Annotated in this window: 55 protein-coding genes and 1 pseudogene (1 of these 56 only partly in view); 31 read left to right on the top strand and 25 right to left on the bottom strand. The window is 54.6% G+C overall.

The annotated features are described in order from the left end of the window. Positions 1-1187, top strand: the 3' portion of a protein-coding gene (locus AACZ19_RS14860; RefSeq protein WP_339635262.1) for a hypothetical protein. 106 nt of this gene lie to the left of the window's left edge; the window shows 1187 of its 1293 coding nt (coding positions 107-1293); the start codon falls outside the window, past its left edge; it ends in the stop codon at positions 1185-1187. On the opposite strand, the gene AACZ19_RS14855 is transcribed toward AACZ19_RS14860, so the two are convergent. After that, on the bottom strand, positions 1184-1513 hold the full coding sequence (locus tag AACZ19_RS14855; protein WP_339635261.1) for an NIPSNAP family protein: 330 nt from the start codon (positions 1511-1513) through the stop codon (positions 1184-1186). The two genes, AACZ19_RS14860 and AACZ19_RS14855, sit on opposite strands and share 4 nt — an antisense overlap. Positions 1514-1584: 71 nt before the next feature. Here AACZ19_RS14855 and AACZ19_RS14850 point away from each other — a divergent pair, with 71 nt between their 5' ends. Then, positions 1585-2265: a helix-turn-helix domain-containing protein gene (locus tag AACZ19_RS14850; protein WP_339635260.1), complete on the top strand. Its 681-nt coding sequence runs from the start codon at positions 1585-1587 to the stop codon at positions 2263-2265. A 15-nt stretch (positions 2266-2280) separates the two neighbouring features. Here AACZ19_RS14850 and AACZ19_RS14845 read toward each other — a convergent pair whose 3' ends face one another. The 7 genes from AACZ19_RS14845 to AACZ19_RS14815 all read right to left on the bottom strand — a co-directional run bounded on the left by AACZ19_RS14845 (position 2281) and on the right by AACZ19_RS14815 (position 10895). After that, positions 2281-3075: a GNAT family N-acetyltransferase gene (locus tag AACZ19_RS14845; RefSeq protein WP_339635259.1), complete on the bottom strand. Its 795-nt coding sequence runs from the start codon at positions 3073-3075 to the stop codon at positions 2281-2283. Between the two features lie 212 nt (positions 3076-3287). Beyond that, entirely contained in the window at positions 3288-3899 is a 612-nt protein-coding gene (locus tag AACZ19_RS14840; RefSeq protein ID WP_339635258.1) for a hypothetical protein, read from the bottom strand. Positions 3900-4302: 403 nt separating this feature from the next. Next, a complete protein-coding gene (locus AACZ19_RS14835) occupies positions 4303-5073 on the bottom strand; it encodes a hypothetical protein (protein WP_339635257.1) in 771 nt (256 codons plus the stop codon). Between the two features lie 97 nt (positions 5074-5170). Further along, the gene (locus AACZ19_RS14830) at positions 5171-7267 is read right to left on the bottom strand and encodes an ABC transporter ATP-binding protein (RefSeq protein ID WP_339635256.1); all 2097 of its coding nucleotides are present in this window, start codon (positions 7265-7267) and stop codon (positions 5171-5173) included. 9 nt (positions 7268-7276) lie between these two features. Continuing rightward, positions 7277-8161: an ABC transporter permease gene (locus tag AACZ19_RS14825; protein ID WP_339635255.1), complete on the bottom strand. Its 885-nt coding sequence runs from the start codon at positions 8159-8161 to the stop codon at positions 7277-7279. Positions 8162-8175: 14 nt separating this feature from the next. Then, complete coding sequence (locus AACZ19_RS14820) at positions 8176-9108, bottom strand: ABC transporter permease (RefSeq protein WP_339635254.1); 933 nt, start codon at positions 9106-9108, stop codon at positions 8176-8178. A gap of 80 nt (positions 9109-9188) precedes the next feature. After that, positions 9189-10895: an ABC transporter substrate-binding protein gene (locus tag AACZ19_RS14815; protein ID WP_339635253.1), complete on the bottom strand. Its 1707-nt coding sequence runs from the start codon at positions 10893-10895 to the stop codon at positions 9189-9191. A 541-nt stretch (positions 10896-11436) separates the two neighbouring features. On the opposite strand from AACZ19_RS14815, the gene AACZ19_RS14810 reads away from it, so the two are divergent. The 13 genes from AACZ19_RS14810 (at position 11437) to AACZ19_RS14750 (ending at position 22765) form a co-directional block, all read left to right on the top strand. Then, on the top strand, positions 11437-12579 hold the full coding sequence (locus AACZ19_RS14810) for an acyl-CoA dehydrogenase family protein (RefSeq protein WP_339635252.1): 1143 nt from the start codon (positions 11437-11439) through the stop codon (positions 12577-12579). A gap of 115 nt (positions 12580-12694) precedes the next feature. Continuing rightward, positions 12695-13183, top strand: a complete 489-nt coding sequence (locus AACZ19_RS14805) for a MarR family transcriptional regulator (RefSeq protein WP_339635251.1) — start codon at positions 12695-12697, stop codon at positions 13181-13183. Further along, positions 13176-13859, top strand: coding sequence for a GNAT family N-acetyltransferase (locus tag AACZ19_RS14800; RefSeq protein ID WP_339635250.1), 684 nt, complete (start codon positions 13176-13178; stop codon positions 13857-13859). The genes AACZ19_RS14805 and AACZ19_RS14800 overlap by 8 nt, the downstream gene beginning before the upstream one ends. A gap of 116 nt (positions 13860-13975) precedes the next feature. Beyond that, the gene (locus AACZ19_RS14795) at positions 13976-14296 is read left to right on the top strand and encodes an SMR family transporter (protein WP_339635249.1); all 321 of its coding nucleotides are present in this window, start codon (positions 13976-13978) and stop codon (positions 14294-14296) included. Further along, on the top strand, positions 14289-14987 hold the full coding sequence (locus AACZ19_RS14790) for an RluA family pseudouridine synthase (RefSeq protein WP_339635248.1): 699 nt from the start codon (positions 14289-14291) through the stop codon (positions 14985-14987). The genes AACZ19_RS14795 and AACZ19_RS14790 overlap by 8 nt, the downstream gene beginning before the upstream one ends. A 79-nt stretch (positions 14988-15066) precedes the next feature. Continuing rightward, positions 15067-15453 (top strand): DUF427 domain-containing protein, encoded by a 387-nt coding sequence (locus AACZ19_RS14785; RefSeq protein ID WP_339635247.1) that lies wholly within the window; start codon positions 15067-15069, stop codon positions 15451-15453. A gap of 43 nt (positions 15454-15496) precedes the next feature. After that, complete coding sequence (locus AACZ19_RS14780; protein ID WP_339635246.1) at positions 15497-17071, top strand: sulfatase-like hydrolase/transferase; 1575 nt, start codon at positions 15497-15499, stop codon at positions 17069-17071. Positions 17072-17200: 129 nt separating this feature from the next. After that, complete coding sequence (locus AACZ19_RS14775; protein WP_339635245.1) at positions 17201-18109, top strand: BadF/BadG/BcrA/BcrD ATPase family protein; 909 nt, start codon at positions 17201-17203, stop codon at positions 18107-18109. Continuing rightward, entirely contained in the window at positions 18106-19242 is a 1137-nt protein-coding gene (nagA, locus tag AACZ19_RS14770; RefSeq protein ID WP_339635244.1) for an N-acetylglucosamine-6-phosphate deacetylase, read from the top strand. Before AACZ19_RS14775 ends, nagA begins: the two co-directional genes overlap by 4 nt. 91 nt (positions 19243-19333) lie before the next feature. Next, positions 19334-20368, top strand: a complete 1035-nt coding sequence (locus tag AACZ19_RS14765; protein WP_339635243.1) for an ABC transporter substrate-binding protein — start codon at positions 19334-19336, stop codon at positions 20366-20368. A gap of 8 nt (positions 20369-20376) precedes the next feature. Further along, positions 20377-21144, top strand: coding sequence for an ABC transporter ATP-binding protein (locus AACZ19_RS14760; RefSeq protein ID WP_339635242.1), 768 nt, complete (start codon positions 20377-20379; stop codon positions 21142-21144). After that, a complete protein-coding gene (locus tag AACZ19_RS14755; protein ID WP_339635241.1) occupies positions 21137-21952 on the top strand; it encodes an ABC transporter permease in 816 nt (271 codons plus the stop codon). The genes AACZ19_RS14760 and AACZ19_RS14755 overlap by 8 nt, the downstream gene beginning before the upstream one ends. A gap of 102 nt (positions 21953-22054) precedes the next feature. Beyond that, on the top strand, positions 22055-22765 hold the full coding sequence (locus tag AACZ19_RS14750) for a GntR family transcriptional regulator (protein ID WP_339635240.1): 711 nt from the start codon (positions 22055-22057) through the stop codon (positions 22763-22765). Between the two features lie 17 nt (positions 22766-22782). On the opposite strand, the gene AACZ19_RS14745 is transcribed toward AACZ19_RS14750, so the two are convergent. The 3 genes from AACZ19_RS14745 to AACZ19_RS14735 form a co-directional block, all read right to left on the bottom strand. Then, on the bottom strand, positions 22783-24531 hold the full coding sequence (locus tag AACZ19_RS14745) for an ATP-binding protein (RefSeq protein WP_339635239.1): 1749 nt from the start codon (positions 24529-24531) through the stop codon (positions 22783-22785). Positions 24532-24777: 246 nt separating this feature from the next. Further along, complete coding sequence (locus AACZ19_RS14740; RefSeq protein ID WP_339635238.1) at positions 24778-25998, bottom strand: alpha/beta fold hydrolase; 1221 nt, start codon at positions 25996-25998, stop codon at positions 24778-24780. A 93-nt stretch (positions 25999-26091) separates the two neighbouring features. Then, entirely contained in the window at positions 26092-26610 is a 519-nt protein-coding gene (locus AACZ19_RS14735; protein ID WP_339635237.1) for a hypothetical protein, read from the bottom strand. Between the two features lie 468 nt (positions 26611-27078). Here AACZ19_RS14735 and AACZ19_RS14730 point away from each other — a divergent pair, with 468 nt between their 5' ends. After that, complete coding sequence (locus AACZ19_RS14730) at positions 27079-27489, top strand: hypothetical protein (RefSeq protein ID WP_339635236.1); 411 nt, start codon at positions 27079-27081, stop codon at positions 27487-27489. On the opposite strand, the gene AACZ19_RS14725 is transcribed toward AACZ19_RS14730, so the two are convergent. The 3 genes from AACZ19_RS14725 to AACZ19_RS14715 are packed head-to-tail and all read right to left on the bottom strand — an operon-like array spanning position 27490 to position 29261. Then, a complete protein-coding gene (locus AACZ19_RS14725; protein ID WP_339635235.1) occupies positions 27490-27933 on the bottom strand; it encodes a YqaA family protein in 444 nt (147 codons plus the stop codon). Between the two features lie 13 nt (positions 27934-27946). After that, positions 27947-28642 carry a glutathione S-transferase N-terminal domain-containing protein gene (locus AACZ19_RS14720; RefSeq protein ID WP_339635234.1) on the bottom strand — a complete coding sequence of 232 codons (696 nt, stop codon included), beginning with the start codon at positions 28640-28642 and terminating at the stop codon, positions 27947-27949. A 4-nt stretch (positions 28643-28646) separates the two neighbouring features. Beyond that, entirely contained in the window at positions 28647-29261 is a 615-nt protein-coding gene (locus tag AACZ19_RS14715; RefSeq protein ID WP_339635233.1) for a 2-hydroxychromene-2-carboxylate isomerase, read from the bottom strand. 102 nt (positions 29262-29363) lie between these two features. Here AACZ19_RS14715 and AACZ19_RS14710 point away from each other — a divergent pair, with 102 nt between their 5' ends. Together AACZ19_RS14710 and AACZ19_RS14705 are read left to right on the top strand one after the other, a co-directional pair. Next, positions 29364-30356 (top strand): aldo/keto reductase, encoded by a 993-nt coding sequence (locus AACZ19_RS14710; RefSeq protein ID WP_339635232.1) that lies wholly within the window; start codon positions 29364-29366, stop codon positions 30354-30356. A gap of 50 nt (positions 30357-30406) precedes the next feature. After that, on the top strand, positions 30407-32125 hold the full coding sequence (locus AACZ19_RS14705) for a chloride channel protein (protein WP_339635231.1): 1719 nt from the start codon (positions 30407-30409) through the stop codon (positions 32123-32125). 4 nt (positions 32126-32129) lie between these two features. Here AACZ19_RS14705 and AACZ19_RS14700 read toward each other — a convergent pair whose 3' ends face one another. The 4 genes from AACZ19_RS14700 to AACZ19_RS14685 form a co-directional block, all read right to left on the bottom strand. Next, entirely contained in the window at positions 32130-33758 is a 1629-nt protein-coding gene (locus AACZ19_RS14700; RefSeq protein WP_339635230.1) for an FMN-binding glutamate synthase family protein, read from the bottom strand. Between the two features lie 10 nt (positions 33759-33768). Then, a complete protein-coding gene (locus AACZ19_RS14695) occupies positions 33769-35016 on the bottom strand; it encodes a hypothetical protein (RefSeq protein ID WP_339635229.1) in 1248 nt (415 codons plus the stop codon). Positions 35017-35058: 42 nt separating this feature from the next. Continuing rightward, on the bottom strand, positions 35059-36480 hold the full coding sequence (locus tag AACZ19_RS14690; RefSeq protein ID WP_339635228.1) for a glycosyltransferase family 87 protein: 1422 nt from the start codon (positions 36478-36480) through the stop codon (positions 35059-35061). 70 nt (positions 36481-36550) lie between these two features. Then, entirely contained in the window at positions 36551-38221 is a 1671-nt protein-coding gene (locus tag AACZ19_RS14685) for an NAD-dependent malic enzyme (protein ID WP_339635227.1), read from the bottom strand. Between the two features lie 195 nt (positions 38222-38416). Between AACZ19_RS14685 and AACZ19_RS14680 the strand changes: the two genes are divergently transcribed. Beyond that, positions 38417-39235, top strand: a complete 819-nt coding sequence (locus tag AACZ19_RS14680; protein WP_339635226.1) for a class II glutamine amidotransferase — start codon at positions 38417-38419, stop codon at positions 39233-39235. A gap of 152 nt (positions 39236-39387) precedes the next feature. Beyond that, positions 39388-39822 carry a hypothetical protein gene (locus tag AACZ19_RS14675; RefSeq protein ID WP_339635225.1) on the top strand — a complete coding sequence of 145 codons (435 nt, stop codon included), beginning with the start codon at positions 39388-39390 and terminating at the stop codon, positions 39820-39822. Between the two features lie 464 nt (positions 39823-40286). On the opposite strand, the gene AACZ19_RS14670 is transcribed toward AACZ19_RS14675, so the two are convergent. Together AACZ19_RS14670 and AACZ19_RS14665 are read right to left on the bottom strand one after the other, a co-directional pair. Next, positions 40287-40955, bottom strand: coding sequence for a hypothetical protein (locus tag AACZ19_RS14670; protein ID WP_339635224.1), 669 nt, complete (start codon positions 40953-40955; stop codon positions 40287-40289). Positions 40956-40982: 27 nt separating this feature from the next. Then, complete coding sequence (locus AACZ19_RS14665; protein ID WP_339635223.1) at positions 40983-41162, bottom strand: hypothetical protein; 180 nt, start codon at positions 41160-41162, stop codon at positions 40983-40985. Positions 41163-41341: 179 nt separating this feature from the next. Between AACZ19_RS14665 and AACZ19_RS14660 the strand changes: the two genes are divergently transcribed. From AACZ19_RS14660 to AACZ19_RS14630, 7 genes and pseudogenes are all read left to right on the top strand, one after another. After that, positions 41342-42451, top strand: a complete 1110-nt coding sequence (locus tag AACZ19_RS14660) for a hypothetical protein (RefSeq protein ID WP_339635222.1) — start codon at positions 41342-41344, stop codon at positions 42449-42451. Positions 42452-43171: 720 nt separating this feature from the next. Next, positions 43172-44173: pseudogene (locus tag AACZ19_RS14655) on the top strand (DUF262 domain-containing protein); the annotation flags it as partial. A gap of 4 nt (positions 44174-44177) precedes the next feature. After that, complete coding sequence (locus tag AACZ19_RS14650; RefSeq protein WP_339635221.1) at positions 44178-45161, top strand: RelA/SpoT domain-containing protein; 984 nt, start codon at positions 44178-44180, stop codon at positions 45159-45161. Position 45162: 1 nt separating this feature from the next. Further along, complete coding sequence (locus tag AACZ19_RS14645) at positions 45163-46311, top strand: class I SAM-dependent methyltransferase (protein ID WP_339635220.1); 1149 nt, start codon at positions 45163-45165, stop codon at positions 46309-46311. Positions 46312-46415: 104 nt separating this feature from the next. Further along, complete coding sequence (locus AACZ19_RS14640) at positions 46416-46778, top strand: transposase (RefSeq protein WP_339635219.1); 363 nt, start codon at positions 46416-46418, stop codon at positions 46776-46778. Next, positions 46775-47122: an IS66 family insertion sequence element accessory protein TnpB gene (gene tnpB, locus AACZ19_RS14635; protein ID WP_339635218.1), complete on the top strand. Its 348-nt coding sequence runs from the start codon at positions 46775-46777 to the stop codon at positions 47120-47122. Before AACZ19_RS14640 ends, tnpB begins: the two co-directional genes overlap by 4 nt. Before the next feature lie 78 nt (positions 47123-47200). Further along, complete coding sequence (locus AACZ19_RS14630; protein ID WP_339635217.1) at positions 47201-48715, top strand: IS66 family transposase; 1515 nt, start codon at positions 47201-47203, stop codon at positions 48713-48715. A gap of 58 nt (positions 48716-48773) precedes the next feature. On the opposite strand, the gene ygiD is transcribed toward AACZ19_RS14630, so the two are convergent. The 5 genes from ygiD to AACZ19_RS14605 form a co-directional block, all read right to left on the bottom strand. Then, a complete protein-coding gene (gene ygiD, locus AACZ19_RS14625; protein ID WP_339635216.1) occupies positions 48774-49586 on the bottom strand; it encodes a 4,5-DOPA dioxygenase extradiol in 813 nt (270 codons plus the stop codon). 45 nt (positions 49587-49631) lie between these two features. Beyond that, positions 49632-50588: a glutathione S-transferase family protein gene (locus AACZ19_RS14620; protein WP_339635215.1), complete on the bottom strand. Its 957-nt coding sequence runs from the start codon at positions 50586-50588 to the stop codon at positions 49632-49634. A 17-nt stretch (positions 50589-50605) separates the two neighbouring features. After that, complete coding sequence (locus AACZ19_RS14615) at positions 50606-51163, bottom strand: NAD(P)H-dependent oxidoreductase (RefSeq protein ID WP_339635214.1); 558 nt, start codon at positions 51161-51163, stop codon at positions 50606-50608. A gap of 95 nt (positions 51164-51258) precedes the next feature. After that, positions 51259-51675, bottom strand: coding sequence for a DoxX family protein (locus AACZ19_RS14610; RefSeq protein ID WP_339635213.1), 417 nt, complete (start codon positions 51673-51675; stop codon positions 51259-51261). A 49-nt stretch (positions 51676-51724) separates the two neighbouring features. Next, positions 51725-52375 (bottom strand): NADPH-dependent F420 reductase, encoded by a 651-nt coding sequence (locus AACZ19_RS14605; protein WP_339635212.1) that lies wholly within the window; start codon positions 52373-52375, stop codon positions 51725-51727. A gap of 240 nt (positions 52376-52615) precedes the next feature. Here AACZ19_RS14605 and AACZ19_RS14600 point away from each other — a divergent pair, with 240 nt between their 5' ends. From AACZ19_RS14600 to AACZ19_RS14585, 4 genes are all read left to right on the top strand, one after another. Continuing rightward, positions 52616-53281: a trimeric intracellular cation channel family protein gene (locus AACZ19_RS14600; RefSeq protein WP_339635211.1), complete on the top strand. Its 666-nt coding sequence runs from the start codon at positions 52616-52618 to the stop codon at positions 53279-53281. A gap of 89 nt (positions 53282-53370) precedes the next feature. Continuing rightward, positions 53371-54258, top strand: coding sequence for a LysR family transcriptional regulator (locus tag AACZ19_RS14595; protein WP_339635210.1), 888 nt, complete (start codon positions 53371-53373; stop codon positions 54256-54258). 32 nt (positions 54259-54290) lie between these two features. Then, positions 54291-55163, top strand: a complete 873-nt coding sequence (locus AACZ19_RS14590; protein WP_339635209.1) for a pirin family protein — start codon at positions 54291-54293, stop codon at positions 55161-55163. Further along, positions 55123-55812, top strand: a complete 690-nt coding sequence (locus AACZ19_RS14585; RefSeq protein ID WP_339635208.1) for a hypothetical protein — start codon at positions 55123-55125, stop codon at positions 55810-55812. Before AACZ19_RS14590 ends, AACZ19_RS14585 begins: the two co-directional genes overlap by 41 nt. The last annotated feature ends 374 nt before the right edge of the window (positions 55813-56186 follow it).

Genomic DNA, 56186 nt, shown 5'->3' with positions numbered 1-56186 from the left:
ACGCGTTAAAACGCGCCGTGGACCATGATCCGTCCTTCGCCCTCGCCCATGCCGCCCTCTCCAGATACTACCAGGTGACCGCCCAGCCGACCGAAGCGCTGAAATCGATGATCTCGGCGCGGGAGCTGGGCGCCGGATTTACGGCGCGCGAGCGATCTCATGTGGCGATTGTCGGGCAACTGCTTGATGGCAACAGCGCCGCCGCCTACAGGGACATCAAGCGCCACACCTCTGATCATCCCCGCGATGTGATGATGCTGCAGCCCTGCGCCGGGGTATTCAGCCTGATCGCCTTCAGCGGGCGCGTCGGGCGCGATGCGGAAACCTTCGCCTTCTTTGACAATCTCAAGCATCATTTCCATAACGACTGGTGGTTCGATAGTGTGATGGCCTTCGCGCTCTCGGAAATTGGCCGGCTGGAGGAAGCCAGACCGATCATCGAGCGCTCGTTCAAGAATAACCCTTCTAACGCCAACGCCGCCCATTACATGGGGCATTTCCTCTATGAGAGCGGGGCGCATGAGGAAGGCCGCGCCTTTATTCATGACTGGCTGGAAAGTTATCACCGCAGCTGCCTCATGCATTGCCATATCAGCTGGCATGATGCCTTGTGGTCGCTGGAACTTGGCAAGCGTGAAACGGCTTGGGAAATCTTCGATGAAGCCGTACGGCCCGGCAATGCCTGGGGTCCGCCGATCAATGTTCTGACCGATACGGTGTCCTTCCTGCTCCGGGCGGAGATTGCCGGCGAGAAACGGCGAAAGGATCTCTGGCAGGAGGTCAGCGATTACGCCCGCATCCATTTCGCCGCACCCGGCATCAGCTTCGTCGATGCCCATTCCACCATCGCCCATGCCATGGCCGGAGAGGAGGAACTGCTCAACGAGCTTCGCGAGACGTCCTCCGGCACGGCGAGCGACATGGTCAATGCTCTCCCCGAAGTCTATCGCGCCTTTGCCGCACAGAAATGGCAGGCGGTGATGGATCGGATCATTCCCGTCATGGGCAATCATGAGCGCCTCGGCGGCAGCCGGGCGCAGCGCGACCTGCTGGAATTCACCCTGCTGCATGCCCTGCTCAAGCTCGGCAAGCGGGAGGAAGCGGAACGCCTTTTCCTTCTGCGCCGTCCCACCCTCGCGAAAGATGGCCTGCCCCCGTCCCTGTTCCCGGAGGCGGTCGACGCCTAGAATTTCACGAGAGGTCCATGCGGGCCGGAGGCGAGCGTGAGAAACGTCCGGTCCTCGCGCAGCAAAAACTTTTCCTTTTGCGCAAATTCGTAAGTCTCCCGCCCGAGCGGATCCTCTTTGAGTCGCGCGCGGTAGGCCTCATAGGCCGCCAGGCTTTCGATGTTATAGACGCCATAGGCGAGCGTCGAGGAACCCTCATGCGGCGCGAAATAACCGACGAGATCGGCGCCGCAGCGCGGGATCGCCTCCCCCCAGTTCCGCGCATATTGCATGAACTGGTCTTTCTTCGTCGGGTCGATATGGTAGCGGATAAAACAGGTAATCATCTTTCTCTCCTTCTCTGTGTCGCCGGAGAATAGTCCTTGCCCGTCGTTAATGCTTCGCTTACTATCGAACTATGAAAGAAGGACCGGATATCGCCCTGCTGGGCTCGCTGATCGGGGAACCGGCGCGGGCCAACATGCTGACCGCGCTGCTCTCGGGCAAAGCACTGACGGCGAGCGAGCTCGCGGGCGAAGCGGGTATTTCCGCCCAGACCGCCAGCTCTCATCTTGCGAAAATGCAATCCGGCGGCCTTCTCATTCAGCGCAAGCAGGGGCGGCACCGCTATTTCGCGCTTGCCGATGACGATGTCGGCAGCCTGCTGGAGGCGATGATGGGCCTCGCCGCGAAGAAGGGACATCTCCGCACCCGGACCGGCCCGAAGGACCCGGCGCTCCGCCATGCGCGAGTCTGCTACAACCATCTCGCGGGCGATCTCGGCGTGCAGATGATGGACAGCCTGCTCGCGAAAAATCTCCTCACACCGGAGAATGAGGGCCTCGGCCTCACCGAGAGCGGAAAGAGCTTCTTTGAAGAGTTCGCCATTGATTTTGAACCGCTCGAAAAGCTCCGCCGCCCCTTGTGCAAATCCTGCCTCGATTGGAGCAACCGCCGCAGCCACCTCGCCGGCTCCCTCGGCTCCGCCCTCCTCACCCGCTTCAATGACCTCGGCTGGGCCCGCCGCCTTGAGAACTCCCGCATTGTCAGCTTTAACGTGCGCGGGGAGCGGGAATTTATGCGGATGTTTGCGGTCTAAGGGGTTTGGCGGACATCATTTGGTGAAGCGCCCCTCTCCGCCGACCATGGCGATACCGCATTTCAACGCCGGGTCCAGCCGCAGGCCGCTGGCTTCCACCATCTTTCGGGACGGCATGTTCGTGGCGGCGACCAGTTCATGAATGCAGTCCGCGTCAAACCGGGAAAAACACTCGGACACCATTTTCGCATTGACGAATTTGCCCAGTCCCATTCCCCGATGCTTCGGAGAGACGGCGACGAGCCCGCCCCATGCCCATTTTTTATAGGGGCTGAACCGGTTGTAGGAGAAGTAGCAATGCGCCGCGGCCGCGAGGGTATTGTCCGCGTCAACAATCGCCACCGTAAGCGCCGGACCATCCAGCCCCGCCAGTTTTGTCCCGGAGAAGGGCGCAATCCCCTGCTCCGCCATGAAGGCTTGAAGCGCCGCCATCTCCGCGCTCTCGGAATCCTGCAATTCCGGACAATAGCGAAAGCCATCGGGCAACCCGGCGGCGAGAATGGCGGTTGACGCCGGGACGGCCTCTTCGCGGGTCGCCACGAAGACGTCCCAGAAATCAATTTTGCAATTATGCGCCTGCAGTCGGCGGGAGATTGCCTCCGTCTCTTCGGACGGGATCAGCCGAAAACCGAACACCCCGTCGCGCTTCAGGATATCGAACAGCGTGTCCCACCCCAGCACGTCCGGATTATCCGCGCCTAGAAACCGCCCGGGATCACAGGCGCCCGGCGTGCTCAGCATCCAGTCACGGGCCTTTTCCGCGGCCATCTGCAACGCCATCTGCTGTTCAGTCCCAAAATATCCCGGCATTCATCCTCCCCGCCTGACCTGTTATCGGATATTATAAAGAGGCGGCGAAGGGAAGTCACTAAAAGGCGCCGCGCCTTGACGGCTCACGCATTGTGGGTTTTAGTGCGAAGGGGGTACGGGAGTTTTTACGGTCGTTTGCGGTTTGAACATGGTTAGATAGAAATATTAGCATCACCTTACTTCGATGAATATTTTGTTTTTTTAAGTAATTTCTATTCAACTGATAATATAACTGCGCTGCAGTCATCATTTTGTATGATAGCTCTTGCCATTCCAATGCTCATTCCGCCGAAACCATTTCTGGCACGATATTTCATTGTCAGAGAATGGACTCCATTCTCATTTACAGGTGAAATCAGTGTTTCTATATGTTCGAAACTATCAGGATCACGCATCTGATTTTCAACTTCTCGTTCAACTATTCTATGAGACCCATCCCAGGGACTGAGACAATGAAATCCCTTCCTTTTTTCTTCAGCTTTTTTAGCTTCTTCTTGAGCAATACGATCGGCTTCTTCTTGATTTTTTGCTTCTTGTTCTTCCATCAAGCGGTTGTACTCTTCGGGATTCGTCTCTTTTAGTTCCTCCAAATCAGGCGATATAAATGATTTCACAATGAGCGAAATTACGAATATTATTACGAAAACGGCCATTAATCCGATAAATAATTCTTTGGTTTTTTTCTTTTGCTCTTCGAGCTTTTTAATAATTTCTTCTTTATTGGATCGTTCTTTTCCTAGTGGTTCGCCACAAGAGGGACATGCTGCAGCATTAATAGATATGGGATTGTTACAAGTTGGGCAATTTATTAATTTCGAACTCAATTACCAAATCCCCCTAGCAGCAAATAATTTCTACCTTTAATTGATATCATAGCAGAATTATCTTTTTTAAACCTGAAGGTCAAGATTTTTACTGAAATGCTTGCCATTTCCTCATCGTGCCAATTTCTCTTGCATTCCACGCAACAGTTTGCTATAATTACGCCTTCACGTTGCAGGAAGGGATTTCCTGTCTTGCGTTTTACGGGGGCGGCCGCCCCTTCAGCCAATTTCCATATATATGCGAAAAAAGGATACCCGGCGATATACAGCGCGTCTATGCAGGATGTCTGTGCGGGGTATTTGCGGTCCGGTAAGCCGGATGGCGTTGTGCGGGGTCTGATCGGCCCCTTAAAAGCGGGGAGAGGCCAGCCTGCCGATTATGGGCAGGCCCCAGTGTCCCCCTTCAGAGGCAGCGTTCCAGGATGGCCCCGGTAGGATCGGCGGAGAAATCGCCGAGGCGGCTCATGGTACCGATGATCTGCAGGCGATCGGCAGAAATCAGGTCCATCATACGGATAGAGCCGTCAATCTGGACCAGGCCGTAGCGTTGGCCGGTCTGCCAGACGGAAGTCAGCGGTGTTCGGGCGTCTCCCTCCACGTTGTGCGACAGATCCTGCGCGCCGAGGACAATTGCCCCTCCGTCTGTATTGCAAGCCGTGCTCCAGGGTCCGCGAAGGCGGAGGGGCACGGTATCAAAGTTCCGGACCTTACCATACGGGACGTTGATGACCTCAGTAAAGCGTGCACGCAAATTGACGGGCTTGACAATGGGAGCGATCGGGGTCGGTCGTTTGTTTAACGCCAGCTCCGGTCCCTTCCCGTCGTCCGCCATCGAGGAATAGGGTGTGACAAGGCTGTAAACAGTCAGGAAAGCGGCCAGCATCGCCCCGCCAAGGGCCAGGCTGCCGACAGCAAATTTTGTGTTCTTGAACAGGCGGGAATCACGGAGCCGCGGGGCCTCGTCGATATCCACACGGTGATAGACATTGCGGTCCTTCGCCGGATCGAAATATCCCCCGAGGATGCGGACGCGCGCATCGCCCCATTCTTTCACCAGCTTGCGCGCAATCTCCTGCGCGGGATTTTCCGCGTCATAACGGTCGAAACTGCGCCATTTCGTGTCGAAAAGCGTCTGCACGACATATTGCGAATAGCTGTGGTGGGCCGGTGTCATCGTCTCTCTCGGGGCTCGCCTATAATGGTTTGCGCCCGAGATTATGAAAACAGGATAAATAAACCGTTAATTTCGCACGATTTTTTATCGTTTTCGCTTAGGTGACCGCGACGACCGCGCCATCCTTTTCATGCATGACGATGACCGGCTCCATGCTCTCGAAGACATCGTCGTCGAGATGGCAGAGAATGCGGTGGCCGTCCTGAAACTCCTTCAGCGGCGGCAGCTCGGTCTCGCAGATACTGCCGATCTTGCGCGGGCAGCGGGTCTGGAACGGGCAGCCGGGCGGTGGATTAACCGCCGAGGGGATATCCCCCTCCAGAATAATCTGCTTCTGCTCGACCGAGGTATCGGCGATCGGCACGGCAGAGAGCAAGGCCTCCGTATAGGGATGATAGGGCGGCGAGAACACCTCGTCCGTTGTCCCCTGCTCCACGATATGGCCAAGATACATTACCACAACGCGATCAGAGAGATAGCGGACGACGCTCAAGTCATGGCTGATGAACAGCAAGGTTGATCGGAGCTCGTTCTGGATTTCGGTGAGCAGCCCCGTCACCGCCGCCTGGACCGACACATCGAGCGCCGAGACCGGCTCATCCGCGACCACCACCGCCGGATTGCCGGCAAAGGCGCGGGCGATACCGATGCGCTGTTTCTGGCCGCCGGAAAGCTGGCGTGGTCGCCGATGGGCGAAATCCCGCGGTAGTTTTACCAGATCGAGCAGGTCATTGACCTTGTCGCGGACCTTGTCCGGGTCATTCTCGACGCCGAATTTGCGGATCACGCGGGCAATCTGGCTACCGACGGAATGGGACGGATTGAGGGTGTCGAACGGGTTCTGGAACACCATCTGAAGATGGCCCACCGTCTGTGCCTTGCGTTTTTGCACGGTGACATTGGCCAGATCCTCCCCGTTCAGGATAACCTCCCCCTCTGTCGCCTCCTCCAGCCCCATCAGGACCTTCGCGAAGGTGGATTTGCCGCAGCCGGATTCGCCAACGATGGCGACGGTTTCCGCCTCGCGCGCATCGAAATTGATATTCTCGTTCGCCTTCACGGTTTTTACCGCGTCGCCGCGGATCATGGCGATGATCGAGCTTGACTTGATCTCGTAATATTTCTTCATATTCCGGACTTTGAGTACGACCTTGCCCGATTTCACGGACTTGACCGTCACCGCCTCATGATCGCCTTCGGACCAGTCGATATCCTCGAACCGGGCGCAGCGCACCATATGCGCCTCCTCCTCCGGGACGGGCCGCATATTGATCTTGTCAGTGGTGCAGATCCCTTCCTTGCAGAAGGCGCAGCGCGGCGAGAAAAAGCAGCCCTGCGGGCGCTGATGCGGCAGCGGAAGCTGTCCCGGAATGGGCACCAGCGGCCGCTCGTTCTTGTCGGCGCCGGGGAGCGGGATCGAGGCGAACAGGCCGCTCGTATAGGGATGCTTCATATCGTCGAAGACTTCATGCACGGTCCCGTCTTCCACCGCCTCGCCGGAATACATCACCGTCACCCGGTCACAGGTATCGAGGATCAGCCCGAGGTTATGGGAGATATAGATCATCGCCGTGCCGAATTCCGCCGAGATTTCCTTGACCAGCTCGACAATGCCGCGTTCCACCGTCACATCGAGGGCGGTCGTCGGCTCGTCCAGCAGCAGCAGGTCCGGCTTGGAGAGCAGTGCCATCGCAATCACGACGCGCTGCTGCTGACCGCCGGAAATCTGGTGCGGATAGCTGTTCATGATCCGCTTCGGATCGGGCAGTTTCACCGCCTCCAGCAACGCAAGGGCGCGGGACATTGCCTCGGCCTTGGTGACATCTTCGTGGAACAGCGGCACCTCGGCCAGCTGTTCCCCGATCTTCATGGACGGGTTAAGGGAGGCCATCGGCTCCTGATAGATCATGGCTATTTTGGAGCCACGGAGCGCCCGCAGTTCATCCTCCGACATGGTGCGCATATCGCGGCCATGGAAGAGGATTTCCCCGCTCTTGATATAGCCGTTGGAGCCGAGATATTGCATGACGGCAAGGGCGACGGTGGACTTGCCGCAGCCGGACTCCCCGACGATGCCGACGCCCTGCCCCGGCATCACCTTCATGTTGAAGTCGATCACCGCCGGGATCTCCCCGCCGCGTGTATCGTAGGAGATGCAAAGGTTGCGGCATTCCAGAATAGGTGTCTGTTCCATGCTTTACTCCTAATCCTTCATCGATATTTCACGCAGGCCGTCGGCCAGCAGGTTGAAGCCGAGAACCAGCGACGAGATTGCCGCGGCAGGGACAACCGCCATATGCCCTGCGAAGCTGCCAAGCGGCTGGGTTTCCGCGATCATCTTGCCCCAGTCCGGATCTGGTGGCGGCAGCCCGAGACCGAGATAGCCGAGCATGGCAATGGTGATGGTGGTATAGCCAAGCCGCAGGCAGGCATCGACGATAAGCGGCCCGCGCGCATTCGGGAGCAGCTCCACCAGCATGATATACATCGAGCTTTCGCCCCGTGTCTGGGCGGCGAAGATATAGTCCCGCGTTCGAAGGTCGAGCACAAGCCCGCGGACGATACGCATGATCCCCGGCGCCGAGGCGAAAGTCACCGCGAGTACGATGTTAAAGCCCGTGGCGCCGAGATAGGTGATGATGATGATATAGAGCACGATCACCGGGAAGGAGAGCAGCACGTTGGAGATGAAGGAGATCACCTCGTCATACCAGCCGCCGAGATACCCCGCGACAACGCCCATGAACATGCCGACGATATAGGCCACCACGGTCGCGGTCGTCGCCCAGACCAGAACCTGCTGCGCGCCAAAGATAACGCGCGAGAGAATATCCCGGCCCTTATGGTCGGTGCCGAGCCAGTAAAGCCCACCGTCCCGCGCATCCGCGAGGGGCATCTTGAACGGCTCCAGCGGAGCGTTCGGATCATAAAGCGGCAGCACCGGCGCCAGGATCGCCAGGATCACCCAGAAGAGGATCAGCGAGAGGCCAACGATCGCAATGGGACTTTCCCGAAGTAATCCGAGCGACTTGAATATCTTGCTCAACATCGAGGGAGAGGTGTCGTTTGATTGAATTTCCGCAGCCATGTCAACGCCCTCCCTTAAGTGAACCGGATACGCGGATTAAGCAGCGTATAGCCGATATCCGAGATGAATTGCGAGAACACGGCGACGAACACGGCGACCAGGGTACAAGCCTCGATCACATAGATGTCGCCGAACAGCGCCGCATCGAGAAGCAGCTTGCCAAATCCTTTATAGGCGAAGAAAACCTCGACCACGATGACGCCGGAGAGCAGCCAGTTCAGTTGCAGGATGATCACCGTGAACGGCGCAATAAGCGCGTTCCGAAGTGCGTGTTTCATGATCACCCGCCGATAGGGGATGCCTTTCAGCACCGCCGTCCGGATATAATGCGATGTCATGACCTCCGCCATGGAGGCCCGCGTCATTCGGGCGGTATAGCCGAAGCCATAGACGACGAGCACGAAGACGGGCAGGAATATCTCCGCCCAACTGAAACCGCTCGTCATCGCCGAGGTGCCGGGCAGCCAGCCCAGCCAGAAGACAAATATGGCGGAAAAGAAGGTGGCCGAGGCAAACTCGGGCACCGATGTCGTCAGAACCGACCCGACCGAGACCACCCGGTCCTGAAGCGATCCTTCCTTCATGCCCGCAATAACCCCGAGGGTAAGCGAGAGCGGGATCATGAAGGCCATGTAAAGCCCCGCAAGGATGGCGGTATTGCCAAGCCGGGGCCAGAGGACGTCTGACACCGGGGATTTATACTGGATTGAATATCCGAAATCACCGGTCAAGGCATTGCCGACCCAGGTGACATATCGTTCCAGGAAAGGCTCGTTATAGCCGTTATTTTCAAGCCACAGCTCGCGCTGCTCCGTGCTTGAATAGGGCCCGAGGACCTTGCCGGCGACGGCCAGCTTGTCGGATTCGAAAATCGCGAAAAGCGTAAAGGAGACAATGACCATGATAAGGGCCATTGAGAGAAATCGACGAAACGCCAGTATCAGCATGTGTTTGCTCCCCCCGGGGCAAAAAAGCACTAGAAGCAGATAAGGGCGATGTTATATCGCCCTTATCTTCACGTCTTGATTTAGCTGTCGATCCAGACTTTATAAAGCTGGTGATACTGGGTCGGATGCGCTTCCACATTCATGACCTTCTCGCTGGCCAGGAAGAATTTCGGCTGCCAGATCGGCTGGATGATAATCGCATCATCCTGGATAATTTTCTGGACCTCCTCCATGGCGGCTTTACGTTTCTCCGCATCAACGAGCGACTCTGCCTTATCGAGTGCTTTTTCGAATTCGGGGTTGCTGTACCCGGTTTCGTTCCATGGCACACCGGACCGGTAGGCCAGGCTCAGAACCATGGTGCCGAGCGGGCGATGGGTCCAGGCGGTGATGCCGAACGGCGTCGTTGCCCAGATTTCCCAGTATTTCGAGGCCGGCATCAAGTTCAGGTTGAGCGTGATTCCGGCTTCGGCGGCCTGGTCTTTCAGGATTTCGCAGACCTGCTGCTGCCACGGACCGTTAGTATTACCAACGTCGATGGTCAGCTCGATCCCGTCCGGATATCCGGCTTCGGCGAGCAGGAGCTTGGCTTTATCTATATCCCGCTCGATGCGGTTGAGCGCGAAATATTCCGGGTGGATCGGCGAGACATGGTGATGCTCACCCACATCGCCGCGACCCTGATAGATCAGCTCGTTATACTTCTCCGCGTCACAGCAATACATCAAGGCCTGACGCACGCGCTTGTCGTCGAACGGCTTTTGCGTAATATTCATGCGCATCACGCCGGTCTGGGCCGTCCGCGCTTCCAGGATTTTCATGCCCGGAATGGACTGCGCCATGCCGAGGGAGGCGATGTCGAACTCATAGTTCATATCCACCTGACCGGAGGCAACGGCGGCAAGCTGGGCTGCGGAACCGGCGCCATGGTCGAAATAATGGATTTCGTCGAGATAGACTTCCCCGCCCCAGAAGGGCTCATCCGGATATTTTTCACCCCAGTAAGGCTGGTCGACACGTTTGAGAACCGCCTTCTCGCCAACCGCAAAATCAACGAGGGTAAACGGACCCGTGCCATTCGGCTCCTCGACAAGGTTGCCCTTGAAGCCGCGGTGAACGATCATCGTCGGATAGTTGTAGAGGTTTTCCGGGATCGACAGAACCGCCGAATTCAGGTTCAGGCGGATTGTGTAGTCATCAACCTTTTCAAGCGCGCCTTCCGTCATCACCTTCTTGGCATCGTCTCCCTCACCGACCGTGGTGAGCATGGAGTCGAACAGGCCGACGTTGGAGGAGCCGGTGTTCGGATCGAGCCAGCGGGTGAAGTTGAACATCACGTCATCGGCGTTGAAGTCATCACCGTTATGCCACTTGATGCCCTGGCGCAGCTTGAAGGTCCAGGTTTTCAGATCGTCCGATGCGGACCAGCTTTCCGCGAGATACGGGCGGGTCACATTGTCCGGGCCGGTCATGACAAGATACTCGCACACCTGCCGGGCGACGTTCGATGGCGGCGTCCAGCTATAGACGGCCGGATCGTTCATCTCCTGCACTTCCATGGAGACTTTCAGGATGCCGCCCTTTTTAGGTGTCGCCGCTTTTGCTTCCAGTGTCGGGTCGGCAATTCCGGCGATCGAGTAGGCCGCCGCGGCAGAGAGGCCCAGCAACGTCGAGGTTCTGAGAAACTCGCGGCGGTCCATCTTGCCACTCTTGAATTGTTCGGTAACATCCTTGATCTTGGGATGAATGCGCCCCGGCATTTCATGATCCATTTTCTTGACTGTCATCTTGGGTAACTCCCTATCCGTTGATTTGTCGCATCTTGTTTACTTGCTAAAACTTGTATCGATCACTTGATTTTCACATTTTTCCAGCGATCTTTTTGTTCATTTTACGACTATATTTTTCCTGTCCAGATCAAATTATGCCGCAATTTCAACCATTTTGATCTTCTTTATTCTTTAGCATAGTGAAACTTCAGCCAGCTCGTCAATGGGAATAGAAAAAAATATTATATACTTTCGGTATCATTGTATAGTTTTGTGATAGCGAAATAAATCCAAATAAATAAAAGGAAAAATATAGCCAAAATTAAACTTGATACTTAATTATGACAGTCAGTATTTGGTATACTTTTCCAGTACGCTATTCCGGATATTCAGAAATCGGAATTATATGTTTGTTTATTTAAATTTAAATAAAATTCGCAGCCTCGGGCCGCTCTTCTCCTTCACATCATCCCAGCAGAAGAAATTTACTTCCGGCGTCCGTCAGCGTATTATGACGCCGCTTCATTTCAAAAATAGATAAGAACAAAAAGGAAATCAAATGCAGCGCGAATTATTCAGTGAAGAACATGAGCTTTTCCGGGCCTCTGCCCGCCGCTTTGTCGAGGAGCGGGTCGTCCCCTTCCATGCGCAGTGGGAAAAGGACGGACAGGTCAGCCGCGAGGTCTGGCGCGAGGCGGGCGAAGGGGGCTTTCTCTGCACCTCCGTGCCGGAGGAATATGGCGGGGTCGGCGGTGACTTCCTGTTCGGCGCGATCTTTCTGGAAGAACTCGCGCGCGCCGGGACCAGCGGCCCCTCCTTCCATCTGCATTCCGAAATCGTCGCCCCCTATATCACCGCCTATGGCACGGAAGAGCAGAAGAAACACTGGCTTCCCAAGCTGGTGAAGGGCGAGGCCATCGCCGCCGTCGCCATGTCTGAGCCCGGCGCGGGATCGGATTTGCAGAATATCCGCACCACCGCCATTGCCGATGGCGACGATTATGTGATCAACGGCCAGAAAGTCTTTATCAGCAACGGGCAGCTCGCCGACCTCATCGTTGTGGCCTGCAAGACGGACCCGAGCGCGGGCGGCAAAGGTGTCTCCCTCATGCTGGTCGAGGGCGACCGGGAGGGCTTTTCCCGCGGCCGCAACCTGGAAAAAGCCGGATACAAGGCGCAGGATACGTCGGAGCTGTTCTTTAACGATGTCCGGGTGCCGAAATCGAACCTGCTCGGTGAGGAGGGGCGCGGCTTCAGGCAGCTTATGCAGCAGCTGCCGCAGGAACGGCTCGTGATCGCCGTCCGCTCCGCCACCAGTATCGAGGCGGCGCTCGACTGGACGGTCGAGTATACGAAGGAGCGCAAGGCGTTCGGCCAGAGCGTCGCCGATTTCCAGAATACCCGTTTCAAGCTGGCCGAGATCAAGGCCAAGGCAGTGATGATGCGCGCCTTTGTCGACCGCTGCGTTGCCGCGCATCTGAAGGGCGAGCTGGATTCGGTCACCGCCGCCATGGCGAAGATGCAATCGACGGAAATCCTCTGGGAAGTCCTCGATGACTGCGTGCAGCTACATGGCGGCTACGGCTATATGTGGGAATATCCCGTCTGCCGCGCCTGGGCCGACAACCGCATGGCCCGTATCGCCGGTGGCACGACCGAGATCATGAAAGAGATCATCAGCCGCGATTTACTGAAGGACTAGATTTTTTTGGGGCTGCCGGGTCCCCCTCTCCTCTTTTGGATATTTCATCCTCTGAACTTGATCATTTAAATAACACGTTATATATTATGTTATATAAATGACAGCGGGAGGCATCATGGTTGAAGATTTTGTCCGCCATAAAGGGTATCTCACCCTCGGCACAAGGCTGAAACGGATCGGCGATCTGTTGCAGGCGGAGGTTCAGCAGCTTCTCGATAGCGAGGGTGTCGCCATCCAGACCGGGCAGTATCCGCTGATTGCGGCCCTTGACGAGTTCGGGCCGCTGACCGTTGGCGAGCTCGCCGAAGCCCTCGGCGTCAGCCAGCCCGGCATCACCCGGAGTGTCGGCCAGCTTGTGAAACAGGGAGTCGTAATAGTGGCGCGCGGAGAGAAGGACCAGCGCACGAAGGTCGTCACCCTCGCCCCGGCGGGGCAGGCGGTGGTCGATCGTGGCAAACGGGATCTGTGGCTGGTGATTGACGGCAGCCTCGCCGATATCTGCGGAAAGGACGCGACGCCGCTGCTGGATGAGCTCGACCGATTGGAGACGGCGCTTGCCGAAAAATCCCTCTACCGGCGTATGCGGGAGACGGCTGATGACTGAGCATATTCTCGACCGGCCGATCTGGAACAGCCTGACCACCGCCCATGCCCGTTTTGCTACCGGTGACGGCAACGCTCGCCGCTTTAAGAAAAATATCAGCATCTTCGCAGGACAGAAGGATGAGAGCGCGGAAAGTTTGGATGCCCTCGCCCGGCTTGTGCCGCCGGACGGCAACCTCTTCCTGATCCAGGTGGCGCCGGTGGTGCTGCCCGATGGTGTCCGCTCCGCCATGAGCGGCGAAGGATGCCAGATGCTGCTGGAGACGCTGAACGCGTCCAAAACAAAAGCCCATCATATCGAGCGGCTCGGCGCGGCGGATGCGAAAGAAATGTATGACCTTGCCATGCTGACCAAGCCCGGCCCCTATCTCATGGATACGCGCCTGCTTGGCGATTTCTGGGGGGTCAAGGAGGACGGCAAGCTTATCGCCATGGCCGGGGAGCGTTTCCGCCATGAGGATTTTGCGGAGATCAGCGGCGTCTGCACCCATCCCGATCATCTCGGACGCGGTCTCGCCCATGAACTCTGCGTTCATGTGGCGGAGCAGATTCTCGCCCGCGGGGAGCATCCCTATCTGCAGGTGTTCGCCACCAACACCCGCGCCATCCGGGTCTATGAAAACCTCGGTTTCCGGACGCGGGCGCAGGTCAATGCGGTGATGCTGGAGCGGGCCTGAATTTTTCGCCGCCCTCTTGCCCTTTCTCGCCCTCTATATTATCTAGGGGGCGAGAGGGACGACCCTTTCCGCTGGATTTTTTCCGGGACGACCCGGCCATTATGAGGAGACAGGAAATGGCCTGGTTTTATCTCGTTGCGGCGGGACTTCTTGAAATTGTTTGGGCTTACTCAATGAAACAGTCTGCGGGCTTTTCGCGCCTGACGCCCAGTATCATTACCCTCGTTACCATGACCGCGAGCTTCGGCCTGCTGGCCCTCGCCATGCGCTCCCTGCCCCTCGGTACCAGCTATATGGTCTGGACCGGGATCGGCGCCATCGGCGCGTTCCTTGTCGGCATTTTCGTGCTGGGGGAGCTGATCACCCCGATGCGAACGGCGGCGGCCCTGCTCATCGTCTCCGGTCTTGTCCTGATGCAGCTTTCCAGCAATGCCTAGCGGTCTCAAGCCTCCCGGCCCCTACGACCCGCCGCCGATGAAGGCCGAGGATATCCTGTTCGAGGATGAGCATCTGCTGGCGCTGAACAAGCCGAGCGGGCTGCTTTCCGTGCCGGGGCGCGGCGATGACCTGATCGACTGCGCCGAAGCACGGGCGAAGGCGCGGGATCGCAACGCGCGGACGGTGCATCGGCTCGACATGAGCACGTCTGGCCTGTTGCTGTTTGGCAAGGGCGCGGAGGTTCACCGTCGCCTGAGCGCAATGTTCGCGGCGCGCGCCATCGAGAAACGCTATCTCGCCTGGGTCAACGGAGAGGTCGGCGAAGACGAGGGAGAAATCGACCTTCCGCTCATTGTCGACTGGCCAAACCGCCCCCGGCAGAAGGTCGATCCGATGAATGGCAAGCCCTCCCTCACCCGCTGGCGGGTATTGGAGCGGCGGGACGCGGCAACCCTGCTGGCGCTCTCTCCCGAAACCGGCCGCACCCATCAGCTGCGCCTGCATTGCGCCGCCATCGGCCATCCCATTCTCGGTGATCGTATTTACGCGGACAAGGCGGCATTTCTTCGGGCCGACAGGTTGCAATTGCACGCGGAGCGGCTCTGGTTTCGCCATCCGATGACGGATGTGGAACTCACCTTGACCGCGCCCGCCGATCTTGCGGGTCCGGATGACCCGGCGGCGGCCTGAAAAATCGGTCTTGAATTCCTGCCCCCCTCGGTCATACTGCGGTATTGTCCCGATATCTCGAGAATGAGGGAGACGACATATGGAAACGGAAACCACCACTGCCGCCGCCGACCCTGCCCCCGGCTTTGCCAAGAACCCGGCCTATAAAATCACGCTGGAGCGTCCGACACGGGAATATGTCGCGACGCTACAGGGGGAGGAAATCGCCCGCAGCCGCAATGTCATCCTGCTGAAGGAAAACGACTATCCGCCCATTGTCTATTTCCCGCCGAAGGATGTCCGCCGTGATCAGGCGACCATGACCGAGAAGGACACCTATTGCCCCTATAAAGGCATCGCCAGCTACTGGAGTTTCGGGCGCGAGAAGAATATCGCCTGGTCCTATGAGGAACCGTTCCGTGAAATGCTGGACATCAAGGGCTATGTCGCCTTCTATACCGACCGGCTGGACGATCCGCTGAGTTAGGCGCGTCCGTTACCACTCATTCAATAACAAGAAAAGAACAGCCATGAGTCAGGTCAAGAACATCCTCTTCATCATGTGTGACCAGCTGCGCGCGGATTACCTCCGCTGCACCGGCCATCCGACGATCAAGACCCCGCATATCGACGCGCTCGCCAATGACGGCGCCGTTTTCACGCATGCTTTCTGTCAGGCGCCAGTCTGCGGTTCGTCGCGGATGTCTTTTTATACGGGGCGCTATGTGCAGTCCCACGGGGCAACCTATAACGGCGTCCCGCTCCGCATCGGGGAGCAGACCCTCGGCGATCATATGCGCGATCTCGGCGTGACAACGGGGCTGATCGGCAAGACCCATATGGCGGCGGACCGGGAGGGGATGAAGCGCCTCGGCCTCAGCCGCGAGACGATCGAGGGGACCCGCGCCGCCGAATGCGGGTTTGAGCCGTGGGAGCGTGATGACGGCCTGCATCCCGACGGCGGCACCGATCCAAACCTCGCCTATAATGTATATCTCCGCGAGCAGGGCTATGAGGGCGATAACCCCTGGCACACTCATGCCAATTCCGGTCTCGATGAGAATGGCGAGGTGGCGAGCGGCTGGCTGCTCCGTAACGCCCATCTGCCCGCTCGCGTCAAGGCGGAGCATTCGGAAACCGCCTATATGACCGATCGCGCCATGGCGAAAATTTCCAATCTTGGCGACACGCCCTGGTGCCTGCATTTGAGTTACATCAAGCCGCACTGGCCCTATATCGTGCCTGCTCCCTATCACAATATGTATTCGGAGAAGGATGTGATCGTCGCCAATCGCGGGGAGAAGGAGCGAGAGGATCCGCATCCGGTGGTCAAAGCCTTCATGGGCCATGAGGAAAGCCGCAATTTCTCGGATGAGGAAAAGCGCCGCCATGTGATCCCGGCCTATATGGGGCTGATCACGGAGATTGACGATAATATCGGCCGGCTGATGGCGTTCCTTAATAAAGAGGGGCGGCTGGCGGATACGCTGATCGTCCTGACCAGCGACCATGGGGATTATCTCGGCGATCACTGGCTCGGGGAGAAAGAACTCTTTCATGAGGAGAGCGTGCGCATCCCGCTCATCGTCCGACATCCGGGCGAAGAATGTAACCGTACCCGTGGCAGCCAGATCAATGCCCTGACCGAGGCTATTGACCTGATCCCGACTTTTGTCGAGGCCTTGGGCGGGGACGCAAAGCCCCATGTGCTGGAGGGGAAATCCTTCCTGCCGTTGCTCAAAGGCGGCAACCCGTCGGAATGGCGCGACATGGTGGTGAGCGAGGTGGACTATGCCTGGCGGGGGGCACGGCTAGCGCTCAAGCTCAAGCCGGATGAAACCCGTGGCTACATGCTACGGACGGAACGCTGGAAATATATCTCCTATGACAATTTCCGCCCGCAGCTTTTCGATCTGGTGAAGGACCCGAACGAGCTGATCGACCTCGGCACAAGTGACCTGCATGAAGAAATCCGCGCGCAGATGGAGGACACCCTGAACCAGTGGCTGCGCCAGCGGCGTAATCGCACCACCGTCGCTTTGGACGAGATCGAGAAGAAGACCGATAACGCCAGGGTTCGCGGCATCATTTTTGGCGAGTGGTAATTTTCGCAGAGAAGCCATTGCCGCTTGTCTAAGGGCGCAATAGGATGGATATTGACGGTCAACCCGGCAGCAACCGGGAAACAGGGATATGGCAACATTCTTCAAGAGCGGGATCAGCGGTGGCCTTCCATGACAAAATCCGATGACACACCGGTCTATCTGGCGGCGGACTGTGGCGGCAGCAACTGCCGCGTGCGGCTTTATGATGAGGACGGCAACCGGCTTGCCGAGGGTTTCGGCGGGCCGTCAAATGCGGCGCTCGGCCTGGATGTCGCCTTAAGCGAGATTTTCCGGGCCACGCGGGAAGCGCTTGGCACGCTCGACGGGGAGGCTATTCCCCTCTCCCGCCTGCATGCCGGCTTTGCCATGGCAGGCCTGATCGAAGCCGACCGACGCTATGAATTCACTCAAATCCCCCACCCCTTCGCCTCGATGACAGCGGAGACAGACGCTTTCGTCGCCCAGCTCGGGTGCTTTGCCGGTGGTGACGGCGGTTTGCTGATTACGGGAACCGGCTCCTGCGCCTTCGCCTCGGTAGGGCCAGACAAATACTACATCGGCGGTTGGGGTTTTGGTGTCTCGGATCAGGGATCGGGCGCGCGCCTTGGCCATCTTGCGGTGCGCCGGGCGCTTCAGGCCTATGATGAAATCCTGCCCCCCTCGCCCTTCTGCGAAGAGATCATGGCGAGAGTCGGCGACACCCCGGCGGAGGTGTCGAGCTGGGCCCTGACGGCGCAACCCGTTGATTACGCGGCCCTGACCCCAATTGCCTTTGACTATGCGGCCCGGGAGGATGAAGTCGCCGTCTATCTGGTCAAGGAGATCGCAGAGGAAGTGGAACAGTTGATCCGCGCCCTCCTCAAGCGCGGCGTCAGCGGCATCCGCCATATCGGCGGCCTTGCCGACCCGATCCGTCCGTGGCTTGATGATAGCTACCAAAGCTATTTCGTCACGGCTGAGGGCGATGTGTTCGACGGCGCGCTGCGCCTGATCAACAACCGCACCGGCTTGATTAACAAATCCGGCAAGGGGCGATGATGAAAAAGGCGCTGATCAATGCTCGCCTGCTGCTGGAGGGCGACTGGCGGACCGGGCAGGCCCTGCTGATCGATGGGGAGACTATCGCGGGAATATGTCCGGAAGTGGATGTCCCGGATGTTTACGCGCGGGAGGATATGGGCGGCGGATATCTGGTGCCCGGTTTCATCGATGTGCAGGCCAATGGCGGTGGCGGTGTTCTGCTGAACGATGCAAAGGACCTTACCGATCTTGAACGGATAGCGAGGGCGCACCGGGCATTCGGCACAACCGCCCTGCTCCCGACCCTGATCACCACCTCCTGGACACGAATGCAGGAGGTGGCGGCCTTGATCCGGGCGGCGATTGCAGAAAAGATGCCGGGGATTGCCGGAATTCACTTTGAAGGTCCCTATCTGAACAGCGCCCGCAAGGGCGTTCATAACGCAGCGCATATCCGCGCCATGGACGATGGGTTTATGGAGCTTGTGGGCGCCGGTGACCTTGGGAGTGTCGTCGTCACCCTCGCCCCGGAAATGGTTGAGCCGGCGCGGATTGCGCGGCTGGTCGAGGCGGGCGTGATCGTCTCCGCCGGGCACAGCACGGCGGGATATGAAGAGATGAAGGCGGCGATTGCGGCGGGGCTTTCCGGCGTCACCCATCTTTATAATGCCATGCCACCGATGGAAAGCCGCGCGCCGGGCCTGATCGGCGCGGCACTCAATTCCCCGGAATGTTACTGTGGCTTCATCAATGACGGCCATCATGTGCATCCGGCAACGCTGAAGGCGGCGATTGCCGCCAAGGGACCAGCCCGCACGATGCTGGTGACCGATGCGATGGCAACCGTCGGTACGGAGATGACAAACTTCCAGCTTGGTAATCAGGCTATCCGCGCGGCGGGCGGACGGCTGACCACGCAGGACGGCACCCTCGCCGGTTCAATCCTTGATATGGCGTCGGCGGTCCGCAATGCGGTCGCCTTGCTGGACCAGCCCTTGGAGACGGCCATCGAGATGGCGAGCGGCGTACCCGCGGCCTTTCTCGGGCAAGCGGCGCAGCGCGGGAAAATCGCACCGGGCCTCGCCGCCGATCTTGTGCTGCTGGACGATGAGATAAAGGTGAAAAGAAGCTGGATTGCGGGCCGCGAATAACGCCGTTATTTGTTTGACGGGGGCGATCGCAGCCCGTAAAAACCATGCCAGCAAAGAACAAACAATTCTGGCCCAACGGGAGGAAATTTCCATGATTTCGATGACAAGACGGTCCTTGCATAAAACGGTTCTGGGGGGCCTCGCGGCGCTGATGACCCTCACTGGCAGCGCGGTCACCGCGGTTGCCGCGGACAAGATTACGGTCGGCGCGCTTCGCTTCACGTCCCACGCGCCGAGTTTCGTCGCGTTCGAGAAGGGATATTTCACCGATGAGGGACTGGAAGTCGAGTTCAAATTCTTCCAGGCCGCACAGCCGATGGCCGTCGCCATCGCCTCCGGTGATGTGGATTTCGGCATCACCGCGATTTCCGGCGGGCTGATCAATTTGGCTGAAAAAGGCGCCATTAAAGTGATCGGCGGTGCCCTGCAGGAAGAGCCCGGCATTGACGGCCAGATCATCCTCGTCTCCAAGGCCGCCTATGACGATGGTGTGACGAGCCCCGCGCAATTGAAAGGCCGCAGCTTCGGGATTACGCAGGCTGGTTCCTCCTTCCATTACATGGCGTCCAAGATCGCCGAAAAAGAAGGCTTTTCAACATCAGACATGAAGCTCGTCCCGCTGCAGAAGGTCGGCGCAATCATCGGCGCCCTCAAATCCGGTCAGGTCGATAGCTGGTCCATCGTCCCCCATATTGCCAAGGCAATTTCCGCCGGACCAGAGATCATGCAGATCGGCATGGTCGCGGATTATATCCCCGACTATCAGGTGACAACGGTCTTCACCTCCACCGAGATTGCGGAAAACAAGCCGGATCTGGTGACGCGCTTCCTGGCCGCTTTCTCCAAGGGCGCCGATGATTTCAACGCCGCCCTTGTCGACAAGACCGAGGGCGAAGAGGGCTCGGTGGCCATGGTGGAACTGATCCATAAATATGTCTATGCAGACCGGCCGTTTGAAAAGGCGGCACCGTCCATCCGCAATGGCGCCATGCGCATCAACAAGAATGCCGCGCTCAACCTCACCAATGTGACGGACCAACTGGACTGGTTCAAATCGGAAGGGCTGGTCAAGGACAGCATCGCCATCGAAACATTGGTCAATACCGACTACGTCGAGACGTTCTAAGCGAGACCATGGACCTCAGCCTTCGCCATATCTCCCATCGTTATGACGAGATTGAGGTCCTTCGCGACATCAACCTGGAGATTGACCAGGGCCAGATCGTCTGCATCATCGGCCCATCCGGTTGCGGTAAATCCACCCTGCTCCGGATGATCGGCGGGCTGGAGCGACCGACAAACGGCGAGGTGCTGCAAGTCGGCACACCGCCGGACGGCTGCCTCAACCCCCTCACCTATATCTTTCAGGATTTCGCCCTGCTCCCCTGGCGCACGGTCGAGGGAAATGTCAGCCTCGTGCTGGAGGATCACTCGCTTGATGGCGCGGCGCGCGAAGAAATCATCACCGATGTGCTCGCCCGCACAAAACTCAGCGATTTCAGAAAAGCCTATCCCCGGCAGCTGTCCGGTGGCATGAAGCAGCGCGTCGCCATTGCCCGTGCGCTCAGCGTCCGGCCCGCCGTCCTGCTGATGGATGAGCCCTTGTCGGCGCTTGATAGCCAGACGCGGGAATTGCTCATGGATGACCTGGTGGAGCTGTGGGAGAAGGAACATTACACCGCCGCTTACGTCACCCATAACCTCGCCGAAGCGGTACGGCTCGGCCACAAGATCGTCGTCCTCTCGCGCCGGCCCGGTGAAATCCGTGATATCGTCGAGATCGATATGCCGCTCAGCGCCCGAACCGGCGAGAATGCGGAACTGGACGCCATCCAGAAGCGGCTCTGGACCCTGATGCGCGATGAGGCCCGTGCCGCGGATATGGAGCTGCTGAATGAGTGACAAGGCGACCGATACCTCCGAGGCGGGCAAGCCGGTTCCCTTTCGCGGCGGCGGCTTCCTGCCGAAATCGCGGCGGATCATCGCGCCCATCGTCTTTATTGTTCTCATCGGCCTGTGGGAGATTGGCACCCGAACCGGCATCATCAGCCCGTTGATCCTGCCCGCCCCGTCGGAGGCGTTCACCGCCTTCATGGACCTGGTGAACTCGGGCCTGCTGTGGCAGCATCTCGCGGCCTCCCTGCAACGGCTGCTGATCGGCTGGTTTTCCGGCACAATGCTCGGGATACTCGTCGGCACGCTGATCGGGCTGTTCTCGGTGGCGCGCTCCAGCCTGCAGCCATTGGTCTCGGCCATCTTCCCGATCCCGAAAATCGCGTTGCTGCCGCTCTTTATCATCTGGTTTGGGATTGGTGAGGGATCAAAGGTCGCGACGATCCTGTTCGGCACCTTCTTCCCGACCGTCATCGCCACCTATGGCGGGATCGACAATGTCGATCGCGGCCTGATCCGCATGGGGCAGTCCTTCGGTCTTTCGCGCCTCTCGATCATAACCAAGATCATCCTGCCGGGTGCCCTGCCCGCGATTCTTTCGGGCGCGCGCATTTCGGCAGCCATCGCGATTATCCTGCTGGTGGCGGCGGAAATGATCGCGGCGGAGTATGGCATCGGCGCCTATATCCTGCTGGCGGGCAGCCTGATGGCGACGGACCAGCTGATCGCCGGGGTTGCCATCCTGTCCTGCCTCGGACTCGTTTTTGCCTGGATTATCGGCAAGGCGGAGAAATACTTCCTAAAATGGCGGGCGTGAGCCCGGCGCCCTTTTTCTAAAATGAACAAATTGACTTAAATACGCGCGGCTGTCCCGGGATTAACCATTTTGCAACCATCCCGGTGGCAATATGGCCCCATTATGACATCCGTCCTGCAGTATAAAGCGCGTCCGACGCCGCTCCGCAAGAAGCAATCGCTGACCGAGATGGCCTATTCGGCGATCAAGGCAGAGATCAATGCCGGTAAAATCGCGCTCGACAGCTTTATCGATATCCCGGAGATCGAGCGGCAGCTCAATATGAGCCGCACCCCGATCCGCGAGGCGATGCTGCGCCTGCAGACGGAAAAGGTGGTGGAGATCGTGCCCAAGCGCGGCATCCGCATCCTCGCCCTCACGGTGAAGGAACTGACCGAATTTTATCAGGTTGTGACCGGACTTGAGCTGCAGGCGATTGGCAATATCTGCGCCCGCGGATTAACACGGACCGATATCATGCCGCTGCTTTATGCCCTCTCCGGCGAGGAGAACGCGCTGCGCAGCAGTAATGATGAAGGCTGGGCGGATGCGGACGAGAAATTTCATCGCAGCCTGTTTGTCCTGAACGGTAACAGCAAACTCATGGAAACCGGCCTGTCCTTTCGCGATGTCATCCAACGGGCGAATTTCAATGCGCTCCGTCATCTCGAACTGACCGATAAGGAACGCTGCCTGCGCGATCATAACGCGGTGAAGGAGCTGATGCTGACTGGAGATGAAGATGGCGCCCGGGCCAGCTACCTCGCGCATAGTAACTGGCTCCGGACACTGATCGCCGAGACGCTTGAGCAAAAAGATGTAAACCGCCTCTAGTCCTCAGGCGCTTCTTTTCAGGCGGATTCCGATTGTATTGACACCACATTTACCCCCTGCTGCATCATCGGAATGCGAACCACGAAATCCGATCCGATCCCGGCATAGGAAGTGCAGATAATCTCGCCGCCGAGATTGCGCAGTGTTTCCTGTACGGAATAGAGCCCGATACCGAGGCCACCGCACATCTGAGCGGCATTCTTCATCCGCACGCCGCGTTCGAAAATGCGCGGAATGTCTTCTTCCTCGATGCCGATGCCCGTATCCTCGATCTTGAGAACCAGTTGTTCGCCCTCAAGGGAAGTGGTCATCTTGATGGCGCCGTCGGGCTTGGTATAGTTGACCGCGTTGCTCAGCAGGTTATCGAGAATACGCTGAAGCTGCGCCGGGAAATCAACTTCCCGCCCCTCCGGCACATTATTAACCCAGTTGAACATCAGATTCTTCTCGCGGACCGGCTTTTCAAGTTTTTCAAGCGCGGTGGAAACTGTACCATTGAATTTCTGCGAGACCGGACCGTCCAGATTGACCGCCAGCCGCCCTTCCGTCACCGGGTTGGACAGTGATATAAAATCAGTCACGTGGGATTTCAGCGCCTCTGCGATCTCGCGGGCGCGGTCGATGAAGCCTTTTTCATCCTTGCCGACATGCCGGGCAAATTCGGCCACCAGATCGTTGAATTTCTGGATCTCCCGGCGGATCGACAGGCTGCCGTCGATGGTATCGTTGGCCAGTTTGTGCTCCGCCTCGAACAGGATACGCTCGCGCAGTTTAAGCTCGGAACTCTGGTCGAACAGCGCAACAATCCGCATGGTGCCGTCCCGGTTGGCCGAGAAATCGGCGCGAACAGGAATTTTCCGGCCGCTTTGCAGTTCAATATTCGTGCGCACCCGCCGCGCTCGGCCGCTTTCCAGTGATTGCATATCGCTCGGCGGTAAATCCGCCTCGATAATCTGCGAGAGTGACGCGCCGACAAGATTGCCGGGCTTGGTCTCCAGCAGTTGGGCGGCAGCGCGGTTACAATGACGGATGATCTTGTCGGAGCCCGCGACGAGGAACGGCACTGTCGAATAATCAAGGAAGCTCTCCAGCAGGGATTTCGTCGTCGATTGCTGCTGTATTGCCTGCCGCTTCAGATATTCAAAGCGCAAGCCCATCACCACGGCGACAACCAGCAGCAAGCCGATGGCAACCAACGTTGTATAAAGCGATTGCAGGTTCTCGTTATCCTTTTCCATTGCATTGAGGACGAGGGTCCGGATCCGGTCCTTTTCCTCCTCATACATGGTGAGAATTTCCCGGAAGGCAGCGAAAGCGGCCTCGTCATTGATGGAGATGGTGCTGTCGATCTCGGCGATGGATTTTCCTTCCTCGCGGAGCTGGTCAATCCGGTTGATGCTGACGAAATAGTCGCGCAGGGTCGCATCGATTGCCGCAATCTGTTCTTGGGCGGCGTCCCCGAAATGGGCGCGAATTATTTCCATTTCCTCGCGGGCATGTTCAAACTCGACAAAGAAATCCGCCTTGTCTTTCTGATCACCTCTCAGGAGATAATCCTTAAAGTTGTGGATCATCCCGTGGAAGCCGACAAGGCTCATGACCTGTTCACTGTTGTCCGTGGTTTCGCTGAAATGCTGATCGGCCTCCATCCACTGAGCCGGCGCATTCACGGAATAAACCTGATAGGTCCAGAAAAACAGCAGCGCAAAAAGCGAGGCAAGAAATGCCAGTATAACCCCGAAATTCTTATGAAAATTTTCTACCACGAGAATTCACCTCTACATCGATACTCTGTACAAAACGATGGATACAATGGTCCTGTAGATAATTTCTCAGGGAAGTCTTAATATTTCGTTAAGATCGGAGGGAGGGGGGTATAGATTTTGCCGGGGAGGTCAAAATCTGTGTCTTTTAGATATCATTTTGGTAAAAATTTATCCAATTTTATAATTATCTAATACAATCATGGCGAAACTATGATTGAATCATGTCATTGCTAATTTTTTGCCGATTCAGACCAGTTCCGTCGTTATTTTCACCTCCGAATGGAGGGTTTTATGCACCGGGCACATGTCGGCAATCTCCAACAGCCGGTCGCGCTGTTCCTCCGTAAGATCGCCGGAAAATTCTATTTCCCGCGTAATCAGATCGATTTTCCCCTTCTTGCTCTCGCAATCCGCGCAGTCCTCGGCATGAATTTTGGAATGCTTGAGTCGGACTGCCACATGCTCCAGCGGCCATTTCTTGCGGTCGGCATACATCCGGATGGTCATCGAGGTGCAGGCGCCAAGGGCAGAGACAAGAAGATCATAGGGGCTCGGCCCCAAGTTCAGGCCACCCACGGAAAAGGGTTCATCCGCCAGCAGGGCATGGCCGTTGCTCTCAACCTGTTGCAGGAACTTGCCGGCGCCCGTTTCACTGACCAATGTCTCCCCCTCGCCCGCTTTCAGCTTCGTCGTCGTGGTCTTTTCGGTAAGGTCGGGAATATAGCGCTTGGCCCAGCTGCTGATCACATCGGCGACATAGGCCGCATCGTCGCGGCGGCTCAGGAGGTGGTCCGCCCCGTCGAGGGTGATAAAGCTTTTCGGATGCTTTGCCGCGATAAAGATATTGGTCGCATTGTTGATGCCGACCACCTCGTCCAGCGGCGCATGGAATACCAGCAGTGCCTTGCGCAGTGCCTTGATCCGTTCGGCCTGCTGTTGATCCTCGATATCGTCAAGGAACTGGCGGCTTACCTTGAAGGGCCGCCCGCCGATTTTTACCTGTACCGTGCCCTCCTCGCGGATTTTTTCATGCTGATCGACGAAATGCTGACCGGCATGGGCCGGATCGAAGGGCGCGCCGATGGTCGCAACGGCCTTCGCATCGGGAATTTTCTCTGCCGCCGCCAGCACGGCCGCGCCGCCAAGGCTGTGGCCGATCAGCAGGCGGGGCGCGGCATAATTGTCTTTCAGGTAATTCGCCGCATGGACCAGATCGGTGATGTTGGAGGTGAAGTTGGTGTTCTCAAACTCCCCGTCGCTCTGGCCGAGGCCGGTAAAATCAAAGCGCAGCGTCGCAATGCCGAGCCCGGCAAGCGCCGAGGAGACCCGCGCCGCAGCAAACACGTCCTTGGAGCAGGTAAAACAATGGGCAAAGAGGGCGTAGGTCAGCGGCGCCCCCGTCGGCAGATCGAGCCTTGCCGCCAGTTTTCCGCCCTCTCCGTCAAATGTAACTTTTTCTGACCGCATTGACTGTCTCTCCTGCTGCTGACTGAAGGATAGGGGTTCTTCCGCTATAGTAACCGGAGGGCCCTAGTATCAACAGAGGAATATTGGAGAAAGTCAGCTTTCGTCGCTGGTGATCAGAGACCGGAGGGCATCATCAATGGCCGCAGAGACATCAATTGCATCTATTGCACCCATATCTGAAGAGAGCGGTGCGGTATTCCCGGACATCCAGGCGGGTTTGCTATAATCCTGGACATCGATCTCCGAATAGCGCTGCACCTGAATCGTGTCGAACAGCAGATCGAGATCGAGCTGGCTTTCGGCAAGCTCGGGAAGCATTCCTTCAAGCTCGCCCGCCCCGACTGGCGCGTGGGTCGTCGCTTCCGCCGCCTCGACAATGGCGGAGACATCGAAATTATCGTCAACATAGACGGTGTCCGCTGCGGGCGTTTCAAAATTGTCTTCGACCGCCGCCGTCTCGATCACGAACTCCTCTCCCGTCTCGCCGAGCATGGGGGTGAAGTCGTTAATGATTTCCCGTGTCGATGGGTCATGGGAAAGGCCCGTGAAGAAGAGCAGGTCACTCTCGTCTTCCGTAAACAGAATTTCCTGTTCTGGCGTTTCTTTCGACATCCGGTCTTCCAAATTACGGGCCGGGTGTATCCATGATACGTTGTTCCGGCGGCATTAGTATTCTTGATAATAGTGCAACCGAAAAGATCCCGCATACCCCATTTAGGGGATATATTGAATTAATTCATATAGATAAAATTATATTAAAATCAAATCATTACCCGGTAATTATTGATTCTTTTATTAATTGAGGATTTCGCGGTTTCGATCTTCCATTTTTACCCTCCGCGCGGCATTTTATGTGTTGTGTGGATGAAAAAATACTCACCATTGTATCCCAATGCCCCCTGCGCCGCCGGGCCCGTAACCGCTTTATTTTTCAGGAAACAGAGGCAGCGGACTTACTTGCCGCCTGGAACGATACCAAATATTAACGCCTGATTAACCTATCTTAACAACCGTTTTTTAAGAACTCTTGTTGATCATTCGGAATTCTCGATTTAGATTACTTATCCGATGAGGTGTATTGTGAGCTATTTTCCGGATTCCGTTGCCACGATGAAAGCAACAAAAGCAGTAAAATCTGTACTTCATGTTGGCGTTATGGCGACAGTTATGTCCCTCGCCGTCTCCTCTTTCGCCCCCGTTGCCCAAGCCAATGACGATCCGGATTATTTCCGTGTCAAGATGGACCCGGGCGGCACCCTGAATGTCCGCAAGGACCCCTCCCTCAAGGCCAAGAAGGTTGGTGCCCTGCAGGCGGAGACAAACGGGATTGTCAATCTCGGCTGTCATATCGGGATGCCTTATCTGGAATGGCGCACGTCGACCACTGCCATCCGCAAGGTGGAAACCCGCCGCAAATGGTGCAATATCGAATATAACGGCATGACCGGCTGGACTGCTGGCCAGTATCTCGAAGCCGACCTGCCCGAATAATTATTCCAGCAAGATCAGCGCGGCCGCCTGCATCACAAACAGGTACCGCGCTGCCTTGCCGAGGGTCACCATCAACAGAAAAAAGCCGAAATGCACCCGCATGGCTCCGGCGACGATGGTAAGCGGGTCCCCGAAAAACGGCACCCAGGCCAGCAGCAGCGTCCATTTCCCGTATTTATCGAACCAACCCACCGCCCGGTCATACTGTGCCTCCTTGATGGGAAACCACTTCCTGTCCTTGAAATTCGTGAAAAACCGCCCGAGGAACCAGTTGAGGACGGACCCCAGAACATTCCCAAGCGTTGCCACGACAATCAACAAGGCGGGTACCCCCGCCCCCTCGTTCATCATCACTGCCAGCGCGGCTTCTGACGTGCCGGGCAGGATCGTCGCCGAGACAAAGGCACTGAAAAACAGGCTCACATAGGCTGTAAGATCGCTCATCCGGCGGCTGTCACTATTTGGCGGGTTGGCGCTGCGCCGTCAGATGCTTACGCGATTCATCGGACCATTTCCCGGTCGGCTTGCCGAACTCCCGCCCGACCTCATAGCCGCGCCGGAGCGCCGGACGGGCTTTCAGATTGTCATACCAGCGGCGGATATTGGGAAACTCGCCAAGGTCAATCTCCTGGCGCTTATAGGTGATGATCCAAGGCCAACAGGCCATATCAGCGATCGAATAGTCGCCGCAGATAAAGTCCCGCCCCTCCAGACGTTTGTTCAGCACTTCGAAAAGCCGGAGCGCCTCGGTCGAGTAGCGTTCCTGCGCATAGGGAATTTTTTCCGGCGCGTAGAACTTGAAATGCCCGTTCTGTCCAAGCATCGGGCCGAGGCCGCCCATCTGCCACATCAGCCATTCGATAACCTCCTTACGGCCGCGAACATCGGCAGGCATGAACTGGCCGGTCTTCTCGGCAAGATAAATCAGGATGGCGCCGGTCTCGAATACCGAGATCGGATCGCCGCCGTCCGCCGGGTCCTGGTCGATGATCGCGGGCATGCGATTGTTCGGGCTGATTTTCAGGAAATCCGGCTCGAACTGCTCCCCCTTGCCGATATTGACCGGAATCACCCGGTATTCGAGGCCCATTTCCTCAAGCGCGATGGAAATTTTCCATCCGTTCGGCGTCGGCCAGTAATAAAGATCAATCATCCGCCTATTTCCCACCGATCTTTGCTTCGATGAGCGGGAAGCGGTCATTCCCGAAATACATGTCGCCGCCATCGAGGAACATGGTCGGCGTGCCGTAGCCACCGCGCTCGATCACCTCGGTCGTATTGTCTTTCAGCATGTCCTTATAGACGGGATCGTTGATCTTCTCGAAAAACTCCGCCTTATCGAGCCCGACATCCGCCACAATCCCCTCCAGCACGTCCGTTTGCGAAATATCGCCGCCCTCACTCCAGTACCGTTCGAACACCCGGCGGGCATAGGGCACGATGCAGCCTTTCTCGATCGCAACAAAGGCGCCGCGCATGGCTTTCACGCTGTTGACCGGGAAGACAGGAAGCTCGGACATGTGAATGATCTTGATGCCGACAAATTCCGCCCAGTCCTGAAGATCTTTCTTGGCATAGCGCTGCTTCGGGATCACCGGATTTTCCCGCGACGCATAGACCGATGGATTGACCGTGTTGAAGACACCGCCCACGAGAAACGGGTGGTAGCTGATTTCAAGGTCGGGATGGCGGGCTGCCATTTGTTGCAGGGATTCAAAGCCGAGATATGTCCAGGGGCTGGAGCAATCAAAGAAAAATTCGAGTTTATGCATCGGGTCAGGTCCTTCTGGTTATTTTTTTACCTGTTGCGTCGTCTCCTTAACATAGTAACATTATTGGGAAAAAAACAAGTTTCAGAAAAAGGAAAAGAGTTCATGCAGACACGACCACTTGGGAAAAACGGACCGCAGATTGGCGCGGTCGGACTTGGATGCATGAGTTTTGCAGGCTTTTACGGCAAGACGGACATTGCCGAGAGCCACGCCACCCTTGCCCGCGCAAAAGACCTTGGCGTTGATTTTCTCGACACCAGCAATGTTTACGGCGCCGGCAAGTCGGAGGAGATTATCGGGTCCTTCATCAAGGATCATCCGAACTTCTTCAAGATCGCGACCAAGGCCGGGATCAAGCGGCTTCCCGGCGCGACGGAGCGGACATTCGATAATAGTGAGGCTTACTTGCGCGGAGAACTGGAAGGCTCGCTCAAGCGCCTCGGCGTGGATTATGTCGATCTCTATTATATCCACCGCCGCGATCCCTCCATCGAGATTGAGGAAGTGACGGAAACTTTGGTCAAGTTCAAGCAGGAAGGCAAGATCGGCGGCTTCGGTTACTCTGAAATTTCGCCCGGTTCGCTCCGCCGCGCCCAGATGGTGCATCCGGTCATGGCGGTGCAGAATGAATACTCCCTCTGGACCCGCCTGCCCGAGCTTGGCATGGTGCAGCTCTGCGCCGAGCTGGGCGTGACATTCGTGCCCTTCTCTCCGGTCGGACGCGGTGTCTTCAGTAAGGTGATGCCCGATCCTGCGACCTTCGCCGAGACGGATTTCCGCAAACACAACCCCCGCTTTGTCGAGCCGAATTTCTCCCTCAATGTGAAGGCGCTCGCTATCTTTAATGATTATGCCGCTGATCTCGGGGTGTCACCGGCAACCCTCGCCATTGCCTGGATCCTCGCGCAGCCGGGCGATATGGTGCCGATCCCGGGCACCCGGACGGCGGCGCACCTTACGGAATGCGCGGCGGCGGCGGACCTTAACCTGACGGCGGATCAACTGGCCGAGATTGAGAAGATATTGCCTGTCGGCTTCGCCTTTGGATCGCGTTATACCCATAACCAGATGTGGGGCACGGAAAGTTATTGCTGAGACCGCGGCTCCCGGTGTAAAAGGCGTGACGTTTTACGAGGGGATAAAAAGTGGAAACTCAAAACCGGCATATCGTCCTGCTATGCTTTCTCGCTATATTTATCGGCGTGATCGGCGGGATTGGCGCCTGGGTCTTCCGCCTGCTGATCGCATTTTTCCACAACATCCTGTTTCTCGGGCAGTTCAGCCTGCATTATGACGCCAATCTCCACACGCCGACAAATGTCTGGGGCGCCGGGATCATCCTGGTGCCGGTCATTGGCGCTGTGGGCGTCGCCTGGCTGGTGAAAACCTTCGCGCCGGAGGCCAAGGGCCATGGCGTGCCGGAAGTAATGGACGCGATCTATTATAACGAAGGCCGCATCCGCCCCGTGGTCGTGATCGTCAAGTCCCTCGCCTCCGCGCTTTCCATCGGCAGCGGCGGCGCCATCGGGCGGGAGGGGCCGATCATCCAGATTGGGGCGACCTTCGGCTCGGTCATGGGCAGCTGGGTCGCCATGCCGACGCGCCAGCGGGTCATCCTGATGGCGGCGGGCGCCGGGGCCGGTATTGCAGCCACCTTCAACGCCCCTCTTGGCGGGATCCTGTTCGCGGTCGAGCTGTTGCTGGTCTCGGTCAGCGCGCAGAGCATTTTTCTTGTTGCCACCTCGACCATCATGGCGACCTATATCGGCCGCCAGCTTCTCGGCACCAGCCCGAGCTTCGATGTGCCCGCACTGCAGATCCCGGCATTCGGGGTCGGTGATAACTGGGGCCTGATCCTGTTCCTGCCCTTCGGGCTGCTCTGCGGTGTCGCGGGAACGGTGTTCGTACGGGCGATCTATTGGGCGGAGGACAAGTTTGACGCGATGCCCGGCAACTATTACAGCCGCCACATGCTCGGCATGGGGATTGTCGGGGTGATGATCTACCTGATGCAGCTTTATGCCGGACATTTCTATGTCCAGGGCGTCGGCTATGCGACGATTCTCGATGTGCTGGTGGGCGCACTGTCGGACCCGTGGTTCCTGCTGCTCCTGTTCGCGCTCAAGATGATTGCAACCTGCCTGACGCTTGGCTCCGGCGCGTCCGGCGGCGTCTTCTCGCCCTCCCTCTTCATGGGGGCGACGTTGGGGGCCGCGTTCGGCAGCATTATGCATATGATCTTTCCGGGGTTGGAGGTTGGTATTCCGGTTTTCGCCATTGCGGGTATGGCAGCCATGATCGGCTCGACCACCGGTGCGGTTTTCACCAGCGTTGTGATGCTGGCGGAGATGACCGGCGATTATGATACGGTGCTGCCGACGGTGCTGACGACGGTCGTTGCCTATGCGGTGCGGCGGAAACTCTCCCCGGCCAGCATCTATACCCTGAAGCTGAACCGGCGCGGCCATTCGGTTCCGGAGGGCCTGAATTCCGCCGTGCTCGCCGCGCGGCGTATCCAGGACGTCATGACCCGGAACTTCAGTATCCTAAACGAGGGCGATCCCCTGCCCGACACGCCCGGCATCGTCATCTGGAGCGCCAACGGCAATGTCATGAGGACCGAGCAACGCTTTGTCGAGCGGAACAATCCCGAGGCCGCCCTGTCCGTTGGTACGCCGGTGAATTACGCTTTCATCGCCGAGGATGCGAGCCTGATCGAGGCCTTGCAGACTCTGGAGCAGCAGGGCGCCGATGTGGCGCTTGTCTCCACCGCGCCGCAGGCAAAGGCCACCGCGGATATTGTTGGTGTCGTAACGGAGACGGAACTCTCGCAAGCCCTCAAGAATGCGGCGGCGCTTCAGTAACTGCCTAAAAGGCTTCCGCCCGGGCCCGCTCCCAGTCGCGCCGATAGCTCGGCCGGATGGACTCCGAGAGCAGTTCTCCGTCGTCCAGGAATTCATACAGCTCATGGCTTGAGCGTTCCGTCTGATCGGCGACGCGCTGAAAAATATGGTCCGGGGTCAAATCTTCCGGATCGTCAAGGCCAATGGCGCCGACAAGCTCGCGGAAACTCTCAATCGTGGCGTCATGGAAATTCGCCACATGCTGCTTGCGCAAATCCACATCGACGGCACGGGTGCGAACCGGGTCCTGCGTCGCGACCCCCGTCGGACAGGTATTGGTGTTGCAGCGGAGGGACTGGATACAGCCGAGGGCGAACATCATCGGCCGGGCGACATTGCACATATCCGCGCCGAGGGCGATTTTCTCCATCAGATCGAAGCCGGTAACCACCTTGCCACTGGCGATGATGCGGATATCCTTGCGCAGGCCAATCCCGACAAGACAATTGTGAACAAAGGTCAGCCCCTCGTCGATGGGAACGCCCAGACGGTTGGAGAATTCAACCGGTGCGGCGCCGGTGCCGCCCTCCGCCCCGTCAACGGTGATGAAATCAGGGGTGATCCCGGTTTTCAGCATGGCCTTGCAGATGCCCATAAATTCGCTGCGGCGGCCGATACAGAGCTTGAAGCCGATCGGCTTGCCGTCGGTGAGGTCGCGAAGCTGCTCGACATATTCAAGAAGCCCCTCCGGTGTGGAGAAAGCGGAATGGGCGGGTGGCGAGATAACGGTCTTGCCGACGGAAACACCGCGGATCTTGGCGATTTCCTCATCCACCTTCGCGGCGGGCAGGACACCGCCATGGGCGGGCTTCGCCCCCTGCGAGAGCTTGATCTCGATCATCTTGACGACGTCGCGATTGGCATTCACCTTGAACTTTTCCGCGTCAAAATTTCCCTCATCCGTGCGGCAGCCGAAATAGCCGGTGCCGATCTGCCAGATAATATCGCCGCCGCCCGCCAGATGATAGGGGCTGAGGCCGCCCTCGCCCGTGTTATGGGCAAAGCCGCCGATCTTCGCGCCGCCATTCAGGGCATGGATCGCATTTGAGCTGAGCGCCCCGAAACTCATAGCCGAGATATTCAGGCGCGAGGCGCTGTAAGGCCGCTTGCACTGCGGCCCACCAACGACAACCCGTGCTTTTTCCGCATCCACATGCTTGGGCGCGAGGGAATGGCTGGCCCGCTGATAGCCGACTTCGAGAATGTCCCACTGGGTGCCGAACGGCTGGGTATCAAGGCCCTTGTTCGCGCGGGCGTAAACGAGTTGGCGCTGCATCCGGTTGTAAGGACGCCCGCTCTCGTTTGTCTCGATGAAATATTGCTGGATTTCCGGGCTGATAAACTCAAGCGCATAGCGCAGATGCCCAACGACCGGATAATTCCGAAGTACGTTGTGCTCGGCGAAATGCATGTCGTAGAGGCCAAGAGCAATGTAAGGCAACAGCAGCCAGAGGAACCAGACTACTGGTGGCCAGAAGAAATGGATGATTAAGATAAGCAGCAGGCCGATGATGGAAATGGCGAAGAAGATGTGGCGCGCCAGGGAGCCTTTGTAGTCGCTGAGTAATGATTCTCTGATACCTTTAATGCTCATCCGGATTTTCCTAGTCAAAGACCTGCCCATGTTTGAATTGTTCATCCTGCCCTGCCGCCTCGGTGAGGGCCGCGACATTGTCCTTGGTGAAGAATCCGTCGAAGCCGTGACACCGTTCGACATACTCGGTAATCAGGATGGTGTTTTTTGAATGCTTGGAGAAAATCTGCTTCAGGTTCGGCTCATCCTTGCATTCCCCGACCACATGGGCGAGGAAGGGTACGCCCTTCTCCTTCAGCGCATTGACAACGAAATCGACATTCTTCTCGTTCGCCGCATGGTCGCCATCTTGCACCTCGATCGCGATATGATGCATGCGGCGCCCGTAGTTGCGCACGAAAGTCTCCGTCGGCATCGGTTTGTTTTCGAAAGAATTGACGAAGGATGGCGTGTTGTTGGCGGTAAACACCTTTGCCGGGGACAGCTTGTCATCCATGATCGACCCGTTGCGATTGACATTGGTCGAGGAGTTCATGTCCGAGATGTTATAGGCGCCCCAGAAATAATAAGGCACCTGGGTCAGGAATTCGAGAATGGCGTCTTCACGGTCCGCGGCAAGGATGCGGGTCGCCATATGATCGATCCCGAGGAGCAATTCCCCGACGCCTGAACTTTCGGCGAACTCCGCCGCCGCATCGAGCTGGGACTGCTCCGCCGGGGTCAACTCGAACCGGCCACCGAGGCCGAGGCTGTCCGGATCGTTGAAATCATGCGGACTGTAGCCGACCCGGTTTCCGGTAAAGTCGGAGGGCATGGTGAACAGGAAGCCATCATAGGTGTAGAACGGGTTTTCCACCTCGCCGCGATACTCAAAGCGGACGGACTGATCCTCCAGCGTACCCCTTACCGCCTCATTGTTGGCGCATTGATAGATTTCCCCGACATAGCGGCTATGGGGCGTGGCGCGCGACAGCGGATACATCCGGTTGACGCGGGTAATATATTCCTCAAACCCGTCGCTGAGGGGCTCCATCAGGATAATGGCGGGGAATGCCGGACGGCTGTGCAGCACATGGAACCTGTGAGTCTCGCCGATATAGCTGGCCCCGTGACGATAGGGCGTCATCTCATACAGCTCGACCATGGTGGCAATGCTGGTGCCGGGGTCCACCTGCATCACGACGGCCTGCATGTTGCCGACCAGATCCTCAATGCCGCTTGCTTTCCGCCGCTCATAGATCTGCGGGCGAAACTCGTTAAAGAAATCGGAGTTTTTCTTGTCCCCTTTTGGCTCATATCCCTCGTAATCAAATGCCATCAACTCTTCCTCTATGGTGTTTTGCTTTAAGCCCGTGTCCGGTCAGGATTTCCTCCGGGCAAGTTTGTAGCTGTTTTCCCCTTGCGGTGCTGCCGCCACCATGGCCGGATCATAGAGCGGTTTCATCTGCTTGCGAAGGATGATAACGGATATCAACAGAATGACACCACCGACGAAATGATAGGACTGCAAAAGATTTAACGGGGCCTTGCTGAAATACTCCAGCTCGGCAAAGGGGAGAAAGCTCGCAACCAGATAATAGCCCAGAGAGACCAGCACAAGGCAAAGCTTCGCCGTCCAAGTCGGACTTACTTTGACAAGATTAATCGCGACAATCAACAAAAGGATGATACCCGGCCAGAGTACACCGTAATGATGTTCCCAGGCGATCGGTGAGGCAATCGTCATCACAATGACCATCGTCGACAAGTCCAGAGCGGACACCGTCGGATCATTGTCGGCGCGGGTGGCGCGGACCCATTGCGGCCGGTACAAAAGCCCGAACAGCAGAAAACCTATGGTCGACAACAGCGTCCCCATATGCACATAGATGTTGTAGGGCGCGTAGCTGTGGTATTCCCACGTCAGAGAACTGACATCATTCAGCAGGCGGTTGAGCAATCCGTTCATGCTTTGGTTGGTCCAAAAAACTTCACCGTGCTTGCCGATAAAGGACAGGACGGAGAGATAATCCAGATGTTCCCCAAAGCCGAAAACAAGGAGGGAGACGACTCCCGCCGGGATCAGAACCAGGAACATCCCGGCGCAAAACCGACCTTCTTTTCTGAGTAGTGCCCAAATCAGCAGAAGACCGAACTGCGGTTTCGCAAGCGCCGCCAGGGCAATCAGGATCCCGGCAATTAGCTTGCTGTTTATAAGCCAGGCTACGAATGTAAGGCTGATCATCAAGTCCAGCAGTATCTGGATTTGTCCCAGATACTGCCCCCGCAGGATGGGATAAAAGAAAAATGTTCCGATCAGCAGCAGAAGGAAAAGCACACTCTTTACGCCAATCGGGTAGTCGACACGATCATTATAATGTTTCGCCGTTGTGATTGCCACGACATACACACAGACCCCAATCCCGATCACCGAGGCAAACGAGATCAGATTCATATAGTAAAGAATGCCGCCCCAGGAAATATCCATCCAGACCAGCACCATAAAGGGCAGCAGGCTTATCGGCGGATACTGGAACTTGACTTGGTTTTCATAGAAAATTGTCTGGTAAATTCCCTGCTCAGGGTTGTTTACTTTTTCAAGTGCCGCCTGATACATAGGAAACCATGAATCCGCATTGGCGTCAAAAGTGATAATATGCAGGAATGACATTATTGGCGTGCTGTCAGAAAGGCTGCCGCCAATAATAGCCGATAAGTATCCAAGTATTATCACGCCTCCCAATATCAGGGACAGACAAACCAAAGGGTTGAATTTTCCGCCCCGGGTATCAAAGGTCGACATTAAAATACTCCCCTGCCCCTAATCTGGTATTGATGGCAAAACATGCACAGTTCCTCTTGCCAAAAGTACTTTATGACAGCTCCTTATAGGCCGGGGTCCAGAAGCGGGCGGCCAACCGTTTATCAATCTCGGCGTCACTGAGTTCCGGTGCCACCTTGTCGGCCACTGCCTGCCGGGCAACGGCGCGGGCGACAGCACGGCTCACGGCCCGGATATCGGCAATCGGCGGCAACAGGGGTGCCGCCGGATCGGTTAAGGCCGGAGACATGTCGGCAAGCGCCCGGGCGGCGGCCATGAACATGTTATCCGTCACCCGCGTCGCCTCACAGGCGATCACGCCAAGGCCCACGCCCGGAAAGATATAGGTGTTGTTGCTCTGGGCGATATGATGCGACGCGCCCTTGTAGGTGACCGGTTCGAACGGACTACCCGTCCCGATCAGGGCCCGGCCATCGGTCCAGTTAAGAATATCCTCCGGCTCCGCCTCCGCCTTCGAGGTCGGGTTGGAGAGCGGGAAGATAATCGGTCGTTCCGCATTCTTCGCCATTTCACGGATGACTTCCTCCGTGAACAGGCCATGCTGACCGGACACCCCGATCAGGATGCCGGGCATACCGTTCTTGACCACGTCCATGAGGCTGATACTGCCGTCTTTCGCGCTTGACCAGGCGGCGACATTGCCGTGATCCTGCGCCAACCGCTGCTGGAATTCCATCAGCCCGTCCATGTCATTATGCAACAGGCCATAGCGGTCCACCATATAGATACGCCCGCGTGCCTCCGCCTCGCTCAAGCCTTCATCCATCATGATCCGGATCAATTGCTCGGCAATGCCCGCACCTGCCGATCCCGCTCCGAGGAAGGCGATATAGTGATCTTTCAGCGGTTTGTTCAGCAGCTTGCAGGCGGCCAGCAAGGTGCCCGCCGCGACCGCCGCCGTGCCCTGAATATCATCATTATAGGTGCAGAGTTCATCGCGGTATTTCTCCAGCAACGGTTCCGCATGGGGCTGGGCAAAATCCTCGAACTGCAGCAGGACATTCGGCCATTTACGCTTTACTGCCTGCACGAACTGGTCGACAAACTCGAAATAGGCATCGCCGGAGATACGTTTCTCGCGCCAGCCGATATACATCGGATCGTCGAGCCGTTCCTGATTATTCGTCCCCACATCGAGGATGATGGGCAGTGTCACGCCCGGATCGACGCCACCCGCCGCCGTATAAAGCGCCAGCTTGCCGATGGGAATGCCCATGCCGCCCGCGCCCTGATCGCCAAGGCCGAGAATACGCTCGCCATCGGTGACGACAATCGCCTCCACCGTCTCGTTGAGGGCGTTATCGAGAATGCTGTCGATGTCATGGCGATGCGGGTAGGAAATAAACAGCCCGCGCGGTCGCCGGTAAATCTCACTGAACTGCTCGCAGGCCTCGCCGACCACAGGGGTGTAGATCAGCGGCATCATCTCCTCGATATGGACGATGATCAGATTGTAATACAGCACTTCATTGGCATCCTGAAGGGCGCGCAGATAGATATGCCGCTCCAGGTCCGTATCTTTCGCCTTGATGGCCTGATAGGCCCGCGCCGTTTGCTCCTCCAGCGTCTCGATATGCGGCGGCAGCAGGCCGAGCAGCCCGAACGCCTCGCGTTCCTTCAGGGTAAAGGCCGTGCCCTTGTTCAGGATCGGTTCGCACAGAAGCGTTATCCCGACCGGATTGTTCGCAGGAAATTCTTTCATTACTTGCTCCCCCTCACACCTGCCGGAAGGTTATCCCGCCTCCGGTTTCACCACGGCAACACTATAGCCGCGTCAAATTACGATGCGCAAGCTGGCAGAGAAGAAAAGAGCTGCGGGGAAAGGGTTTTGTGGCGGACAGAGAATACGTTACTGTTATTTATATCCTTCCTGATTTCGGGCAATTGCGAGGGTCTTATGTGTGAGTTATTTGCGGTTTCCAGCCGCGATCCAATATCCCTGACGTATTCGTTGCGTGAGTTTGCCCGGCATGGGGGTCTCAGCCATTCCAACAAATCCGGCTGGGGCATCAGCTTTCAGCAGAATGCCGATACACTCCTGATCAAGGAGCCGAAACCCGCCTTCGATAGCCCCTGGATCAAATTTGTCGAGGAAAACAAGATAAGCAGCCATTCCATCCTTGCCCATGTCCGCTATGCAACAGAGGGAAAGGATATTTATGAGAATACCCACCCGTTCAAGCGCGAGGCCTATGGACGGGCCCATGTCTTTGCCCATAACGGCAGCCTTCAGCATTTTAAAACCGCCCTGCCCCTGATAAGCCCGCGCTTTACTCCCATGGGGGCGACAGATAGCGAGCATGCCTTCTGCTATCTTCTCGATCAACTTGCCCCGCTCTGGTATGACGGGATTCCCGCGCTGTCCCGGCGCCTTGAGGTGATTGCCTATGTGGCGGAAGAAATCCGCAGTCTCGGCGCCTTCAATTTCCTCTATAGCGACGGCGACGCCCTCTTCGTTCATGCGGATCTGCGTCGTTACGACGATCACGGTGTTTTCGGCCCCCGCACTGAGCCCGCCCTTCACTGGATCGAACGGCGTCACCTGCGCACCGCAGGGCTTGAGCTTTCCTCTCCCACCGATGCCGATAGCGCCGCCCTTATTTTCGCCAGCGTCCCTTTAGGCGACGACACCTGGCAAGACCTCCCCCGCGGCTCCGTCCTCGCGGTACAGGGCGGTGAGATTGTGGATCGGATAATGCTGGCGAAGGTAGACTGAAAAGCCAGACTTCATGACAGCCCGGCGCGCCGCGTGGCCGGCGCCGGGAAGGCTGAACCTGAAGGTATCAGGTTGTCACATACTTTGCGTGACTGTAGAGTTTATGTTGGAATTTGCCGATGTAGTTTTGAAAGTGGTTCCGGGAGAGCAATATGGAGTGGCGTCAGGTATCATCCAACTCATCCGTCAATATCACCTATGACATATGGGAATATCTCGGCGAATATATCTATCTCGCCCAAGCGGTGGGTCCTGTCGGGATGGAGGAACGCCTTCCCTTTATCCGACAGACACTGAAGACCGTCACTACCGGCAACTATTTTTGTATTGTAAATCACAGAGATAGCCATGACAGCGTTATGACTTATGATCAAATGGTATATTTCGGGGATCTCCTTCGCGACGCAGGCATCAGGCGGCTTTATTACGCGGTCGTCACCCACGACGCGGCCTATGCCAATGTCGCCCGTCTGATCGAGGCAGTTGCCACCCTGAAAGAGATCCATGCGGAAGTGCTTTCAACAGCCGATTACACGGAAGCAGAAGAGTTTATCACAAGAAAGATCATCGAAGTCGCAGATAAATAATAAGAGATAAGAGCTGTATCTTACGATGGGACTGTAAAGTTGGTTGCGGGGGCAGGATTTGGTCTTTATAGACTCATCCGCGCCGATGAGCTGATACCATTGAGATACCGCGATCTTTCAGTGAGTTAGGGGGTTGTCACACTAATTTCGGGAAAAAAACCGGCCTTGGAATAGCCTTCTTCGAAGCAAAAGATCTACGATTCCTGCCATCGCTTCCCCCTCTCACATCATTCAACGCGCAGTTAGACGTTGGCTACGAAACAGTTCGCGTACCTATGGAGAGCTATTGATCATGAGGGTGAGGTTCTTGAAGCCTGTGTTACAAAGAGACGGGATCGAAAGACTTCCCTCAAATTCCGCAAAGAAGAGTTCAAGAAAATAAGAAAAGACAAGGATAAGCAGTACAGAAGTATCATCTCAAGAAAAATTTATAACATGGCTTTATTCAAGGATTTTTATCAAAATTAGACATTCTTTCCAAATATGAAAGCCAAGACTATTGAAATAAATATTCCGGAAATAGTGAGGATTAGGCGGATTTTGTCTATGGTAGTTTTCCCTTTAGCCTCTGCATATGCTTCACAATCTTTTAGAACTTTACCAACTTCTTTTTCTAAACTGGATAAATTGGACAACTCTGAGACAATTTTTCCGATGGCGCTGTTAATTTCATCGTCTAGAGAAGAGTATTCATTTGAAAGAATTTCCGCGATTTCTTTACGAATTTCATCTAGTTCATGTTTTATATCGGCTACTGCTCGTGAGTTTCTGATTTTCTCCTTTTCGTTATATTTATCTTTGACTGTTTTATATCTATGAAGTTCGTTTTGTAGGCTATCAATTCTAGCGTTGAATTTTTCAAAAAAACTGATGAATGTAACTGTTAGCAGCTCATCAGACTTCTCTATAGTACTCTTCCTTTGCTTGCTGGATAGAGATGAATCAAGCGAAACTGACAAATACTGCAAGAATTCTTCATGCGCGAATTCTTTTACAGCAACATTCGAAGTACCCAAAAAAGTTACAGCACATCGATATGCCGCACTAAGCTGGCCATGCTGAAGTATGAGTTGTAGAATCTCGCCATGATACTCTTTGGCGGGTTTGTTTGGACTATCTGGCGGGTATTTCACTTAAATGAATTTAATTATTCATTTTCACTAGAACGACGGGGTGAGATTTTCAGATGAAGACTGCTTTTTCATATCAGTCTTATTCTTTCTTTTAATATACTCCGCAGTCACTGCTTCTATAGGAACATCTTCAACTTTAGCAATAGCCCGTTTTAAAAAGTGAGATAAGCTCTCCCCTTTTTCCATCTTCAAAATCGGTGCTCCCATAGAAAACTCCCATTAATGGCAAATTACGGGCCAGAAAAACTAATCCAGCACACTACATAATTTAAGTCTCAAGCTAGCGATTGTCAAGTATCTATACACTTGACAATCGCTAGCCATAACATTGTATATTCACAACTAAGGATTGATGATATCAGGTATTTATCATAAAGATATAAATTATGAACAACAAATCAAACATGCTTCCTATTGATAAAGGAGATCCTGAATATCTTATAGTGAATCTATCCTTTGCTCTTTTTGGTCATCAACCAGAATATAGAGCGATCAAGGGCGATAGACGAAAAATTCTTGCCCAATATTCTACTTCTGTTATCAGCGTAATCAACCTAATATTTGAACGAATTAAGTCGAGAAGAGTTGAAATAGGCCACTATGACTTTTTTGATGAAGAGTATTTTTATGAATTTTTCAATGGGAAAAAATTTTACCATCTAAAAAAAAGCCTAGAAGAGAATAAAGTCAATTTTAAAGGAAAAAAGAATAAGCATCAAAGAGCAGTGTTTAGGATGATATTGAAACTATGCCACGACGCTTTCGCGTGGAATGTTACTCATCCTGTTGTTGATGAGATTAGAAGAAGAATAGAATACGATAGACATTCAAAAGTTGATGTTTCAGGGCAAATAAAGTCAATAAATCAATTACTTGCTATCATTATTGATTTCATGGAGAGAAATCCACCAGATACACCTGTTACTTATGATGGTGTATACAATCGCCCAATAATAAAAACGGATCAGGCTGGCAATTTTTTGTCACCTTCTGATGCAAAGAGAAGCGGGACATATATTGAAGGACGGTATACCATTTATCGGAAAGCGTTTGTAGAGCAAGACAATCAATATAAATACGTTCTCGAGCCACTCACAATCAAATTAAGAGCTTACGGCACAGTGTTCGAATTGAAATCGAAAAATGCTGGGCAAGACGAATATTCTAGATTTCAAGGAGTGGGCTTCTTTTTAAATAAATCCTTCTGGCTGGTTGGTCATTCAAAAGATATATACCCTCGGATGAGAGTCATGGCAGGCAATACTGACGAATGGCGAAAGTTAAAAATGGGTCAGGAGAACAATTGTGCGGCTCTAAGTGTACAATCACATATTAACCAGAATGAACTGATACATCCCAGGCATTGTTACGCTGTAGGTAAATTACAACAGAGAGACGATGCTTCTTCACCCTTCTTGCACATCCCTAGGTTTGTCAAAAGAGAAGAAATTTTAGACTTTATCAGTGAAGCAGAATTAAGCCGTATTGATAGCTAAAAACTAAATCCAATTTAACTGTTGGTGTTCAGGGTATATGAGACAGATATCGATCTGGTTTACGAGAGACTTTGGCTCATCTTGTTGTTGATATTATGTGACGGTTTTGCAAATTCCGTTTTTCCATTCTCTTTTTTTGATCCTTTCTCGTTGATTTAGAATGGTTTGACCACGCCTGAAGTATACGTCAGCAAGCATTGGTGTTTCAAACTCTTATGATATCTGTGGTGATTATAGTGCTCGATGAAGGCTTCAATTTTCTGAACTAGGTCAGATATTCCTCAATTTCCAGTCAGTCACTTACTGTAGCTTTTACGTCCAACGTCACCTAATCAATCGATCTCACTTCAAGCAATGTCGCGTAAAACAATTGGCGTTTGGGCAACCGCAAGCGCCGCTGCTTAAATATTTTCACTGAGGTTTATCTGCGACCATCGCAAGTTAATGTGACAATACCCATATTCGGACCTTCCCATTCCCAACATGTAAAAACTTAGTAATAAGTGTACTGTTGAGTGACTAGTTTAGATTGATTAACTATCTAATTTAACATAATGATACATAACTTCATCAATATGTTTTAGGTGGTAAGAAATGAGTTTTCAACGCAGCCCTAATCAGCAAGATTTATCGTGGTTCATTGATATGAAACAACAGGAGCGTTTGGAACTAGACCCTCCGTATCAACGAAGAAGTGTGTGAACCTTCAAGGACAAGCAAGAATTTCTCGACACAATCTTTAATAATTATCCTTGTCCTGCGATATACCTTCAAAAAGAGAATTCTGCGAAAGGACCAATTTACAATGTCGTGGACGGTAAGCAGCGCCTAAAAACGGTATTGGATTTTCATAGTGGGAAAATTAGGCTTTCCAAAACTAAATTTGGAATAGCTTCGCTACGTGGATTGAAGTTTAATGACTTAGCAGATGACCAAAAGAGTAATTTTTACAATTATATTTTCATGGTGGAACAAATTCGTTCTGATACTGAAGTGGATTGGAGCGAAGTATTTCAACGCGTAAATAAAAACCAAAAAACATTAAAAGAGCAAGAACTCCGACACGCTCGATTTGACGGTTGGTTTATTAATAGAGCCGAAAAGGAAGTTGAAGAGCAGGAGTTTTGGAAAGATATCGGTGTTTCAAGTCGTACAAGAAACGCACGTATGAAGGATGTAGAGTTTATATCCATACTCATGCTATCCATTCTAGAACAAAAATTTGTTGGGTTTCCTCAGTGGCGCATTGATGAACTGTACGCAAAATATGATTTTTCCTTGACCGAGATACCTGAAGATGAAGCCGCAAAAAATTACGAAGAAGATGAGGGTGAAGGACAGTTTGCGGATACCACTCAAGAAGATATTGCGCACTTTGAAAGTCACTTTGAAAGCGTTAGAAATAAAGTTTTTAAAATGGAAAGCCGCAACAAATGTATCACTAATCATAAAAAAAGACTGTTCACCGATCTCTACTCATTGTGGTGCCTACTTGCATTTGAAGCAGATTTATTAGACCTTGCTTCCAAAGACCTGGCGGAAAAATATGACAGCTTTATAACTTCTATTGATTCACTATATGATGATATTAAGAATAACAGAGATACAACAAGTTACACACCTGAGCAGGTTAAATATCACGCGAACAGCACAGGTGCAGGAACAGAAGAAGATTCAAGGCGTAACCGTCACGAAGCTTTGAAAAAAGCGTTTTTCAATTAATGTCATGAAAATTGAACAGACGATAAGAAAAAACCATGACGCGTACCGTCAATTGTATGAAGAGTTTTCACTGCAAGTTAAAGAGTTACTGCAAAATGCGTGTGAAAGCAGGAAGTGGTATTTCACAGACCGATTAAAGTCGGTGGAATCGTATGCTCTCAAAATCCTGACTGGTAGATATGATAGATATGAGATCGATGACTTTTATGCCTGTACGATTGTAGTGCCCAATCTTACTCTGATAAAAGATGCGCAATCGCTTGTCGAAGATATATTCAAAATAATAGAGAAAAAACCAGGTGATACTATCTATTATCGACCAACAGAGTTTAATTTTGACGGGATTCGTTACTATTGCTCCTTAAAAGAAAGCGTCGTACAAAAGAGCGACAATGGCTTAAAATTTGAAGTTCAAATAAAAACTTTTCTTGAACACGCTTGGTCGGTTGCTACGCATGATTTTTCCTATAAAGGAAAAGAGTTAAGCTGGTCAAAAGAAAGGTTGTCTGCACAAATTAAAGCTATTTTAGATAATGCTGATATGACAATTTTAGAGATGGACAATATTTCTAAGTCGCAACCTCTTAATAAACGTAATCCAAAGTACGACATTATCGTCAAGACAATTGAATTTGTTGAAAGCAAATTTGGCAAGCAACACAATATTGCTCTTCCGGAAGATATGAAGCGATTAGCTAGAGAAATTGATCGGGTACTTAAAACTTCTAAAGTAAAACTTTGTGAACTCGAAATTTTACTGGATGAGGAAACTAAATTAGAGCGGGGTTACAAAACTACAAACCTATCGATATATTCAATTGTCTTAGTCGCCTTATTTAATCAGGCTACAGCGAAATTTGTGGCAGGGCTGACACCTAAACCGAAACGGAACTTCCCTTCCATCATTATTCCTGAAGAAACCCGCTTATACGATGAACTTAAAGATGAAAATCTTGAAGGCGTCACCTTTTTAGAACATATTTCGTAGCATGTCAGATACTAATGCCTACACGCAGCCACTTAACTCTAATGTGGCCATGCTTAGTAAGTTGGAAACAGAAGCCGAGATTAGGTTTACTGGGGCTGTTTATACTCCTTATCCTATTGCAAAAGCTTTGGTGGCTAAGGCTCTTCCATTATGTGAAGTAAAAAACTTGAAGATTCTTGAACCAAGCGTGGGTGATGGTTCTTTCATAGAAGCTTTACTTGAGCATGAAATGTGTTTCGATAATATAACTGCGGTAGACATTGACGATGTCGTTATTCAAAAGCTCTCAAAGTTTTATAGAAAAGAAAAATCTACAAGTTTATCTTTCGTCTCTTCAGATTTTCTTGATTTTGTTTCTGCAAATAATAATGCAGATTACGACTTAATAATCGGCAACCCCCCGTTTATCCGTAAGCATAATTTTTCGAAGAATTTTAAAGAAAAATTGGTCGATCTTAGTAAGGAAGCAAACTACAATCTGAAATACATGCAAAATGCTTGGGCCGCATTTGTCGTCGCGTCAGAAATGCTACTAGCTGCAAAAGGAATCCTAGCATTAGTGCTACCATACGAATTGATTAACGTTGGCTATGGAAAAAAACTAATTTCAGAAATTTTTTCTAGATTTGAACAAGTTGACATATACGTACCAGATGAGAAAGCGTTCAAAAGCATTGACCAAGACGCAGTTATTGTCATTGCACAAAAGAAGAATAGAGGTGCCAAGGGTATTCGTATTTGTAGAGCAACCGATTTGGAGAATCTTGACGCCATTTCTCAACACAAACTGGAAACACACTCTTCAAATGATATGTCGCTGGAGTTAGTGTCGTTTCTTCTCCCAAGAAAAACCACAAGTTCTCTAAAAGAAATACGAGAAAATTTTCAAAAAATAGGGGACTTTTGTACGAGTGCGCCTGGATTAGTCACAGCAGCTAATGATTTTTTTATCCTAACCGAGAACGATACTCGTAAGTATGGTTTATCCAATTGGGTAAAACCAGTCTTAAAAAAGGGGAGTTATCTCACCAAACGGCCTATTTTTTCCCAGGAAGAGATGTGTGACCTTTCAGCAAAAAACTTGCCTACGAACTTTTTGTATTTTGATCCAGTCGACAGTGTTAGTAAAGACGCGAATGCTCAAAAGTAGTTAGCGTCCGGCCTCCTACCCCTTACATCTGATCCTCTGGTCTGCGATTCTGCATCGACTAAGCGGGCAACAGGTGTCCGCTTAACTTAAGCGGACGCTAAGCAATGGCAGAGAGACGCAAACGGCGTAAATGGAGCGATGCGGAGAAGATCAGGATTGTTGCCCAGACCAGGGTGCCGGGTGTATCGGTTCCCGAGGTTGCGCATCGCTATGATTTAAATACCAACATGGTCTTCAAATGGATAAGAGACCCCCGGTATAATTCTGGCGGTGACGATGAACCGAAGGTAATGAGCTTCCTGCCTGTTGAGGTCGCAACCCGTTTGCCAACGACTGAACCGGCTCAGGAACACACGGCCGAACCGGGTTTGATAAAGATAGTTTTGGCAAACGGCCACCACCTGGAGATCAGTGGTGCCTTTGATACAGATACTGTTGTCCGTTTAGCCCGTGGTCTTTCTGAATGATCCCGGTTCCATCGCAAACGAAGATCTGGTTGTGCGCCGGCGTGACCGACATGCGCAAAGGCTTTGCGGGATTGTCATCACTGGCCGAGAAGGTTTTGGGGCAAGACCCGTACTCCGGTCATTTGTTTATCTTTCGCGGTCGCCGGGGCGATCTGATCAAGGTGATCTGGTATGACGGCCAGGGGTCCTGTTTGTTCAGCAAAAGACTGGAACGCGGGCGCTTCGTCTGGCCTTCAAGTGCCGGTGGCAAACTGATATTAAGCCCGGCGCAACTGTCGATGTTGCTTGAAGGCATAGACTGGCGAGCGCCTGAGAGAACGTGGCGGCCACTGACGGCCGGGTGATACAATTATCTCATTAAATCGGCATTTATTTGCCTGCCATGGATTCCCATTACCTGTCTGTTCCGCTATACAATGGCAATGTTAGACAGCCCCTTAAATCTCCCCGATGAACCGGACGAACTGAAGCAACTGGTCGGCACTTTGGCCTCCGAGGTTAAGTCCCAGGCGCTGTTGATCGAGAAGCTCAAACACCAGTTGGCAGGTATGCGTCGGCATCGTTTCGGCGCAAGTTCCGAGGCTCTCGATCAGTTGCAGTTAACCCTTGAGGAAGAAGAAGTGGCTCAGGCAGCTGAGACTGTCAAAACTCAAGATGACGCCCCGTCGGAGCCTGAGACAGAACCGAAGGCCCAGCCCAAGCGTAAACCACTGCCGGATCACCTGCCGCGTCATGAAGAGGTTCTGTCGCCAGGAGAGAACTGCAACAAGTGTGGCGGCTCCTTCAAAACCCTTGGCGAAGATGTCACTGAAGAACTCGAATATGTGCCGGGACGGTTTGTTGTTAACCGGATTGTGCGCCCCCGTATGGCCTGCGCCTGTTGTGAGAGCATTCAACAGGCCGCTTTACCATCTCGCCCGATTGAACGCGGTCGCCCGGGTCCGGGGCTGTTGGCTCATGTTTTGGTCTCAAAGTATGCCGATCACCTTCCCCTCTATCGGCAAAGCCAGATTTTTGAGCGTGAGGGCCTGGACTTGTCGCGCTCGACGTTGGCTGATTGGGTTGGCCAATCAACAGCCCTTCTGGAACCCATGGCTGATGCCATCAGGAAGCACGTTCTTAACGGTCAATCGATCTTTGCCGATGATACGCCGGTCAATATGTTGTCACCAGGCGCTGGTAAAACAAAAACAGCCCGGCTTTGGGCCTACGCGCGTGACGACCGACCCTGGGCCGGAGAAGCGCCTCCTGCTTCATGGTATCAGTTCTCCAAAGACCGAAAAGGCGAACGACCCAACAAACAACTTCTCGATTATGAAGGGTTTATGCATGCCGACGGCTATGCGGGGTTCAATGACCTCTACAGAACCGGCAAAATAACAGAAGTTGCCTGCATGGCCCACATCCGGCGCAAGTTCGTTGATGTGCATAAATCTCAAGGTTCAGCCATCGCTGAGGAAGCCATAAAACGTATTGCCAAACTTTATGGCATCGAGAAAGATGTTCGGGGAAAGCCCCCGGATGAACGATGGAAGGCCCGACAGAGCCAGTCAAAACCCGAGTTTGATGACCTGGAGGTATGGCTGCACGCGCAACTGACCCGAATATCCGGCAAGTCTCCGCTTGCCATGGCCATACGCTATGCTCTGACCCGCATGAAGAAGCTGCGGCCCTGGCTGGATCATGGATTTTTAGAACTTGATAACAACGCCGCTGAAAGATCCATGAGACCGATAGCCCTTGGGCGCAAAAACTATCTGTTCATGGGATCAGAGCGTGGTGGCAAGTCGGCTGCCATCGCCTATACGCTAATCGAAACGGCCAAACTAAACGGCGTTGATCCACAAGCTTGGTTAACCGATGTCCTGACCAGAATTGCCGATCATAAGATCAATCGTGTTGATGAACTGTTGCCTTGGCATTACGCTCAGGTTTGAGCGTAATGTAGTATCGTCAGACCGTCGAGAGGTTGTTCGCCGGACGGTCACTGTCAGATCACCCCAGCACCACGTTTCTCATTGAGATCGAACCCCAATCGAAGCCCTCGTTTGGGAAATGGGCTTGGTCACGGCCGTCGGTTGCGCCGTAGGCGTAAATCAAAGGTAACCAGTGGTCCGGCGTCGGGTGGGCTAGACGCCCGTCGTCGGCATCGGTCCAAGCCGTCAGCAGCGCATCGGTGTCGCGATGAGTGAGCATGGCCTTCACCGTCTCGTCGAATCTCTGCGCCCAATCCGGAGTTTGGGTGTTATTCGCTCTCATCCGCGAAAACGCGTCGCGGAGGTTGTGCACGATGTTGCCGCTGGTGAAAATCAGCACGCCTTCCTCGCGTAGGTCCGCCAACGAACGCGCGAGTTCGAAGTGCCCGCGCACGTCCATTCGGCGGTCAATGCTGAGTTGAATGACCGGCACGTCGGCCTCGGGGTACATCCAGCGCAACACACTCCAGGTCCCGTGATCCAGGCCCCAATCCGAGTTAAGCGATACGCGTTCGTCGCCAAAGAGGTTCCGCACCCGCTTGGCGAGGTCGACCTTGCCCGGTGCGGGGTAGTCAATCTCATAGAGAGCCCGCGGAAAGCCGGAAAAGTCGTGGATGGTCTCTGGCGCGGCGTTAGCCGTCAGCAACGTTCCGTCCAGGAACCAGTGTGCCGAGATCGAGAGGATCGCCTTCGGCTGCGGAACCTCGTTGCGCAGCGCGGCGAACCCCCGACTCCAGGGGTTGTCCTCGATGGCGTTCATCGGGGAGCCATGCCCGGCGAAGATGACCGGCATCCGCCTTCTTTCCGATCTGGTTTCTCGCGATTTCGACATCCATCGACACTCCTTTATTCGTTAGATTTAATCCCCATCGCCTCCTTACGGAGCGAAACGGAGTTTCGGGCCGACCGGCACGATGCCCGACGGGTTGAGCGCCCTGATCGAGTAATATCCCGTCTTGATGTGGTCGAGATTGACCGTCTCGGAGATTCCTGGAAGCGTGTAAATCCGCTCGACATAGGCCGACATTGCGGGATAGTCGGCAAGCTGCCGGATGTTGCACTTGAACAGGCCGTGATAGGCTGCATCGAAACGGACCAGCGTGACAAACAGCCGGATATCGGACTCCGTCAGGTCATCGCCGAAGAGGAAGGCGCGACCATCCGACAGGCGGCCTTCAAGGGTGTCCAGCATCGCGAAGACGTCCGTTACCGCTTCCTCATAGGCCGCTTGGCTGGACGCGAAGCCAGCTTTATAGACGCCGTTGCTAAGCTTCTCGTATATCTCCTTGTTCAGCGCGTCGATTTCCGCACGGCATGCTTGCGGATAGAGATCGACAGTCGCGTCGCCGAAAGTGTCGAACGCCGAATTCAGCATGCGCAGGATGTCGCTCGACTCGTTGTTGACGATGGTCTTCCGTTTCTTGTCCCAGAGGACCGGGACCGTGGCGCGGCCGGTATAGCCCGGATCGGCGCGGGTATAGAGTTCATGCAGATATGTCGCGCCGTTCAACGTATCCGGCCCTGAGCCCGGAAAGTCGCCGAACCGCCATCCCTGATCGGTCAGGGCTGGCTCGACGACTGTCACGCTGATTACGTCGTCGAGCTTTTTCAACTTGCGCGCCATCAGAGTGCGCGATGCCCACGGGCAGATCAGGGCGACATATAGGTGGTAGCGTCCTGGCGCGGCCTTGAAGCCTTCGCTCCCCGTGGGGCTAGCCTCGCCATTGGGCGTTACCCAATGGCGAAAGCTGGAGACCTGCCTAACGAAACGGCCCTTCTCATCTTTTGCCTGAACCGGATCCCAGTCGGCGGTCCATTTACCATCTACAAGCATTGCCTTGCTCCCACTCTTTACGATTGAGCCGCGTGCTGTTTGACCCACGCGACATAGCGATCGACCCAGTCCTGCAGGAACTTGCGACTTCCCTCGCCAATCCCGCCGTCAGCATCGAACAATTCCTCGCTGATCTGGATGAACGCCTCGGGCTGTCCGAGCGTCGGCATGTCCAGATAGGCAAGCGTGTTGCGAAGATGTTGCTGGGCCAGCGCGGTGCCAATCGCGCCGAGGGAGACCCCGATCACGCCCGCCGGTTTGCCCGCCCACACACTCTGCCCGTAAGGCCGGGAGGCATGGTCGATGGCGTTTTTGAGGACACCCGGAACCGAGCGGTTGTATTCCGGCGTGATGAACAGCACGCCATGCGCCGCCTCGATTTCGGATTTCAGCCGCTTCACGGCAGGCGCCTGATTGTCGTCGTCATCCTGGTTGTAGAGCGGCAGGTCGTCGATTTCGACCGGGCGGAACTCCATCTCATCCGGCGCAAGCATTGCCAGCGCCTTCGCCAGCTTCTTGTTGAAGGAGTCGCGGCGCAGACTGCCAACGACTACGGCGATTTCAAATTTACTCATGATTCATTTCCTTTCTTCGATCAGTTGCGTTTTTGCGTCGGAACCCCCGCGAACCCGCCATAGTCGGATTCATCACGGGGCTTCACCAACGCGGTTCAGGAGTCCCGAGAGATAAGTGTCTTCGGATTCAGGGCATAAGGGCCGTCACCCAGAAGGGCCTGGACAACCATCGCCACCGCCCAGAAAGCGGGAAACTCCCAGCCGCCGCCTTCATTCGAAAACAGCCAGCCTGTATCGGCGTGTGCGAAGATGATCGAGCCGATCAAGACAGGGACGAGGGCCAGCGAGACCAGACGCGTATACACGCCGAGGATCAGCGCCGCGCCGCCTCCGACTTCCGCGATCATCGTCAGGTAGGCAAGGAACCCCGGTAGCCCGAGGGACTCGAAGAAGCCTACCGTGCCCGAAGGGGTAAATACAAGTACTTTAAGTAATCCGTGCGCCAGGAACAATACTCCCAAGGAAACGCGCAATAAAAGTGCAGCGTACGGAGCGGTTTTTTCGTCAATCATGGTCGTTCTCCTTTGTTAATAGTGTGCGAATTGAAGCAGGAGCGGATCACTACGCCGCTTCGCGCTCAATCCATGCGGGCGCGATTTGCGTACCCCGTCCAAGGCTGTAGCCAAGTTGGATGTTCAGTGCCGCCAGCGGCTCCAGATAGCGCGCATTTTTAAGCGGGCCTGCATCGACGGCATCGAATCCGGCGGCGTTGATTATTTCGGAAACCACTTTCTTGGCCGCGTCGTCGTCGCCGGCATAAAACACCTGGACCGGGCGTTCGCTGAAGCGGGGGCCTTCCGCGTAGATTTGCGCGAATACCGTATTGAACGCCTTCACCGCGGGCGCGCCCGCCACGCGCTTTTGAATCTCTTCAGCGGCGGAGCTTTCGAAGCCGAGCGTCAGTCCGGAAAAGTCTTCCGTCAACGGATTGGTCGCATCGATTACGATTTTTCCGGAGAGGCTTCCGGCAATAGCGATCACGTCGGCAGTCTCTGCGTAAGGAACGGCAAGAATGACAACGTCCGCATCGCGGACAGCACCGGCAACGTCGCTACCGCGAACATTGCCGCCATACTCTTTGACAAAGGCGTCTGCTGCGGCGTGACCTTTATCTTCGGTGCGCGCGCCGAAAACCACGCCATGCCGTGTCTTCGACAGGACTTTCGCCAGTCCCGTGCCGACATTTCCTGTTCCGATAATCGCAATATTCATAGCTCTAACTCCTTTTTCCGTTCGTGTTTGTTTGTGGCGACCCGTTCGAGAACCGCCTCTACTTTCAGGATATGGATTTATGTAATGTTGATAAAGCCAACTGTTGTAGAATGATTATAAATGATATATTGATAATTAGACGACAGGCCGTCAGTACGATTCGCACACGGCGATGTCCCGCGTTCGAGCGATCTCACTGGGTTTAAGGGACGGATTGGCCGAAATCAGGAGCAGGTGAATATGATCGGGTTTGAATTGTTTGAGGTCCTTGCGCCGTTCGCTGACATGTTCGCGGCGGTCGCCTTTGCGGCATCGGGCGCTCTTGTCGCCTCACGAAAAGGGCTGGATGTTCTGGGCTTTATGTGGCTGGCGGTGCTCACCGGCGTTGGCGGAGGAACTGTTCGCGATCTGGTTCTCGATGTGCCGGTGTTCTGGGTCGTCAATCCGGTGCACCTGACGGCCTGCCTTCTGACGGCCGTCATCGTGTATCTGGCGGCTCCCTGGATAGAATCCCGAAGAACACTCGTGCTGTGGTTCGATGCGCTTGGTCTTGCACTCGTTACCATCGCAGGTACGGCCAAAGGCCTCGATAACGGAACCGGCGCTTTGGTCGCTATCGTTATGGGCGTCGTCACCGGTTCTGTAGGGGGAATCATCCGCGACCTTGTCGGACAGGAACGCTCGGTGATTTTGCGCCGTGACATCTATGTCACGGCCGCAGCGCTTGGCGCGTGCGCCTATGTGGTTTTCGACGCGCTCTCTCTTCCCTGGCTGAATCCCGCCGTCATCGGTGTCTGTGTCACCTTCGCGGTGCGCGGACTAGCGATAAGGTTTAACTGGTCGCTGCCCGGATATCGCAGACCGGCAAAGGCAAGCAGCGAAACAGCCGGAGGCGAAAATGGGTAGTGATTTTACGCAGGCAGACGTGCCGGGTTCGCTTTCGGAGCATCATGCTTTTCGAAGAATAACAGGTAAAAATGGACACGATTGACGGAATGCGGACATTCGTAGCCGTGGTAAAGGAGGGCTCCTTTACGTCGGCGGCAAAGCGGCGGGATATGTCCACCGCTCTCGTCAGTAAGTATGTCGGCCAACTCGAAGACCAGCTCGGCGTCCGGTTGCTTAACCGTACAACGCGTTCGCTTACACTGACCGAAATCGGCGCCGTATATTTCGAGCGCTGCCAGCAACTGCTTGATGATTTTGACGAGCTTGAAGCGACCGTGCAGGACCGCGACGCAGCGCCGCGCGGGACATTGATCGTCTCTGCTCCGGTCACATTTGGAGAGATGTACCTGACGGATGCTATGGCGCAGTTTCTGGCGCAGCATCAGGAAGTCCGGATCGACTTCCGCCTTACTGACCGTCTGGTGAATCTCGTGGAAGAAGGGGTGGATGTTGCAATCCGCATAGCCGAACTTGCGGATTCGTCACTCATCGCACGCCGCCTTGCACCGGCACGTATCGTGGTGTGCGCTTCGCCTGAATATCTCAAGCGCCACGGCGCGCCGCAGCGGCCTGACGATTTGCTTGAGCATTGTTGTATTGTCGACACGAACTTTCGAAGCGGTTCGCTCTGGCAGTTCAACGAAGACGGTGGCCATAAAACGATAAACGTTGACGGACGTTTCACCGTAAACAATGCAGAATCCGTGCGCAGAATGCTTTTGGCCGATGTGGGTATCGCCCTGATACCGACATTCGCGGTCGGGCCAGATATCCGTGAGGGCCGCCTGAAAATTCTGCTCGAAGAATATGAAGGTTCCAACCTGGGGGTATACGCAGTGTATGCCCATAGTCGTCATCTTGCGGCAAAAGTCCGCGCCTTCGTGGACTTCTCTGTGAAGTCTTTCGGTTCATCTCCGGAATGGGACCGGTACTAATTACTTCTACTATTTGACGTGAGGGAGAGGGTATGACGATTGAACGCATAATAAACAAGCGCATTCATGATCTGGGGGGAGGCTTCGAGGTCGGGCGCGTTCTTCCCTTCCGCGCACGTCGCATGGTCGGCCCGTTTATCTTTTTCGATCATTTAGGTCCCCTGGAATTGGCAACGGGTATTCCAAGAGAACTGGATGTCCTGCCCCACCCGCATATCGGCCTTTCGACAGTTACTTATCTCTATTCCGGTCAAATAACCCACCGCGATAGTCTTGGTTTCGAGCAGGAGATCAGGCCGGGTGAGGTCAACTGGATGGTCGCGGGTAGCGGCATCACTCATAGCGAGCGCCTGGAGTATGCACGCACGCACGGTGCAAACATTCACGGCATTCAGGCCTGGGTCGCGTTGCCCACTGAATGTGAGGAAATTACCCCGTCGTTCCACCATCATGCGGGTGCTGATCTTCCTGAATGGGAAGAAGCGGGCGTCAAGGGGAGACTGATCGCAGGCGAAGCAGAAGGGCTCAAATCCGGTGTGCATGTGCACTCGCCCTTATTTTACCAGCACTGGGAAATGGATGCTGATGCTCGCCGAAGCCTGACCACTGCCTATCCAGAGCGGGCTATTTACTGCGCGCGAGGTAAGGTAGAGATCGGAAGCACTTTTTTAAGCGCTGGTCAGATGGCAGTTCTGAACGAAGGGCGGTTAGCGGATGTTGTCGCGTGTCAGCCGTCAATCGTGATGGTGCTTGGTGGAGAGCCCCTCGGCCAACGCTACCTTCTCTGGAACTTTGTATCGTCCAGTAAGGAGCGGCTGGAACAGGCAAAAGAAGACTGGAAGGCAGGGCGCATGAAACTGCCAGATGCGGACAATCTCGAATTTGTTCCCTTTCCGGAGGACTGAAGATAGTGACGGTCCAGCCTTTAACCGCGATGCCAGTCTGACGGTTACACATTCTGGAAGGTGGGGGAGGCCGGACGCTTACCAAAAGTATATAGAATATGGAGAATCACTAGGAATTAATAAACGATACAAATGTAGGCAGCGACAGGATTGGTACAAAGTTCCTCTAGGCAAAATAGCAGAGGGGTTTTTCTTCAAGCGTTCATTTTATTACCCGCGTTTATGTATTAATGAAGCTAAAGTCCTCACAACAGATACTGCGTATGGAATTAGCTGTTTTGAGAACTATTCGATGAAAGGGCTTTGTTTTTCGTTCTATAATTCTATTACACAATTATTTGCTGAAATAGATGGACGTTTCTACGGTGGCGGCGTTCTGGAATTGACACCTAAAGAGTTTAGAGGGTTGCCGGTATTATATCATGAACCATCAAAAGAAGAGTTTGACGCATTTCTTGCGGTGCATGATGCTTCTGAAGATATCTCTAAAAGTTTATTAGATTTCGGCGATCAATGGTTAAGCGAAAATAGTAGTTTTACCGCCAAAGATATGAATATGTATCGCCAAGCATGGGATACCCTTCGACGTCACAGACTCCGTCATTCAAGAAATGCAGTGCCAACGAGTCCAAACAATGGGCAACTGTAAGCTCAGCTGACTGAAAGTTCTAGTCGAGGAATTTCTGCATCTAAAGGAAGTTGTTTTGACGATGCCACTACCTTGTCTTGATATCTTCCAGCACCCAGTTGTATTGCGAAGCCTTTCGTATAGTGATCTGAAATGTTCCCTTTCAGCATTCATGAGACAGGGAACGGTTAATAAGGTGTTTTTTATTGATTAGACTCGAAATGTTGACCAAGCGCAGCGTTTAGTGCTTTTAAACGCCTGTATGGTTTATCGCGATATATCCATGATTTCTCTTCGCGCTGTTCATCCTTCGCAATCTGGTGCAGCGTTATTTCAACAACATTGTCGACACGCATCAGTGAAAAACGGGCATTATTCGCACCCTGCTACGAAAT

This window comes from uncultured Sneathiella sp. (genome assembly GCF_963973085.1).
Lineage (GTDB): Bacteria > Pseudomonadota > Alphaproteobacteria > Sneathiellales > Sneathiellaceae > Sneathiella.
Note: the sequence above shows the minus strand (reverse complement) of the source record. Positions and strands in the feature narration are given on the sequence as shown.

Excerpts from the sequence above, each read along its gene's own strand:
- AACZ19_RS14680 (WP_339635226.1), top strand. The coding sequence starts at position 38,417 with ATGTGTGAGTTATTTGCGGTTTCCAGCCGCGATCCAATATCCCTGACG.
- AACZ19_RS14765 (WP_339635243.1), top strand. The coding sequence starts at position 19,334 with ATGATTTCGATGACAAGACGGTCCTTGCATAAAACGGTTCTGGGGGGC.
- AACZ19_RS14755 (WP_339635241.1), top strand. The coding sequence starts at position 21,137 with ATGAGTGACAAGGCGACCGATACCTCCGAGGCGGGCAAGCCGGTTCCC.
- AACZ19_RS14820 (WP_339635254.1), bottom strand. The coding sequence starts at position 9,108 with ATGCTGATACTGGCGTTTCGTCGATTTCTCTCAATGGCCCTTATCATG.
- AACZ19_RS14700 (WP_339635230.1), bottom strand. The coding sequence starts at position 33,758 with ATGAGCATTAAAGGTATCAGAGAATCATTACTCAGCGACTACAAAGGC.
- AACZ19_RS14590 (WP_339635209.1), top strand. The coding sequence starts at position 54,291 with ATGACGATTGAACGCATAATAAACAAGCGCATTCATGATCTGGGGGGA.
- AACZ19_RS14685 (WP_339635227.1), bottom strand. The coding sequence starts at position 38,221 with ATGAAAGAATTTCCTGCGAACAATCCGGTCGGGATAACGCTTCTGTGC.
- AACZ19_RS14710 (WP_339635232.1), top strand. The coding sequence starts at position 29,364 with ATGCAGACACGACCACTTGGGAAAAACGGACCGCAGATTGGCGCGGTC.
- AACZ19_RS14615 (WP_339635214.1), bottom strand. The coding sequence starts at position 51,163 with ATGAGTAAATTTGAAATCGCCGTAGTCGTTGGCAGTCTGCGCCGCGAC.
- AACZ19_RS14715 (WP_339635233.1), bottom strand. The coding sequence starts at position 29,261 with ATGCATAAACTCGAATTTTTCTTTGATTGCTCCAGCCCCTGGACATAT.
- AACZ19_RS14675 (WP_339635225.1), top strand. The coding sequence starts at position 39,388 with ATGGAGTGGCGTCAGGTATCATCCAACTCATCCGTCAATATCACCTAT.
- AACZ19_RS14850 (WP_339635260.1), top strand. The coding sequence starts at position 1,585 with ATGAAAGAAGGACCGGATATCGCCCTGCTGGGCTCGCTGATCGGGGAA.
- AACZ19_RS14665 (WP_339635223.1), bottom strand. The coding sequence starts at position 41,162 with ATGGGAGCACCGATTTTGAAGATGGAAAAAGGGGAGAGCTTATCTCAC.
- AACZ19_RS14630 (WP_339635217.1), top strand. The coding sequence starts at position 47,201 with ATGTTAGACAGCCCCTTAAATCTCCCCGATGAACCGGACGAACTGAAG.
- AACZ19_RS14810 (WP_339635252.1), top strand. The coding sequence starts at position 11,437 with ATGCAGCGCGAATTATTCAGTGAAGAACATGAGCTTTTCCGGGCCTCT.
- AACZ19_RS14800 (WP_339635250.1), top strand. The coding sequence starts at position 13,176 with ATGACTGAGCATATTCTCGACCGGCCGATCTGGAACAGCCTGACCACC.
- AACZ19_RS14620 (WP_339635215.1), bottom strand. The coding sequence starts at position 50,588 with ATGCTTGTAGATGGTAAATGGACCGCCGACTGGGATCCGGTTCAGGCA.
- AACZ19_RS14830 (WP_339635256.1), bottom strand. The coding sequence starts at position 7,267 with ATGGAACAGACACCTATTCTGGAATGCCGCAACCTTTGCATCTCCTAC.
- AACZ19_RS14815 (WP_339635253.1), bottom strand. The coding sequence starts at position 10,895 with ATGACAGTCAAGAAAATGGATCATGAAATGCCGGGGCGCATTCATCCC.
- AACZ19_RS14760 (WP_339635242.1), top strand. The coding sequence starts at position 20,377 with ATGGACCTCAGCCTTCGCCATATCTCCCATCGTTATGACGAGATTGAG.
- AACZ19_RS14780 (WP_339635246.1), top strand. The coding sequence starts at position 15,497 with ATGAGTCAGGTCAAGAACATCCTCTTCATCATGTGTGACCAGCTGCGC.
- AACZ19_RS14795 (WP_339635249.1), top strand. The coding sequence starts at position 13,976 with ATGGCCTGGTTTTATCTCGTTGCGGCGGGACTTCTTGAAATTGTTTGG.
- AACZ19_RS14785 (WP_339635247.1), top strand. The coding sequence starts at position 15,067 with ATGGAAACGGAAACCACCACTGCCGCCGCCGACCCTGCCCCCGGCTTT.
- AACZ19_RS14600 (WP_339635211.1), top strand. The coding sequence starts at position 52,616 with ATGATCGGGTTTGAATTGTTTGAGGTCCTTGCGCCGTTCGCTGACATG.
- AACZ19_RS14855 (WP_339635261.1), bottom strand. The coding sequence starts at position 1,513 with ATGATTACCTGTTTTATCCGCTACCATATCGACCCGACGAAGAAAGAC.
- ygiD (WP_339635216.1), bottom strand. The coding sequence starts at position 49,586 with ATGTCGAAATCGCGAGAAACCAGATCGGAAAGAAGGCGGATGCCGGTC.
- AACZ19_RS14720 (WP_339635234.1), bottom strand. The coding sequence starts at position 28,642 with ATGATTGATCTTTATTACTGGCCGACGCCGAACGGATGGAAAATTTCC.
- AACZ19_RS14610 (WP_339635213.1), bottom strand. The coding sequence starts at position 51,675 with ATGATTGACGAAAAAACCGCTCCGTACGCTGCACTTTTATTGCGCGTT.
- AACZ19_RS14825 (WP_339635255.1), bottom strand. The coding sequence starts at position 8,161 with ATGGCTGCGGAAATTCAATCAAACGACACCTCTCCCTCGATGTTGAGC.
- AACZ19_RS14640 (WP_339635219.1), top strand. The coding sequence starts at position 46,416 with ATGGCAGAGAGACGCAAACGGCGTAAATGGAGCGATGCGGAGAAGATC.
- AACZ19_RS14605 (WP_339635212.1), bottom strand. The coding sequence starts at position 52,375 with ATGAATATTGCGATTATCGGAACAGGAAATGTCGGCACGGGACTGGCG.
- AACZ19_RS14750 (WP_339635240.1), top strand. The coding sequence starts at position 22,055 with ATGACATCCGTCCTGCAGTATAAAGCGCGTCCGACGCCGCTCCGCAAG.
- AACZ19_RS14845 (WP_339635259.1), bottom strand. The coding sequence starts at position 3,075 with ATGCCGGGATATTTTGGGACTGAACAGCAGATGGCGTTGCAGATGGCC.
- AACZ19_RS14740 (WP_339635238.1), bottom strand. The coding sequence starts at position 25,998 with ATGCGGTCAGAAAAAGTTACATTTGACGGAGAGGGCGGAAAACTGGCG.
- nagA (WP_339635244.1), top strand. The coding sequence starts at position 18,106 with ATGATGAAAAAGGCGCTGATCAATGCTCGCCTGCTGCTGGAGGGCGAC.
- AACZ19_RS14695 (WP_339635229.1), bottom strand. The coding sequence starts at position 35,016 with ATGGCATTTGATTACGAGGGATATGAGCCAAAAGGGGACAAGAAAAAC.
- AACZ19_RS14690 (WP_339635228.1), bottom strand. The coding sequence starts at position 36,480 with ATGTCGACCTTTGATACCCGGGGCGGAAAATTCAACCCTTTGGTTTGT.
- AACZ19_RS14790 (WP_339635248.1), top strand. The coding sequence starts at position 14,289 with ATGCCTAGCGGTCTCAAGCCTCCCGGCCCCTACGACCCGCCGCCGATG.
- AACZ19_RS14775 (WP_339635245.1), top strand. The coding sequence starts at position 17,201 with ATGACAAAATCCGATGACACACCGGTCTATCTGGCGGCGGACTGTGGC.
- AACZ19_RS14650 (WP_339635221.1), top strand. The coding sequence starts at position 44,178 with ATGAAAATTGAACAGACGATAAGAAAAAACCATGACGCGTACCGTCAA.
- AACZ19_RS14725 (WP_339635235.1), bottom strand. The coding sequence starts at position 27,933 with ATGAGCGATCTTACAGCCTATGTGAGCCTGTTTTTCAGTGCCTTTGTC.
- AACZ19_RS14660 (WP_339635222.1), top strand. The coding sequence starts at position 41,342 with ATGAACAACAAATCAAACATGCTTCCTATTGATAAAGGAGATCCTGAA.
- AACZ19_RS14585 (WP_339635208.1), top strand. The coding sequence starts at position 55,123 with ATGCGGACAATCTCGAATTTGTTCCCTTTCCGGAGGACTGAAGATAGT.
- AACZ19_RS14735 (WP_339635237.1), bottom strand. The coding sequence starts at position 26,610 with ATGTCGAAAGAAACGCCAGAACAGGAAATTCTGTTTACGGAAGACGAG.
- AACZ19_RS14805 (WP_339635251.1), top strand. The coding sequence starts at position 12,695 with ATGGTTGAAGATTTTGTCCGCCATAAAGGGTATCTCACCCTCGGCACA.
- AACZ19_RS14645 (WP_339635220.1), top strand. The coding sequence starts at position 45,163 with ATGTCAGATACTAATGCCTACACGCAGCCACTTAACTCTAATGTGGCC.
- AACZ19_RS14835 (WP_339635257.1), bottom strand. The coding sequence starts at position 5,073 with ATGACACCGGCCCACCACAGCTATTCGCAATATGTCGTGCAGACGCTT.
- tnpB (WP_339635218.1), top strand. The coding sequence starts at position 46,775 with ATGATCCCGGTTCCATCGCAAACGAAGATCTGGTTGTGCGCCGGCGTG.
- AACZ19_RS14595 (WP_339635210.1), top strand. The coding sequence starts at position 53,371 with ATGCGGACATTCGTAGCCGTGGTAAAGGAGGGCTCCTTTACGTCGGCG.